The sequence below is a fragment of the Pseudomonas sp. SWRI68 genome (assembly GCF_014269165.1).
Classification (GTDB): Bacteria; Pseudomonadota; Gammaproteobacteria; order Pseudomonadales; family Pseudomonadaceae; genus Aquipseudomonas; species Aquipseudomonas capeferrum.
In genome coordinates, this window is record NZ_JABWRU010000004.1 from 170,133 (window position 1) to 227,803 (window position 57,671).

Genomic DNA, 57,671 nt, shown 5'->3' on the forward strand with positions numbered 1-57,671 from the left:
AGGTCTTTTTCGCGCTGTGCGACTTCATGACGTGCATCGAGCACTTTTTGTTCGCGCTCTTTGCGCAGGCTGTTATCGGTGCAGTTTTTTACGCCTTCCAATGCCTGCTCGAGCCCAGCGACCTGGTCGCTGTTGCCATGTTCACGGGCAATCTTCAGCTGGTTCTCGATCGCGCTGCGTTTGGCGTCGCAACCGGTCAGGCCGGCATCTGGCTGGGCAGCCTGCACCGCGCCAGCAGCCAGACCAAGGGTTGCGAGCAGGAAAAGAGTCGAAATACGTTTCATGAAAAGCCTCCTGAACGGGGCGGGCAGAAAAGTTGGGGGAAATCCTGCCTTGGTTTTGCCTATTTAGAAACCCTTGTTGGTTTTTTCTGGTCGATATTCAGACTTTCCTTACATGGATTTTGGTAATAAATCATTGCGCGGGGGCTTTGTCGCTGAATTGGAATGCGTTGACGCCGGCCTCGTTCAACCGCACTGCGATGGCTCGTACCTCGTGGGCCATGAAAAACGCTTCAAGCTGATGCGCGCGTACGGCGCCGATACCCGGCAATGCCTGCCAGTCACCGGCAGTACGCAAGGATAGCTGAGCCCAGTCACCTTCCAGTTGCATGCCGCCGGGTGCGGGCACGCCAAGCGCCCGCAGCCATCGGGCAAAAGGTTGTGACCGCGCGCCCTCGAAGCTGTTCACCAGCTGTGCGGCCGTCGCTTCGCTGATACCTGGCACCTCACTCAGGCGCTGGGCATCGAGGTGCAGCCAGTCTGTCGTCGAGGTAACCAACCCCGCATCGACCAGGCGCCGCCACGTACCCGGCCCGGTGCGTGGCATGGCCAGCCCCTGCTTGCCACTGAGCCATGTGAGCCGTGCGATGAACTGCTCGTTGCAGCCATCGCCTGCGTGCCAGCAACTGTGCGGGTGATAGCGCCCTGGCGGCGGCACCTCCACCGGTTGGCGCACGGCCGCGCGATGCACCACGCGCTCGAAACGCGGGATGGTCAGCCCTGCCAGGCTGATTGCCACCTGGTCACCCGGGGCAATGTCGAGGTGCTGCCAGCGGGCCAGTGACCCCAGGCTTACCTGGGTGATCCGCCGGTCGTCCAGTTTGACCGGTTGAAGCTGCAGCACCGGTGTGATCCTCCCGGTGCGGCCGACCCGCAAGCTAACTTCGCGCACGTCTGCCAGGGCTTGGGCGTAAGGGTGTTTCCAGGCTGCGAGCCAGTAAGGGGCCTTGGCCTGCCAGCGCTCGGCGGGCGGCCGCGTACCCTGGCGCAGAATCACGCCATCGGTGGCGAAGGGCAGGGGTGAGCGGTACCAGTGCTGGCGCCAGTGCGCGGCTTGGGTGGCGGAGTCGATCGCGATGCTGTAGCGCTGGCTGTCTGGGAAGCCCAGTTGCGCCAGTTGCGAGACCCGTTCGGCCTGGCTAACGGGGCCTTGTGGCCAGTCCCAGACGAACAAGCCGATGCCGGCCCCTTGTTCCACGCTGAACTGCTTGCGGGCGAGCAGCCCGGCCACGGTCCCGCGCGCATTGGCACTGCCGGCCTGGGCTTGGATATGTGCGTCCAGGCGCAGGTACAGCTCACCTTGCAGCACCAGGTCGCGCGCTTGGGGCAGCTGCCGTGTGATGGCGCCGAGCCGAGGGATATGGCGGCTCCAGTCGTGCCCTTGCACCCCATCACCGCGGCTCAGCAACTGCACCAGCTGCCCCTGCCGATAGCGAACGGAGACCGCCACGCCATCGACCTTGGGCTGTATCCACAGGCCCGTCTTGCCAGCCATCCAGCGGCCAACGGCCTGCTCGTCGGCGAGCTTGTCGACGCCGGTATGCGGGATGGGGTGGGGAACCGGGCCACGTGCAGTCGCCAGGGGGTCAAGTCCTGCCAGCAGGCCGAAACATTGCTGCAAGTGGTGCAGGCGTTGTCGGCTTTGGTCATACAGCTCATCTGCCACCAGCGCGATGCCCTGGCGGTGGTAGTGGTCATCCCATTGGGCAAGTGTGTCGCGCAGGTGGGCAACTTCGGTTTCGGCTTGTTGCATGGGCCAGTCGGGGCATGAGGCGGCCTTTGCCAGCGAGGCCTGCAGTGAGAGCAGCAGTGCAAATAGCAGTATGAACGGCATGGCCAGCATCCTTGCATGGCGGGAGGAGCCTTCAGCCTAGGCAGGTAGCGCGCTGGTCGCTGTGAGCAGTTGTCAGTCGATATGTCACAACGCTCACGGCGAAAACCTGAAAAGCAAAAGCCCCTGCCGATCGCTCGGCAGGGGCTTTCGTTTACCGCTGTAGGAAAATTACAGCCCGGCAGCGTCACGCAGCGACTGGGCGCGGTCGGTGCGCTCCCAGGTGAAGGTGGTGAAGGTGTCGTCGCCGACAGTCTTCTGCTGTGGCGTGCGGCCGAAGTGGCCGTAGGCAGCGGTTTCCTGGTACATCGGGTGCAGCAGGTCGAGCATCTTGGTGATGGCGTACGGGCGCAGGTCGAAGCACTCGCGCACCAGCTGTACGATCTTCTCGTCCGAGACCTTGCCGGTACCGAAGGTGTTGATCGAGATGGACGTCGGCTGGGCCACGCCGATGGCGTAGGACACCTGGATCTCGCAGCGCTCGGCCAGGCCGGCAGCAACGATGTTCTTGGCCACGTAGCGGCCGGCATAGGCGGCCGAACGGTCGACCTTGGACGGGTCCTTGCCGGAGAACGCGCCACCACCGTGACGGGCCATGCCGCCGTAGGAGTCGACGATGATCTTGCGCCCAGTCAGGCCGCAGTCACCCACCGGGCCACCGATGATGAAGTTGCCGGTCGGGTTGATGTGGTACTGGGTGCCCTTGTGCAGCAACTCGGCCGGCAGGGTGTGCTTGACGATCAGCTCCATCACCGCTTCCTGCAGGTCTTTTTGCGACACCTCAGGGTTGTGCTGGGTGGACAGGACGACGGCATCGATACCGACCACCTTGCCGTTTTCGTAGCGGCAGGTGACCTGCGACTTGGCGTCCGGGCGCAGCCACGGCAGCAGCTTGGACTTGCGCGCTTCGGCCTGGCGCTCGACCAGGCGGTGCGAGAAGCAGATCGGCGCCGGCATCAGCACGTCGGTTTCGTTGCTGGCGTAGCCGAACATCAGGCCCTGGTCGCCAGCGCCCTGGTCTTCCGGCTTGGAGCGGTCGACGCCTTGGGCGATGTCTACCGACTGCTTGCCGATGATGTTCATCACGGCGCAGGTGGCGCCGTCGAAGCCGACGTCGGAGCTGTTGTAGCCGATGTCGATGATGACCTTGCGTACCAGCTCTTCGAGGTCGACCCAGGCGGAAGTGGACACTTCGCCGGCGATGATGGCGACACCGGTCTTGACCAGGGTTTCGCAGGCTACGCGGGCGTATTTGTCCTGAGCGATGATGGCATCAAGGACAGCGTCCGAAATCTGGTCGGCGATCTTGTCCGGATGCCCTTCGGACACGGACTCGGAGGTGAAAAGGGAGTATTCGCTCATCTCGAAGGGTTCCTAAAATTTACCGATGGTGTATGTCGCCAGTCGCCCGCTGAAAGTGGCGGACCTGTATCTGGAAACCGTTACGCAAGCCCACGTAGAGGCTGTCCCCGGGGACCAGCCCGGCAACGTTGGCCCAACGGGCCAGGTCGTCCTGTTCGAAGCCCAGCCAGAGGTCGCCGCAGGCATCCCGCGCCCACCCCTGGTCATGGCTGCACAGTTCGGTGACCAGCAGGCTGCCGCCCGCTTTCACCCGTTTGGCCAGCAGGCGCAGGGCCAGGGCCGGGTCGCTGAAATGGTGCAGGACCATGTTCAGCACAACGCAGTCGGCTGCCACATCCGTTGCATCCAGTGCATCGGCCAACTGCAGGTTCACATTGTCCAGGCCTTCACGCTGGCAGACCTGGCGGGCCAGCTCGAGCATGGTCGGGCTGTTGTCCAGCGCGGTCACCGTGCCGAAGCGCCGCGCCAGGTCCGGCAGGAAGCCGCCGTCGCCGGGGCCTACCTCCAGTGCACTGGCAGCCGGGCCGAAATTCAGTTTGTCGAGCATGGCCAGCAGGCTTTCGCGGTACTGCGGCAGGCCGGCGATCAGGTCTTGCTGGGCGCGGAATTTTTCTTCCACGCGCTGGAAGAAGTCCTGGCTGGTGGCCGCACGGCGCTGCTGCACCTGGGCGATACGTGCCTGTACCGCCGGTGGCAAGGTCAGGTCGTCGACCTCCTCGAGCAGCGCCGTGTGCAGGCGCCCGCCAAGGCGCAGGCTGTCGGGCAGGGCGCGGCGGTAGAAGATGGCGTTGCCTTCGCGGCGGGTAGCCACCAGCTCGGCCTGGGCCAGTACCTTGAGGTGATGGCTCATGCCGGACTGGCCGATGTCGAAGATTTGCGCCAGTTCCAGTACGCCAAACGAATCGCTGGCCAGTGCACGCAAGACATTCAGGCGCAGCGCATCGCCACTGGCTTTGCACAGGGCAGCCAGTGTGTCGCTTCGCTCGGGGATCGATTGCGCACGGAGGTTCATGGGGCGGCAGTCTAGACAGGCATCGTTGCCCCCGCAAGACCAATATCAAAAAGTTTTGATATTGGCGATGAGCTGCGAGTCGCAAGGCTCAAGCTGCAAGAATAGAGCGTTCCGCGCGCGGGTCTGCTTTCGCTTGCAGCTTAAAGCTTGCCGCTCGCAGCTTTAATGTTTGCCCCCAGCCCCCCCAGTGGGCGAAAATGACCGCCTTTTTTCGTTTCACTACTTATTCAAGCCCCAGGAGATCAGCGATGCCCAGCCGTCGTGAACGTGCCAACGCCATTCGTGCACTCAGCATGGATGCCGTGCAAAAGGCCAACAGCGGCCACCCAGGTGCCCCTATGGGCATGGCGGATATCGCCGAAGTGCTTTGGCGCGACTATCTGAAGCACAACCCGAGCAACCCGAGCTTCGCCGACCGTGACCGCTTCGTGCTGTCCAACGGCCACGGCTCGATGCTGATCTACTCGCTGCTGCACCTGACCGGCTACGACCTGTCGATCGACGACCTCAAGGCCTTCCGCCAGTTGCACAGCCGTACCCCGGGCCACCCGGAATACGGCTACACCCCGGGTGTCGAGACCACCACCGGCCCGTTGGGCCAAGGCCTGGCCAACGCCGTGGGCTTTGCCCTGGCCGAGAAAGTGTTGGGCGCGCAGTTCAACCGTGACGGCCACAACATCGTCGACCACAACACTTACGTGTTCCTCGGCGACGGCTGCATGATGGAAGGCATCTCCCACGAAGTCGCCGCTTTGGCTGGCACCCTGGGCCTGGGCAAGCTGATCGCGTTCTACGACGACAACGGCATCTCCATCGACGGTGAAGTCGAAGGCTGGTTCACCGATGACACGCCCAAGCGTTTCGAAGCCTACAACTGGCAGGTGATCCGCAACGTCGACGGCCACGATGCCGAAGAAATCAAGATGGCGATCGAGACCGCGCGCAAGAGCGAGCAGCCGACCCTGATCTGCTGCAAGACCATCATCGGCTTCGGCTCGCCGAACAAGCAGGGCAAGGAAGACTGCCACGGTGCCCCGCTGGGCAACGACGAAATCGCCCTGGCCCGCAAAGCACTGAACTGGAACCACGGCCCGTTCGAAATCCCGGCCGACATCTATGCCGAGTGGGACGCCAAGGCCGCCGGTGCCAAGGCTGAGGCCGAGTGGAACCAGCGCTTCGACGCCTACGCCAAGGCACACCCGGAGCTGGCTGCCGAGTTCAAGCGCCGTGACAGCGGCGAGCTGCCGGCCGACTTCTCGGAAAAGGCCCAGGCCTACATCAATGAAGTCGCTGCCAAAGGCGAGACTATCGCCAGCCGCAAGGCCAGCCAGAATGCCCTGAACGCTTTCGGCCCGCTGCTACCTGAGTTCCTCGGCGGCTCGGCTGACCTGGCCGGTTCCAACTTGACCCTGTGGAAAGGCTGCAAGGGCGTCGAAGCCCATGACGCCAGCGGCAACTACGTGTACTACGGCGTGCGCGAGTTCGGCATGACCGCGATCATGAACGGCGTTGCCCTGCACGGCGGCCTGGTGCCTTACGGCGCGACCTTCCTGATGTTCATGGAATACGCCCGCAATGCAGTGCGCATGTCGGCCCTGATGAAGCAGCGCGTGATCCACGTCTACACCCACGACTCCATCGGCCTGGGCGAAGACGGCCCGACTCACCAGCCGATCGAGCAGCTGACCAGCCTGCGCAGCACGCCGAACCTGGACACCTGGCGCCCAGCCGACGCGGTCGAAGCGGCCGTGTCCTGGAAAAACGCCCTGGAGCGCAACGACGGCCCATCGGCGCTGATCTTCTCGCGCCAGAACCTGCAGCACCAGGACCGCGACGCCCAGCAGATCGCCGACATCAGCCGCGGTGGCTACATCCTCAAGGACTGCGCTGGCGAGCCTGAGCTGATCCTGATTGCCACCGGTTCCGAAGTGGGCCTGGCGGTTCAGGCCTTCGACAAGCTGACCGAGCAGGGCCGCAAGGTCCGCGTGGTCTCCATGCCGTGCACCAGCGTGTTCGATGCCCAGGACGCTGCCTACAAGCAGTCGGTACTGCCTCTGGAAGTGGGCGCGCGCATCGCCATCGAAGCTGCCCATGCCGACTTCTGGTACAAGTACGTCGGCCTGGAAGGTCGTATCATCGGCATGACCACCTACGGTGAGTCGGCCCCGGCCTCTGCCCTGTTCGAAGAGTTCGGCTTCACCCTGGAGAACATCCTGGGTACCGCCGAAGAGCTGCTGGAAGACTGATACAGGCAAAGTGAGGGCCGCAGGCCCTCATTCGCGGCACAAGGCCGCTCCCAGAGGATCTGCATAAACCGCAGTACCCTGTGGGAGCGGCCTTGTGCCGCGAATGGGCCGCATGGCGGCTCCGTTCAACCGCCGGAGTTCAAGAGCTACCTATGTCCCACCCGCGTCCCTACAAAGTTGCACTCAACGGTTATGGCCGCATCGGCCGCTGTGTCCTGCGCGCGTTGTTCGAGCGGGGGGCGAAGGCCGGTTTCGAGATTGTCGCGCTGAACGACCTGGCCGATCAGGCCAGCCTTGAATACCTGACACGCTTCGACTCCACCCACGGGCGTTTCCCCGGTGAGGTGAAGGTCGACGGCGATTGTCTGCATATCAATGGTGACTGCGTGAAGGTAATGCGCAGTGCCACCCCGGAAGGCATTGACTGGGCCGCCCTGGGCATCGACCTGGTGCTGGAGTGCTCCGGCGCCTACAACACCCGCGCCGATGGCCAGCGTTTTCTGGATGCCGGCGCGCCACGCGTGCTGTTCTCGCAGCCCATGGCCAGCGAGGCGGACGTGGACGCCACGGTGGTCTACGGCATCAACCAGGCGTGCCTGACCGGCAGCGAGCGCCTGGTGTCCAACGCGTCGTGCACCACCAACTGCGGCGTGCCGCTGTTGCGTGTGCTGGACCAGGCGTTCGGCATCGAATACGTGCAGATCACCACCATCCACTCGGCGATGAACGACCAGCCGGTGATCGACGCCTACCACCACGAAGACCTGCGCCGCACGCGTTCGGCGTTTCAGTCGGTGATCCCGGTGTCCACCGGGCTGGCACGCGGCATCGAGCGGTTGCTGCCGGAACTTGCCGGGCGAATCCAGGCCAAAGCGGTACGCGTGCCGACCGTCAACGTGTCGTGCCTGGACATCACCCTGCAGACCGCCCGCGACACCAGTGCCGCCGAGGTCAACCGGGTGCTGCGCGAGGCAGCGCTGGAAGGCCCGCTCAAAGGATTGCTGGCCTACACCGAGCTGCCCCACGCCAGCTGTGATTTCAACCACGACCCGCATTCGGCGATCGTCGATGCCAGCCAGACCCGTGTTTCCGGCCCCCGCCTGGTGAACCTGCTGGCCTGGTTCGACAACGAATGGGGGTTCGCCAACCGTATGCTCGACGTCGCCGAACACTTTCTGCACGTCGTTCACCCAACCCGCAACAAACAGCCCTGAAGGACTGCATTCATGACCGTGTTGAAGATGACCGACCTCGACCTGCAAGGTAAACGCGTACTGATCCGCGAAGACCTCAACGTGCCTGTGAAGGACGGTGTGGTAACCAGCGACGCGCGTATCCTGGCAGCGCTGCCGACCATCAAGCTGGCCCTGGAGAAGGGTGCGGCGGTAATGGTCTGCTCGCACCTGGGCCGCCCTACCGAAGGTGAATTCTCGGCCGAAAACAGCCTTAAGCCGGTCGCCGAGTACCTGAGCAAGGCCCTGGGCCGCGACGTGCCGCTGGTCGCTGACTACCTGGCCGGTGTCGAGGTCAAGGCCGGTGACCTGGTGCTGTTCGAGAACGTGCGCTTCAACAAGGGCGAGAAAAAGAACGCCGACGAACTGGCGCAGCAATACGCTGCCCTGTGCGACGTGTTCGTGATGGACGCCTTTGGTACTGCCCACCGCGCCGAGGGTTCGACCCATGGCGTGGCCAAGTTCGCCAAGGTTGCCGCCGCTGGCCCACTGCTGGCTGCCGAGCTGGACGCCCTGGGCAAGGCCCTGAAGGCCCCGGCCAAGCCAATGGCGGCCATCGTTGCCGGCTCCAAGGTTTCCACCAAGCTGGACGTGCTGAACAGCCTGAGCAGCGTCTGCGACCAACTGATCGTTGGTGGCGGTATTGCCAACACTTTCCTGGCCGCTGCTGGTCACACTGTGGGCAAGTCGCTGTACGAGCCTGACCTGGTCGACACCGCAAAAGCCATCGCCGCCAAGGTCAGCGTGCCGCTGCCAGTCGACGTGGTGGTCGCCAAGGAATTCGCCGAAAACGCTGAAGCCACCGTCAAGGCTATCGCCGACGTTGCCGCTGACGACATGATCCTGGACATCGGCCCACAGACTGCAGCCAACTTCGCCGAGCTGCTGAAGTCGTCGAAGACCATCCTGTGGAACGGCCCCGTCGGCGTGTTCGAGTTCGACCAGTTCGGCAATGGCACCAAGGTGCTGGCCAAGGCCATCGCCGAAAGCCCTGCGTTCTCCATCGCCGGTGGCGGTGACACCCTGGCGGCGATCGACAAATATGGCGTCAGCAAGGAAATCTCCTACATTTCTACCGGTGGTGGTGCCTTCCTCGAGTTCGTCGAGGGCAAGGTACTGCCGGCTGTGGCGATCCTGGAAGAGCGGGCTAAAGCCTGACAATGGCGGCGCCTGGCAAAGGGAGCGACCTGATGGTCAAGCAATTGCCTGTGATGATCCTGGCCGGCCTGCTGAGTGCCTGCTCCGGCAGCCCCTCTTCGGACGATGACCCGGCGCAGCCGCCCAAGGGCGGTTGCTACCAGTCCGAGTGGCAGGCCGAAACCGTACCGGTCATCAACAAGCGCGTGGGCCCTGAAGGCCTGGAGAAGTATGACGAAGACCACCAGCGCAAGGCTCCAGGCTGCCCTTGAACCGATGCGCTTCGTCGGAGCAGGCAACCAAGCGACCGTTGTGTGGTCATCTAGAGGATACGTAATGAAAGCGCTGATGGCCTTGATGGCCCTGGCGACACTGGCAGGATGCTCACTGCTGCAGCCGGCGCAACCCGCCCCGGCAGACGACTGGACCCGTTGGGTCTGTGACAGCCAGGCCGAGGTGCTGTGGCGCTTCGCTGACCCGCAGCAGGACTTGGTCGACGTCCGCCTCGGTGGCGGCGACCAGGTCTACCGGCTCAAATCCGAGCCGAGCGCGTCGGGCGCGATGTACAGCGATGGCGTGCTGGCCTTCCACACCAAGGGCGAAGAAGGCCTGGTGTACTGGGTGGCAACCAACGATCTGATTGGGCGGGGCTGCAAGGCACCGTGACTGGCCGGGCTGCCATGGTGGCCCACACTACTTGAACAGCAACCGCCCCTGCGGCAGGCTTGCACGAAACAAACGACGCTTGTCGGGAGAGAGATACACAATGGCACTCATTAGCATGCGCCAGATGCTGGACCACGCCGCCGAGTTCGGTTACGGCGTTCCAGCTTTCAACGTCAACAACCTCGAGCAGATGCGCGCCATCATGGAAGCGGCCGACAAGACCGATTCCCCCGTGATCGTCCAGGCTTCGGCCGGTGCCCGCAAGTACGCCGGCGCGCCCTTCCTGCGTCACCTGATCCTGGCCGCCATCGAAGAGTTCCCGCACATCCCGGTGTGCATGCACCAGGACCACGGCACCAGCCCTGACGTGTGCCAGCGTTCGATCCAGCTGGGCTTCAGTTCGGTGATGATGGACGGCTCGCTGGGCGAAGACGGCAAGACCCCGACCGACTATGAGTACAACGTCCGCGTTACCCAGCAGACCGTTGCCATGGCACACGCCTGTGGCGTTTCGGTAGAAGGCGAGCTGGGCTGCCTGGGTTCGCTGGAAACCGGCATGGCGGGTGAAGAAGACGGTATCGGCGCCGAAGGCGTGCTGGACCACAGCCAGATGCTGACCGACCCGGAAGAAGCGGCCGACTTCGTCAAGAAGACCCAGGTCGATGCCCTGGCCATCGCCATCGGTACCAGCCACGGTGCGTACAAGTTCACCAAGCCACCTACCGGTGACGTGTTGGCGATCGACCGCATCAAGGAAATCCACAAGCGCATCCCCAACACCCACCTGGTCATGCACGGTTCGTCCTCGGTGCCACAAGAGTGGCTGGCGATCATCAACCAGTACGGCGGCGACATCAAAGAGACCTACGGTGTACCGGTCGAAGAGATCGTCGAAGGCATCAAGCACGGCGTGCGCAAGGTCAACATCGACACCGACCTGCGCCTGGCGTCCACCGGTGCCATGCGTCGCCTGATGGCGCAGAACCCAAGTGAGTTCGACCCGCGCAAGTTCTTCGGTGAAACCGTCAAGGCCATGCGTGACGTGTGCATCGCCCGTTACGAAGCCTTCGGTACTGCCGGCAATGCCTCCAAGATCAAACCGATCTCCCTGGAAGGCATGTACCAGCGCTACCTGAAAGGTGAGTTGGCCGCCAAGGTCAACTGATTCGCAGGCCGCACTGAAAAAACCCGCAGCGATGCGGGTTTTTTTATGCCCGCGCTCAAGCGCGCAGATATTCACGGCAGAGCAACCGTTAGTCGGCTACCGTACAGTTTAGGCACTGATAGCGTTCTGATTGCATTGCTTGTTACAAACTCGGGTCTAGAGTAATTATCGGATCCAACCGCGATGTGAAGTCGGTCACAAATAGAGAAGCAGCATGGATGGCGCTCACCCTCAACCTCAGCCAGTGGATGGCAGCTCGGTTCTGCTGGTAGTAGACGATTACCCCGAAAACCTCATCAGTATGCGGGCCTTGCTGGCCCGGCAGGATTGGCAAGTGTTGACTGCCAGTTCAGGGACAGAAGCCCTGACCGCGTTGCTCGAGCACGACGTCGACCTGGTTTTGCTGGATGTACAAATGCCGGAAATGGACGGCTTCGAAGTCGCCCGGCTAATGCGCGGCAGCCAGCGTACACGGCTGACCCCGATCATTTTCCTCACCGCCAACGAGCAGTCCGATGCCGCTGTGCTCAAGGGTTACGCCAGTGGCGCCGTGGACTACATGTTCAAGCCGTTCGACCCGCAAATTCTCAAGCCCAAGGTCCAGGCCCTGCTCGACCAGCAGCGTAACCGGCGCATGCTGCAACGCCTGAGCCGCGAGCTGGAAGCGGCGAGGGCATTCAACGCCTCGATCCTGGAGAACGCTGCCGAAGGCATTCTGGTGGTGAATGCCGCAGGTACCATCAGTTTCGCCAACCCGGCCATTTCACGCTTGCTGGCCGCTGCGGTGGAGCAATTGCAGGGCGCCCAGTTGCTTGACCTGGTGCAGATGGCCAATGCCAATCTGTGGAACGAGTCGGACTTCTACCAGGCCTACCTGGGGCGGCAGATCTTTCGCGTGCACGATGCCCAGTTGCGCACCCTGGGTGGCCAACTGGTGCCGGTCGCGCTGTCCTGTGCGCCGTTGCCGGCCGATCAGCAGGCGATGGTGGTGACGGTGCTGGACATGTCGGTGGTGCGCAACCTGCACCAACAGCTTGAGTACCAGGCGGTGACCGACCCACTCACCGGCCTGCTCAACCGCCGCGGCTTCTATCAGTCTGCCGAGGGCGTGCTGCTGCGCAACGAGCGTTCGGACAAGGCCCAGGCGCTGATGTACATGGACCTGGATGGCTTCAAGCGGATCAACGACTCGTTGGGTCATGAGGCGGGCGATCGCGTGCTGCGCTGGGTGGCAGAACAGCTCAAGGACTGCCTGGGCAGCGAGGCGTTATTGGCGCGGATGGGCGGTGACGAGTTCACGGCGTTGTTCGACAGCCTGCCGTACCCCGAGCAGGCCGGGCGTTACGCCGAGCGACTGCTCGAGCGCGTTTCGATCAGCCAGCAGATAGAAGGGCTGGATGTATGCCTTGGCGTCAGCATTGGCATCGCCACCTTTCCTGACTGTGGCGCAACTGTCGAAGGCCTGTTGCGGGCTGCGGATGCGGCGATGTATGCGGCCAAGCAGGCCGGGCGTCAGCAGTATCGCTTCTATGACCAGGAGCTCAACGGCCGGGCGCGCTCACGGCTGATGCTCGAAGACAGCGTGCGCGCCGCTATCGAGCAGCACGATTTCAGCCTGGTGTATCAGCCCCAGGTGGCTTTTGCCGACGGCCACCTGCGCGGTTTCGAGGCGTTGCTGCGCTGGCAGCACCCCAGTGTTGGCGATGTGCCCCCGGGGCTGTTCATCCCCTTGCTGGAAGAGGCGCGGCTGATCAACCGCCTGGCCAGCTGGATCTACCGCCAGGGCGCGGCCCAGCGCCAGGTCTGGTGCGAACGTTTTGCCCAGGGGCTGGTGCTGGGCATCAGCCTGAGCCGCGCCCAGTTCGTCATGCCGGGCCTGGTCGAGGAGCTGCAGCGGGTGATCCAGGACTACCAGCTGGACCCGGCGCAGCTAGAGGTCGAGGTGGCAGAGACGTCGTTGATGTACAACATCGACGCGGCCGTGAAGCAGATACACCGGCTGCGCGAACTGGGCGTGCGGGTGGCGCTGGATGATTTTGGCGCCGGTGACTGCTCGTTGCGCATGCTGCGTGACTTGCCGATCGACACCCTCAAGCTCGACCGCCATCTGGTTGCGCGCTTGCCGGGCTCTGCGGTAGACGCCGCGCTGGTGCGCAGTGTGATCGGCTTGTGCGCCGACTACCGCATCACGGTGATTGCCGAAGGCGTGGAAACCCCGGCCCAGGCCGACTGGCTCAAGGCCAATGGCTGTGCCTACGTGCAGGGGTTTCTGGTTGCACACCCGATGACGGCGGCGGATGCCAGCGGCTTCCCGGCGATTTTCTCCTGGCCCCGGCCATGATTGGCTAGAATCGCCATTCGCCCCGCCGAATGCAGTGCCATGACCGTATTACGTTACTTGCAAGCCTACCCGCCACACCTGCAGGAGCAGGTACGGCAGATGATCGACAGCGACCGCCTGGGGGGCTACCTGCAGCGTCGCTACTCCGACCGCCATGACGTGCAGAGCGACAAGGCGTTGTACAGTTATGCCCAGGACTTGCGCCAGCAGTACCTGCGCAGCGCGCCCAGCCTGGACAAGGTGCTGTTCGACAACCGCCTCGACCTGACCCACCGTGCCCTGGGGCTCAACACGGCGGTATCGCGGGTTCAGGGTGGCAAGCTCAAGGCGAAGAAGGAAATCCGCATCGCCTCCTTGTTCAAGGAGGCCGCGCCGCAGTTTCTGCGCATGATCGTGGTGCACGAGTTGGCGCACCTGCGTGAGCGCGACCATAGCAAGGCGTTTTACCAGCTCTGTCAGCACATGGAGCCGGACTACCACCAACTGGAATTCGACCTGCGCGTCTACCTGACCTATCGGGAGCTGCCGGGCAACTGTTAAGGACCACGCAGCATGGCAGTGAGCAAGACCAAGAGCAGCTTCTACCGGCGCCTGTACGTGGCCTGGCTGATCGACAGCCAGACTGCGACCAGCGTGCCGGCCCTGATGGAGGCCACCGGCATGCCACGGCGCACCGCCCAGGACACCATCGCCGCCCTGGCCGACCTGGATATCATCTGCGAGTTCGAGCAGCAGGAGGGCGCGCGCAATCATGCCGGGCACTACCGCATTCATGACTGGGGCGCGATCGACAAGCAGTGGATCATCCAGCATTTGCGGCAGATCCGAGAAGTGCTGGGGTATCGGTGATTGTGGGGGCGCAAAACGCCCCCGGCTTTCTCAGCCCTTACGCATGCCGATGTGCGGTATGTCATCCTCCAGGTATTGCTCGCCAACCGCTTCGAACCCATGCCCTGCGTAAAACCCTTGCAGATGCGCCTGCGCCGACAGATACACCGGCGTCTCCGGCCAGCAATGCTCGGCAGCCTCCAGCCCTTTCAGCAGCAACGCATGCCCAAGCTTCAGCCCACGCGCCGCCGGTGAGGTCACCACGCGCCCGATCACCACATCCCCCCCCTGGGATTGCGGGTCGAGCAGGCGCAGGTAGGCCACCAGCTTGTCATCCTGCCACGCCATCAAGTGCAGGGTATCGCCGGCCAGGTCCTGGCCATCGACTTCCTGGTAACTGCAGCGCTGCTCGACCACGAACACTTCGGTGCGCAATTGCAGGATGGCGTAGAGCTGGTCCTTGCTCAGGTCGGTGTGGTGCTTGCAGAGCCAGTCGATAGACATTGGCGAACTCCTTGAATGGGCCGTCGATCATCGCAAATCCTGTGGCTGTGGACGAGTGGATGATTGCTGCAGGGCATTGCCTGCGCGTCTCGGCCAAAATAGAGGCAAAATGACACTATTGCCCGCTGCCGTGAGCCACGGCTTTGTGTACTCTCATCCGCAGTCGCGGCAAAGGCCGCCTACACAGTGTGCGCCCTCCATTGCAAAAGGACTTGAGCATGCGGCCACTGCTTGGTGTTCTGGGATTGCTGGCAGCCCTGCTGGCTGCGCCAGCCCTGGGTGAAGACAAGCTGCGGCTGGTGGCAGACAAATGGCCACCGTTCACCGATGCAAGCATGCCGGGCGGCGGTTTGGCGACCAGCATCGTTACCACGGCACTGACCCGGGCCGGCTACGCCAGCGGGTTTGAGGAGGCGCCATGGGCACGGGCCTTGATGGGCGTCAGCGAAGGGCGCTACGACGTGTTGATCAATGCCTGGTACAACGACTCACGTACACGCATCGGGCATTTTTCCAACGCTTATCTGAACAACAAGATTCACCTGCTCAAACGCAAGGGTGAGGCCTTCGCCTACCAGCAGCCGTCCGATTTGTACCCCTACAGCATCGCCGTGGTGCGCGATTATGCCTATTCACCCGAGTTCGACAGCGACACCCGCTTGCACAAGGTGGCGGTGCGCAACTTCTCGTCGGCCGTGCGCATGCTGGCAGCCGGCCGGGTGAACCTGGCGGTGGAGGATGAATACGTGGCCCGTTACAACCTGCAACGTGAACCGCAGGCGGTGCGCGATGGCGTGGAGATGGTCGAGCCGCCTCTGGGGGAGAACAGCCTGCATATTCTGGTCAGCCTCAAGCACCCCCAGCACCAGCAGATCGTCGAACGTTTCGAGCGGGCGATAGCGGCGATGAAGGCGGATGGCAGCTATGCGCGCCTGCTGCGCCAGCATGGTTTTTGACCCAGGCCACAAAGCACTCAGGCCGTAGGGCTTTCCTTGACCAGGTGCGCCGCCAGCGTGCGCAACGGTGCCAGTTGCCGGCAGATCAGCGCCAGCTGGGTCTGCACCAGCCGCTGATGTTCATCCAGCTCTTCCGGCATCTGCTCCAGGTCGTTGGCCAGCGCCTCTTCGGCATCACTGTGGATGGCGACCGGTAGCCGCGCTGCCAGGCCGTTGGCGATTTCGTCCAGGCTGTTGGCCAGGCTTTGCCCGGCGCCCTCGATCAATTGCTCCTGAACCTCCGCCGGCAGGGCGGTATCACGGTGTGCGCCCAGCCCCGAGAGGTAGCTGAGCAGGGTGTGCGACAACACCAGGAAGCGGAAGCCGACGTCCGCCTCCTTACGGAAGTGCCCTGGCTCCATGAGCATGTTCGCCAGCGTGGTGGACAGCGCTGCATCGGCGTTGTGGGCGTTGCGCCGAGCCAGGCGGTAGGCGAGGTCGTCGCGCTTGCCATGGGCATACTGCTGCATGATCTGGCGCAGGTACACGCTGGCGCAGGCCAAGGTGTTGGCCAACGCCTTGTTCAGGCGCCGGCCTTGCCAGTCGGGCAGGAACAGGAACACCGCCAGAATGGCGATCAGGCTGCCCACCAGGGTATCGAACAGGCGCGGCAGGAACAGGCCGTAGCCGTCGCCGATCTGGTTGAAGCAGAACAGCACCATCAAGGTGATCGCCGCCGTGGCCAGGGTGTAACGGGTCGTCCGGTTGACGAAGAACACCACCCCGGCGACCACGGCGAACATCGACTGGATGATCGGGTTGGGGAACAGGTCGAACAGCGCCCAGCCAACCGTCAGGCCGATGGCCGTGCCGAAAATCCGCTGCACCAGCTTGCGCCGGGTGGCACCGTAGTTGGGTTGGCAGACGAACAGTGTGGTGAGGATGATCCAGTAGCCCTGGGTGGGGTGTATCAGGTGCACCATGCCGTAGCCGATCGACAGTGCCAAGGGCAGGCGCAAGGCATGGCGGAACAGTAGCGAGGTGGGTGTGAGCTGGGTGCGCAGGCGGCTCCAGACGTCCTTCAGGGAGCGTGGCGAACGGTCGAGCAGGCTGCTGTCACTGGCATCGGCCAGGCTGTCCGGGTTGCTGGCGGCACCCAGCAGGCGGTCCAGGGTGGCCAGGTTGGCCGCCAGGGCCCGCAGCGAACGCAGCAGGCTGCGCCAGGCTGGGTTGTTCTGGTTGCGCAGGTGCTCCAAGGAGGCGTTGAGGTCTTCCAGGGTGTCGGCAAATCGGCTGTCGAGGACAAACGGCTGACGCATGCGGATCGAGCGCGCCAGGTCCTGGCAGGCCGAGCCTTGATGGCGCAGCAGGCGCTGGCAGCGGAACATCACATCGCTGTGGAAGAACGCTTCGGCCAGTGCGTTGTAGGGGTAGTGCGAGGCGCTCACCCGCTCGTGGATGTCCTGGGCCAGGAAGTACAGCTTCAGGTAGCGGCTGACCTTGGAATTTGGCTGGCTGTTGCCGACCCGGTGCAGGATGATTTCCTTGGCGGCGTTGAGCGCCGCGACCACCTTGCCGTTTTGCTGGGCCAGTTCCAGGCGCCGGGCCTCCAGGTCGTGGTGGCGGATCGGCTCGAACAGGTTGGCCTTGAGCTTGAGGTAGCGCCCCAGCTCGAAAAACAGCTTGGCCAGGCTTTGCTGTACCGGCTGGTTGGAGAACAGCGCCTGCCACAGCACCGACAGCAGGCCGTACCAGGCTGCGCCCGCCACCAGCAGCATCGGCTCGTGCCAGAAGTCGGTGACCAGGCCGCCGCGTTGGTCCACGCCGATCATGGTGTACACCGCCGTGATCAGCGTTGCCGAGGCGATTGCGCCATAGCGCTCGCCCAAGGCGCCCAGCATGGTCAGGCCGAACGCCGCCAGGGCCAGGGCAATGGCGAACACCCACGGGTAGGGGAACAGCAGCTCCACGGCCAGGGCAGCGATGGCAAAGCACACCAGGGTCACGGCCAGGGCACTGAGACGGCCCTGCCAACTGTCGTCGGTCTCGGCCAGTGCGCTGGCGATGATGCCCAGGAACAACGGGATCAGCAGGGCCATTTCATCCTGGTACCAGCACAAGGCCATGCTGCCGGTGAGGGCGACCGTTACCCGGATGCTATAGCTGAACTTGTCTTGGCCCCACAGGCGACGCAGTGACTGACGGAACGAGCTCGATGACATGATGGCCTTGGGCTGTGATCGAATGAATACATTGCCGCACGGACCAGCAAGAAGCGTTCCGTGCTGCTGAATGGATTCTACTCTACACGAACTGTGCCGCTGCGTTAGCCGATGCCCACGCCCACTGGAAATTGAACCCGCCCAGGTGGCCGGTCACATCCAGCACCTCGCCAATGAAGTACAACCCTGGGCTCTTGAGCGACTCCATGGTCTTGGACGACACCTCGCGGGTATCCACGCCGCCCAAGGTCACCTCGGCGGTGCGATAGCCCTCGGTGCCGGCAGGTACGACCTGCCAGGCCGCCAGTTTGTCGGCGATCTGCGTCAGTTCGGCCGGGGTGTACTGCTTCATCGGCTTCGATTCGAACCACTGCTCGGCCAAGAGGTTGGCCAGCTTGCGGGTGAACACCTCGCCGAGCACGGTCTTGAGCTCTGCATTGGCGCGCTCGGCCTGCTGCTGTTGCAGCCAGGTCAGGGCGTCACGGTCGGGCAGCAGGTTGATCTCCACCGTGTCGCCCGCCTCCCAGAACGAAGAAATCTGCAGGATCGCCGGGCCACTCAGGCCGCGGTGAGTAAACAGCAGGTTTTCGCGGAAATGGGTGCCGTTGCAGCTGGCGGTGCAGTCCAGCGAGGTGCCCGACAGTTCTGTGCACAGTGCCTTGAGTTGGGGCTCGGTGATGGTGAAGGGCACCAGCCCGGCGCGGGTCGGCAGCAGGGTGTGGCCGAACTGGCGAGCCACCTGGTAGCCGAAACCGCTGGCGCCCAGGGTCGGGATCGACAGGCCGCCGGTGGCGATCACCAGCGACTGGCAGGCGAACTGCCCGGCACTGGTCTGCAGCAGGTAGCCGGTTTCGGTCTTTTCGATGTGCGAGATGCTGGTGTCCATGCGCAACTCGGCACCGGCTTCGTCGCACTCGGCCAGCAGCATGTTGAGGATGTCGCTGGCCTTGTTGTCGCAGAACAGCTGGCCGAGCTTTTTCTCGTGGTAGGGCACACCGTGCTTGGCCACCAGCTCGATGAAGTCCCACTGGGTGTAGCGGGCCAGGGCCGACTTGCAGAAATGCGCGTTGTGCGAGAGGAAGTTGGCCGGCTCGGTGTACATGTTGGTGAAGTTGCAGCGCCCGCCGCCGGACATGAGGATCTTCTTGCCTGGCTTGTTAGCGTGGTCGAGCAGCAGCACCCGGCGGCCACGGCGGGCGCTGAGCTGGGCGCACATCAGGCCGGCGGCGCCGGCGCCGAGGATGATCACGTCGGTGGAATGCACGGGGTACCTCTTGGAGATTGCTGGGCTGCGGCAGGGATATGCATGCCCCTGTAGGAGCGGCCTTGTGTCGCGAACGGGCCGCAAAGCGGCCCCAAAGGATTTCAGAGAATACGAACTTTCAGAACGCGGCCCTTGATCTTGCCGCTGTTCAGCCGCTGCATGGCCTGCTTGGCCAGTGCTCGCTCCACCGCCACAAAGGCCTGGAAGTCGAAGATGGCGATCTTGCCCACCTGCTTGCCCGGGATGCCGGCATCACCGGTCAGTGCACCCAGGATGTCACCCGGGCGCAGCTTGTCCTTGCGCCCGGCAGCGATGCACAAGGTGCTCATCACCGGCAGCAGCGGCTCACCGCCCTTGTTTTTCAGGCTGTCGAGCTGGTCCCAGCGCAACGGGCTCTTCTGCAGTGCCTCGATGGCCTGGGCGCGATGCCCTTCGGCCGGGGCCACCAGGCTGACCGCAACGCCTTTCTCACCCGCACGGCCGGTGCGGCCGACACGGTGCACATGGATTTCGGCATCCCGCGCCAGTTCGACGTTGAGCACCATGTCCAGGCCGTCGATGTCCAGGCCGCGTGCGGCCACGTCGGTCGCCACCAGCACCGAGCTGCTGCGGTTGGCGAACATCGCCAGCACCTGGTCGCGGTCGCGCTGTTCGAGGTCACCGTGCAGGGCCTGGGCGACGATACCTTTGGCGGTGAGGTGGGCGACCACGTCTTCGCACTGCTGCTTGGTGAAGCAGAACGCCACGCACGATTGTGGGCGGTAGTGGCCGAGCACGCGGGTCACCGCATCCAGCCGCTGCTGCGCGTCGATTTCGATGAAGCGTTGTTCGATCTGGTTGTCGGTGTGCAGGCTCTCGACCTTGACCTGCTGCGGCTTGCGCATGAAGTCTGCGGCCAGTTGCTCGATGCCGGCCGGGTAGGTGGCCGAGAACAGCAGGGTCTGGCGACGCGCCGGGGTCTTGCCGATGATGCTGGCGATGGCGTCGAAGAAGCCCATGTCGAGCATGCGGTCGGCTTCGTCCAGCACCAGGGTGTTGAGCCCGTCGAGTACCAGCGTGCCCTTTTCCAGGTGCTGCTGGATGCGCCCCGGGGTGCCGACGATGATGTGCGCACCGTGCTCCAGCGAGGCAATCTGCGGGCCGAGCGAGACGCCGCCGCACAGGGTCAGGATCTTGATGTTGTCCTCGGCACGGGCCAGGCGGCGCAGCTCTTTGGCGACCTGGTCAGCGAGCTCGCGGGTCGGGCACAGCACCAGTGCCTGGCAACCGAAGTAACGCGGGTTGATCGGGTTCAGCAGGCCGATGCCGAACGCAGCGGTCTTGCCGCTGCCGGTCTTGGCCTGGGCGATCAGGTCCTGGCCCCTGAGGATGACCGGCAGGCTCTGGGCCTGGATCGGCGTCATCGAGGCGTAGCCGAGGGCGTCCAGGTTGGCCAGCATGGCGGCGGACAGCGGCAGAGTGGCAAAGGCGGTGGTTTCGGTGGTCACGAGGCGGGCCTGTGTAGCGAAGCGAAAAATGCCGCACAGTCTACCAGCCTCGTGGCCATTCGCCCTACGACTCCATGTGTTGTTCCGGACGACGGGCACGCCTTCCGTCTGTCGGCGCCAGTTGCAGGAAGATCGCCGCTGCCAGCATCGACATGATGCCGATGGTGACGAAGGTCAGCTGGAACGCACCCAAGGTGCTTTCCACGCCTTCGGCACTGCCCGCGGCGGTGAAGCCGCCGAGCAATGCCCCGGCGCAGGCCACGCCCAGGCTAAGGGCCAGCTGGGCGACCACCGACAGCAGGCTGTTGCCGCTGCTGGCGCTGGCATCGTCGAGGTCGATCAGGGTCACCGTGTTCATGGCCGTGAACTGCATGGAGTTGACCGCGCCGAGCAGGCCAAGGTGTATCAGCAGTACGGCGTAGGGCGTTTGTTCATCAATCAGCCCCAGGCTGGCCAGCATCAGCCCCAGCAACAGGGTGTTGCCGGTGAGGATGATGCGGTAGCCAAGGCGCTCGATCAGCGGCCGGGCAATGGATTTGGCGAGCATCGCCGCCGCTGCCAGCGGGATCATGCTCATGCCGGCCTGGGCCGGCGAATAGCCCAGCGCCACCTGCAACAGCAAGGGCACCAGGAAGGGCAGGGCACCGCTGCCCAGGCGGGCGAACAGGTTGCCGAGGATGCCGATGGCAAAGGTGCGTACACGGAACAGGCTGGGCGAGAACAGCGGCTCTGGGTCGCGCCCGGCACGCAGCCAGTACGCGGCCAGGCAGGCCATGCCGGCGAACAGCAGCAACATTACCCGCAGGTGTGGCAAGTGCAGCTCGCCCAAGCCTTCCATGGCGATGGTGATCAGCACCATCGCCGCGCCGAACAGCAGAAAACCCGGGCCATCGAAGCTGGTGCGCTCGGCACCGCGCAGGTCGGGGATGAACTTCCACACGGCATAGCAACCGATGGCGCCCACCGGCAGGTTGAGCAGGAAGATCCAGTGCCAGCTGAGAATCTCCACCAGCCAGCCGCCGACCGTAGGGCCGAGCAGAGGGCCGAGCAGGCCGGGGATGGTGATGAAACTCATGATGCGCACCAGTTCGGTGCGTGGATAGGCGCGCAGCACCACCAGCCGCCCGACCGGCAGCATCAGCGCGCCGCCCAGGCCCTGGACGACCCGCGCCAGGATCAGAAAGCCCAGGCTGTTGGCGGCCGCGCACAGCAGCGAGCCAAAGCTGAACAACAGGATGGCGCTGAAGAAGATGCGCTTGGTGCCGAAGCGGTCGGCGATCCAGCCGGAGGCGGGGATCAGCAAGGCCACGGTGAGCATATAGGCGATGATCACGCCTTGCATGCGCAGCGGGTCCTCTTCCAGCGAGCGGGCCATGGCCGGCAGCGCGGTGTTGAGGATGGTGCCGTCCAGGGACTGCATGAAGAAAGCGATGGCCACTACCCACGGGATCCAGCGGGCGGTGACGGGGTCGAGCGGGGTGCGTTCGGGCATGACGTCCTCGTTTGTCAGTACCGGCCTCTTCGCGGGCTTGCCCCGCGAAGAGGCCAGCAACGCCAATCACAATGTCAGGGTAAGGCCTTTGACCAGAGCCCCCGGCAAATGACTCGACCCGGTACTGCGCTGTCCATAGGTACTGGTGGAAAGGATCATCTCGCGCTCGCGGGTCAGGTCTTCCAGTTGGTTGCCCAGCAGGCTGTACAGGCTGTCATCGAAGCGCATGGTGCTCACCGGCCCCTGAATCTCGCCATTCTCTACCCAGAAGGTGGCAAAGCGGGTCAGGCCGGTCATGCGCGCCGCTGGCAGGTCCGAGTAGTTCAGGTACCAAAGGTTACTGATATACAGCCCGGTGCCAAGCCGTTCGAGGATCGCCTCACTGGCCAGGTTGCCCGCCGCCAGGCTCAAGGCGCAGGGCGACTCGTAGCTGTCGGCGCCATTGGCCTGCAGTGCGAACTCGGCCGCGCTACGCGCGCTGATCAAACGCTGCACGGCCTGGCCTTGGGTGATCAGCGGCACATCGAGGCGCGGTGAACCCTCATCCGAGAACGCCGGGCTCAGCGAGCCGCTGACCTGCTCGTCGAAGCTGACCAGCGGGCTCAAGCGGGCATCGCCGTTGTACAGGCGTTGCAGGGCGCTGTTGCCGGTGGCCAGCGCCTGCGCGGAAAAACCGCCCCAGCACAGCATGCCGGCAATCTCGTCCATGGCCGCAGGCGCCAGGTAGGCGCGGTAGCTGCCCGGCTTCAAGGTAATCGCCGGGCGGCCGAGGAAGGCCAGCTGTTCGCGGGCCTGGCGCAGGCGAGCGGTGAAGTCGTCGGCGTGCCACACCTGCCCGGCATAGTTGGCTTTCACTGCTTGGCCGTTGCTGTGGAACAGGCTCCAGTCCATGTTGAAACTGTTGGCCTGGTGCCAGCCGAAGGCGCCGAACGAGCTGGCGAAACCGCGACAGATCGGCCCGGCGGCATAGATGCCGACCAAGTCCAGGTCGCCGGCTTCACGTTCGATCAGGGCAAGGACCTCATCCAGCTCCGGCAGCGGGTGATCCTGCTGGCTATGGCTGTGCCATGGGGTATCGTCCAGGCGCAGGTAGGGGTCGACCGGCAACAGCGGCAGGGTCTGGCGCAGTTGGCTGAGGGCATCGGCCAGGCGCGTGCGGTCCAGCACGGCATCATCGCCGAGGGTGATCTGCTGCTCGGCCTGGCGGCCGTCACGCATCAGGCGCACTTGCACGCTGGCCTGGCTGACCTCGCCGGCCTGGCGCACCTGGGCGTGGTTGAAGCGGATGAACTGCGACTGTTCGGCGCTGTAACCAAGGGTGAACTGCTCGCCCACCTGAAGGGTATCGCGCAGGGCGCCAAGCAGGGTTTCGAAGCGTTGCTGGGGTGTGGCGCTCATCAGGCATCGCCTCCGAATACGTCGATCTGGCGGAACACGCAGGCCGGCGAGGCGTGGCCGACCCGTACCACCTGGTTGGGTTCGCCTTTGCCGCAGTTGGGCGTGCCCAGCACCTGGAAGGTGCTGCGGTCGCCGACTGCCGACAGGTTGCGCCAGAACTGCGCCGAGATGCCGCGGTAGTTGGGGTTTTTGACGACGCCCTTGAGTTCGCCGTTCTCGATCAGTTGGCCCCACTCGCAGCCGAACTGGAACTTGTTGCGTGCATCGTCGATGGACCACGAGCGGTTGGTGCGCATCAGGATGCCGTGCTCGACGCCCTTGACCAATTGTGCCAGCGAGCGGTCGCCTGGCTCGATGTTGAGGTTGGCCATGCGGTCGATCGGTGCGCGGTTCCAGCCACAGGCACGGCTGTTGGCCACGCCGTCCAGGCCCGAGCGGAACTGCGACAGGGCGCCGCCCAGTGGGCGCAGCAGCAAGCCGTCGCGGATCAGGAATTGCTTGCTGGCCTGGGTGCCGTCATCGTCGTAGCTGTAGCTGGCCAGCTCTTCACCGATGGTCGGGTCGAAGGTCACGTTGAGCAGCGCCGAGCCGTATTGCAGGTGGCCGAAGTCGCTGGCTTTGACGAAGCTGGTGCCGGCGTAGTTGCGCTCGTCGCCGAGAATGCGGTCCATCTCCAGTGGGTGGCCGATGGACTCGTGAATCTGCAGCATCATCTGGTCGGGCATCAGCAGCAGGTCGCGCGGGCCGCTGGGTGTATTGGGTGCCAGCAACAGTTGCAGCGCTTCGTCGGCGACGCGACTGGCGGCGCCGACCAGGCCACAGCGCTCGACGATCTCGAAACCGCCCTGCTGGCCGAAGTTGTCCCGGCCCAGGCTGCGGCTCTGGCTGTCCTGGCCGTCGCTGGCGGTCACGCTCAGGCCTGGGAACAGGAAACGCTGGGCGTGGCGCAGTTTGGCGCCGGCAGAGTTGAGGTAGGTTTGCTCGACCACGCTCATGCCCAGGCCGGCCTGCCAGTCCACCAGGCGGCTGTCCTTGGGCACGCTGGCCGATTCGGCGGCGAGCAGGCCGAGGCAGTCGGCAAGGCTGGGCAAGGGTTGATCGAAGTGGGGCGAAACGTGGTCGTGGCGCGCGCTGGTCACCGGTTGCTCGCGCAGGTCCAGCAGGCTATGCCCGGCGATCTGCCGGGCCAGGGCTTCGGCGCGTTCGAGTGCCTGTTGCAGGCCGTGCTGGGACAAGTCTGCGGTGGCTGCATAAGCCTCCACGCCATTGACCCGCACGGTGAGCATGGCGCCCTCGTCCTGGCTGAAGAACGGTGGCTCGGTCACATTGCGGCGCACCGACAGCGCCTGGTGCGACTGTTTCACATGGCGCAGGGAAAACAATTCCGCCGTGCTGCGCAGCGCGGCGAAGCGCTGGCGCAGCAGGGCGCTGGAATCGAACATGCGGGAACCTCCGAGTCAGTGGTGGCTCCCCCTAGAACCACTCCTCTTGCATGCTCAGGCACGTATCGTCGCGGGCCTCGAGCAATGCCAGCTCATTATGGCAGCCAGGCACTTCCCAGGTGAGGAAATAACGGGCGGCCTGCAGTTTGCCCTGGTAGAAGTCGCGGTCTGCGGCATTGCCCTTGAGCAGGCCAAGTTCAGCGTGGAGGGCTTGCTCCAGCCAGCGCCAACCGATCACGCAATGGCCGAACGCCTTCAGGTACAGGGCCGAGTTGGCCAGGGCGGCATTGACCTTGCCTTGGGCGAGATCGCCCAGCAGGGCGAGGGTGACGGCCTGCAGGCGATTGACCAGTTGCTCCAGTGGCTGGCGCAGGGTGTCGAGGCCGGGGTGGTGGCTGGCGCGCTCGGCCGTGCTGGCGATCAGGCGGATCAGTTGCTTGAGCCCGGCGCCGTTGTGTTGTGCCAGTTTGCGGCCGAGCAGGTCGAGTGACTGGATGCCCTCAGTGCCCTCGTGGATCGGGTTCAGGCGGTTGTCGCGGTAGTACTGCTCGACCGGGTATTCGCGGGTGTAGCCGTGCCCGCCGAGGATCTGGATGGCCAGTTCGTTAGCTTTGAGGCCGTACGCCGACGGCCAGGATTTGACGATCGGGGTCAGCAGGTCGAGCAGTGTCTGGGCCTGTTGCCGGGTGCTCTGGTCGTCGGCGGTCTGGGTGTCGTCGAACAGGCGCGCGGCGTACAGGCCCAGGTCGAAGGCGCCTTCCACGTAGGCTTTTTGGGTCAGCAGCATGCGCTTCACGTCGCTGTGCCCAATGATAGGGACGGCGGGGCTCTGCGGGTCCTTGCTGTCTGGCAGGCGCCCCTGCGGCCGTTGGCGCGCGTATTCCAGCGAATACAGGTAGCCGGCGTAACCGAGCATCACTGCGCCCATGCCGACGCCGATACGTGCCTCGTTCATCATCTGGAACATGCAGGCCAGGCCCTGGTGCGGCTGGCCGACCAGGTAGCCGACGCACTGGCCGTTGTCACCGAAGTTGAGCGCGGTAGAGGTGGTGCCGCGCCAGCCCATCTTGTGGAACAGGCCAGCCAGCAGCACGTCGTTGCGTTCGCCACGGCTGCCATCCGGATTGACCAGGTACTTGGGCACGATGAACAGGGAGATGCCCTTCACCCCAGGTGGAGCGTCCGGCAGCTTGGCCAGGACCATGTGCACGATGTTTTCCGACAGTTCGTGGTCGCCGCCGGAGATGAAGATCTTGTTGCCCTTGAGCCGGTAGCTGCCATCGCCCGCGGGTTCGGCGCGGGTGCGGATATCGGCCAGTGAAGACCCAGCATGCGGTTCGGTCAGGGCCATGGTGCCGAAGTAGCGGCCTTCGATCATCGGCTGCAGGAACAGGCGCTTTTGCTCCTCGCTGCCGAAGCTTTCGATCAGGTTGGCCGCGCCCATGGTCAGGAACGGGTAGGCCGTAGTGCCGGCGTTGGCAGCCTGGAAGTGGGCGAAGCAGGCTTGCGAGACCAGGCTGGGCAGCTGCATGCCGCCGGCTTCGAAGTCGCGGTTGGCGTTGAGAAACCCCGCATCGAGGAAGGCATCGACTGCCGGTTTGACCTCCGGGATCAGCTCGGCGCGGCCGTCCACATAGCGCGGCTCGTTTTCGTCGGCCTTGCGGTTGTGGGGCGCGAAGTACTTTTCGGCGATGGTGCGGGCGGTGGTCAGGGCCGCGTCGAAGGTTTCGCGGCTGTGCTCGGCGAAGCGCGGGCGCTGGGTCAGGGCTTCGGCGTCGAGCACTTCGTAGAGTTCGAAGGCGAGGTTGCGGGGGCTGAGCAGGGTCTCGGGCATCGGGGCGGTCCTTGGGCGGGGTTGGACCGAGTCTAGGATTTAAATAGGGGTGGGAGACAGGTTAATAGGTGGGGGTGATATGGGTTTAGAAGGTGTGGGGGCGGGCAGGCGCTAGCCGTGACGTATTGGCTGGTCCTCAGATCCAGCGCCGCCCGCGCGGCGCTCGATCTCGAGCGCGCCCGGGAAGCCAGTGGCATGCACCTGGTGGCCGTAACACCAAACCCATAAAAAAAGGAGAGCCTAAGCTCTCCTTCTTCACCAACCGTCAGCTATCAACCAATGGTCATCAAGCTGGCATTACCACCAGCAGCAGCGGTATTCACACTCACCGCCCGCTCGATCACCAAGCGCTCCAGCGCAATCTGATGATCCCCGCTGGACAACCCGTGCACCCCGACGATCGCCCCGGCGCGCTTGGCCACCTGCTGGCAAACGCCACGCAGCTGGTCCGAGTCACCATGGTGGATCACGGCATCGAACGCCACGTCATCCTTGTTCCAGTCCGCCACCAGCTTGACCTTGCCCTGCAGCTCCTTCGGCAGGCGGCCGCGCAGGCCTTTGCCTGGCTCGCCATCCACCCACACCGCCGAGCTGCCAACGGCCAGCACCGCGGCAAACTGCGCCAGCAGGTCAGCCTCGTTGTCCGCCAGGCACAGCACGTGCTCGCGCGGCAGGATGGTGTAGCTGTTGCGCTCGCCGGTAGGCCCTGGCAGCAGGCGGGCGATGCCGCTCTGCGACTGGCCGGCGAACTGTGTGCACAGCGCGGCCAGGTCGGCCTGCTGGTTGCTCTCGGCCCAGGCCTTGAGACTGTGCAGCGGCTTGATCAACTGCTCGTGCAGGGTACGGTCCGGCTTGCCTTCGCCATCCTGAAGCTGGAAGTGACGGCCAATCGCGTCAGCCGGGCGGGTCGACAGCAGGCGGTACAGGTACAGCGGGCCACCAGCTTTCGGGCCGGTACCAGACAGGCCTTCACCACCGAACGGCTGCACGCCCACCACCGCACCAACGATGTTGCGGTTGACGTACATGTTGCCGGCGTTGGCGTTCTCCACCACCTTGGCGATGGTCTCGTCGATGCGGGTGTGCACGCCGAGGGTCAGGCCGTAGCCGGAGTTGTTGATCTGCTCGATCAACTGGTCGAGGTTGCGGCGGTTGTAGCGCACCACGTGCAGCACCGGGCCGAAGATCTCGCGCTTGAGCTCATCGAAGCTGTCCAGCTCGATCAGGGTCGGCATGACGAAGGTGCCGCGCTTGACCTCGCCAGCATCGGCGATGGCGACCTGGTACACCGAGCGGCCCTTTTCACGCATGCCCTGGATGTGTTTTTCGATACCCGCCTTGGCTTCGGCGTCAATCACCGGGCCAATGTCCACGGCCAGGCGGTCCGGGTTGCCCAGGCGGTTTTCGGCCATGGCACCCTTGAGCATTTCGATCACGCGGTCGGCAGAATCTTCCTGCAGGCACAGTACGCGCAGGGCCGAGCAACGCTGGCCGGCGCTGTCGAAGGCCGAGGACACCACGTCGATCACCACCTGCTCGGTCAGCGCCGAGGAGTCGACGATCATCGCGTTCTGGCCGCCGGTTTCGGCGATCAGCGGGATCGGCCGGCCCTGGTTGTCCAGGCGCCCGGCGACGTTGCGCTGCAGCAGACGGGCGACTTCGGTGGAGCCGGTGAACATCACGCCTTTGACGCGCTCGTCACCGACCAGGCCAGCACCCACGGTCTCGCCACGGCCTGGCAGCAGTTGCAGGACGCCTTCGGGAATGCCGGCCTCAAGCAGCAGGCGCACGGCCTGGGCCGCGATCAGCGGGGTCTGTTCGGCAGGCTTGGCCAAGACCGGGTTACCGGCCGCCAGGGCAGCGGCCACCTGGCCGGTGAAGATCGCCAGTGGGAAGTTCCACGGGCTGATGCAGACCACCGGGCCCAGCGGGCGGTGGGCGTCGTTGCTGAAGTCGTTGCGTGCCTGCACTGCGTAGTAGCGCAGGAAGTCCACGGCCTCGCGCACTTCGGCGATGGCGTTGGCGAAGGTCTTGCCGGCTTCGCGGATGAGCAGGCCCATCAGCGGCTGGATCTCGGCTTCCATCAGGTCGGCAGTGCGCTCAAGGATCGCAGCGCGCTCGGCGGGCGGGGTGGCCTGCCAGATCGGCGCGGCGTTGAGTGCGCACTGGATGGCGTTGTCGACGTCGGCAACGGTGGCTTCCTGAACATGGCCGACCACGTCGCGGTGGTCTGCCGGGTTCAGTACCGGTGCTACGGCAGCTTCACTGGCGGCGCAGGCCAGCAGCGGGGTGGCTTTCCAGTCGTTATGGGCGGTGGCCAGCATGGCGCAGGACAGCGACGCCAGGCGGTGTTCGTTGGCCATGTCGATACCGGCCGAGTTGGCCCGCTCGCTGCCATACAGCTCACGCGGCAGCGGAATGCGCGGGTGCGGCAGGCCGAGGCTGCCTTCCTGGGTGCCCATGCGCTCGATGCTGGCGACCGGGTCGGCGACCAGTTCCTGGATGGAAATGGAATGGTCGGCAATGCGGTTGACGAACGAGGTGTTGGCGCCGTTCTCCAGCAAGCGGCGGACCAGGTAGGCCAGCAGCGTTTCGTGGGTGCCGACCGGCGCGTACACGCGGCACGGGCGGTTAAGCTTGCCTTCGGAGATCTTGCCGACCACTTGTTCGTACAGTGGCTCGCCCATGCCGTGCAGGCACTGGAACTCGTACTGGCCTGGGTAATAGTTCTGGCCGGCGATGTGGTAGATGGCCGACAGGGTGTGGGCGTTGTGCGTGGCGAACTGCGGGTAGATGGCTTCGGGCACTGCCAGCAGCTTGCGTGCACAGGCAACGTAGGAAACGTCGGTGTACACCTTGCGGGTATAGACCGGGTAGCCTTCCAGGCCTTCAACCTGGGCGCGCTTGATCTCGCTGTCCCAGTAGGCGCCTTTCACCAGGCGGATCATCAGGCGGTGGCGGCTGCGCTTGGCCAGGTCGATGACATAGTCGATGACGTACGGGCAGCGCTTCTGGTAGGCCTGGATAACGAAACCAATGCCGTTCCAGCCAGCCAGCGAAGGTTCGAAGCACAGGCGCTCGAGCAGGTCGAGCGACAGCTCGAGGCGGTCGGCCTCTTCGGCGTCGATGTTCAGGCCGATGTCGTATTGCTTGGCCAGCAGGGTCAGCGACAGCAGGCGCGGGTACAGCTCTTCCATCACGCGCTCGTACTGGGCGCGGCTGTAGCGTGGGTGCAGCGCCGACAGCTTGATCGAGATGCCCGGGCCTTCATAGATGCCGCGGCCATGGGAGGCTTTGCCGATCGAGTGGATGGCCTGCTCGTAGGACGCCAGGTACTTCTGGGCATCGTGCTCGGTCAGTGCGGCTTCGCCGAGCATGTCGTAGGAATAACGGAAACCCTTGGCCTCGAAACGGCTGGCGTTGGCCAGGGCTTCGGCGATGGTTTCGCCGGTGACAAACTGCTCGCCCATCAGGCGCATCGCCATGTCGACGCCCTTGCGGATCATCGGCTCGCCGCTTTTGCCGATGATGCGGGTAAGCGACGAGGTCAGGCCGGACTCATTATGGGTAGACACCAGCTTGCCGGTCAGCAACAGCCCCCAGGTGGCGGCGTTGACGAACAGCGACGGGCTGTTGCCCAGGTGCGGCTGCCAGTTGCCGTTGCTGATCTTGTCGCGGATCAGCGCGTCACGGGTGCCTTTGTCGGGGATGCGCAGCAAGGCTTCGGCCAGGCACATCAGCGCCACGCCTTCCTGGGACGACAGCGAGAACTCTTGCAGCAGCCCTTGGACGATGCCGGCACGCCCGCCTGCGCTCTTCTGGTTGCGCAGTTTCTCGGCGATGCCGGCGGCCAGTTTGTTGGTGGCCTCTGCCAGCGGCGCGCTCAGGCGAGCCTGCTCCAGCAGCATCGGGATGACTTCCTGCTCGGGGCGGCGATAGGCGGCAGTGATGGCCGAACGCAGGACCGATTGCGGCAGGATGCTCTCGGCGAACTCAAGGAAGCACTGGTGAGCATGGTCGGGCTGGATTTCGCCCGCGTCGTCGGCCAGGTTGCTGGCCTGACCGTTCAGTTCGGTCAGGGTGGCGCCACCCTCGAGCTTCTCCAGGTAGTTGAAGATCGCTTGCTTGATCAACCAGTGCGGCGTGCGGTCGATGGACTGCGCAGCTGCTTTGAGTCGCTCACGGGTAGGGTCATCAAGTTTGACCCCAAGGGTGGTCGTCGCCATTTCTTATCCTCGTTATTGCCACGGTTGTGGCCTAAGCTGATGCCAAGAGTATCTGTAGGGCAATTCGGGTGCAACCAGGTGCAACCCGTTTTTTTGGCAGAAAAGGTGCAACTCGTCCGGCGAACATTCCTACACTGAATAAAGGGTTGTTTATGGTGCGTTTTAATCTGAAAAACGAGGTTTTTGCTCCCAAAAGGAGCAAAAAGTAGGCAATAACTGAAAATGCACAAGTAGGTGCAACTACAGGAAGAAAAATGGTTGCACCTCGTTTGTGTTGTTGCATAGGATTCGTCGCCTGGGTGCAACCACCTCGTTGTGGTTGTGCATGAAATAAAAACAAACGCCAGGGCACACGCATGGGCAATCCACTAACGATCACCTTCGTGATCTACATCGCGGTAATGGTGCTGATCGGCTTCGCCGCCTATCGCGCCACCAATAACCTTTCCGACTACATCCTTGGCGGGCGCAGCTTGGGCAGTGTGGTTACCGCGCTTTCCGCCGGTGCCTCCGACATGAGCGGCTGGCTGTTGATGGGCCTGCCGGGCGCCATCTACTTCTCGGGCCTTTCCGAAGCCTGGATCGCCATCGGCCTGACCGTTGGTGCCTACCTGAACTGGCTGTTCGTTGCCGGCCGCCTGCGGGTGCAGACCGAACACAACGGCGATGCACTGACGCTGCCGGACTACTTCGCCAGCCGTTTCGAAGACCAAAGCGGCCTGCTGCGGATCATCTCGGCCATCGTCATCCTGGTGTTCTTCACCATCTATTGCGCCTCTGGCATCGTGGCCGGTGCTCGTCTGTTCGAAAGCACGTTCGGCATGCCGTATGAAACCGCGCTGTGGGCCGGTGCTGCGGCGACCATCGCCTACACCTTCGTCGGTGGCTTCCTGGCGGTGAGCTGGACCGATACCGTGCAAGCTACGTTGATGATCTTCGCGCTGATCCTTACCCCGATCATCGTGCTGATTTCCACCGGTGGCGTCGACACCACCTTCCTGGCCATCGAGGCGCAGAACCCGGCCAACTTCGACATGCTCAAAGGTGCAACCTTCGTCGGCATCATCTCGCTGATGGGCTGGGGCCTGGGTTACTTCGGGCAGCCGCACATTCTGGCGCGCTTCATGGCCGCCGACTCGGTCAAGTCGATCGCCAAGGCACGCCGCATCTCCATGACCTGGATGATCCTGTGCCTGGCTGGCACCTGCGCCGTGGGCTTCTTCGGCATCGCCTACTTCTCGGCGCACCCTGACCTGGCAGGCCCGGTCACCGAGAACCGCGAGCGCGTGTTCATCGAGCTGGCGAAAATCCTGTTCAACCCATGGATCGCCGGTGTGCTGCTGTCGGCCATCTTGGCGGCGGTGATGAGCACCCTGAGCTGCCAGTTGCTGGTTTGCTCCAGTGCCTTGACCGAAGACTTCTATAAAGCCTTCCTGCGCAAGAATGCCTCGCAGCGCGAGCTGGTCTGGATCGGCCGCCTGATGGTGCTGGCCGTTGCGCTGATCGCCATCGCCATGGCAGCCGACCCGGACAACCGTGTACTGGGCCTGGTGGCTTATGCCTGGGCAGGCTTCGGGGCTGCCTTTGGTCCGGTGGTGCTGATCTCGGTACTGTGGAAGGGCATGACCCGTAACGGTGCCTTGGCCGGTATCGTGGTGGGCGCGCTGACCGTGATCGTGTGGAAGCAGATCGATGTCTGGGGCCTGTACGAAATCATCCCAGGCTTCCTGTTGGGCAGCATCGCCATCATTCTGGTGAGCAAGCTGGGCAGCCCATCGCAAGCGATGGTGCAGCGCTTCGAGACGGCCGACGCGGCGTATCACGCTGACAAGTAATACCTGTTGAATGAGCGGTGCCTGCTTCGCGGGCACCGCTGATCGACAGCCAGGCCTGACTCCGCCTGCAAGGCAAGGTAAACTTGCCACCCCCGCAGGAGTTGCCATGAATTATCGTCACGCCTTCCACGCCGGCAACCACGCCGACGTCCTCAAGCACATCGTGCTGACCCGCCTCATCGCCCTGATGTCGCGCAAGGAGCAGCCGTTCGCCTATATCGACACCCACGCAGGCCTTGGTCTGTATGACTTGCAGGGCGACCAGGCGACCCGCACCGGTGAATACCTCGAGGGCGTTGCCCGGCTGTGGAATCGCGACGACCTGCCGGCCATGGCTGGCGATTACCTGCGCATCATCAAGCGGCTCAATGCCGATGGCGAACTGCGTTACTACCCAGGCTCGCCAGAGCTCGCCCGCCGCCTGATGCGTCAGCAGGACCGCGCCCTGCTCAACGAGAAGCACCCCGAAGACGGGCCGCTGCTCAAAGAGAACATGAAGAAGGACCCGCGCGTATTCGTGCACCTGGGCGAGGGCTGGCATGTGCCGCGTGCCCTGCTGCCGGTGCAGGAAAAACGCGCGATCATGCTGATCGACCCGCCGTTCGAGCAGGCCGATGAGCTCAAGCGCTGCACCAACTCGATGAAAGAGGCAATCGGGCGCATGCGCCAGACGGTCGCGGCCATCTGGTACCCGATCAAGGATCAGCGCTCGCTGACCCGCTTCTATCAGGACCTGACCAGCACCGGCGCGCCCAAGCTGTTGCGTGTCGAGTTGTACGTGCACCACCAGGACAGCCCGCAGGGGCTCAATGGCTCTGGCCTGGCCATTGCCAACCCGCCGTGGGGGCTGGAAGAAGAGCTCCGCGAGCTGCTGCCGTGGTTGGCCAAAGAGCTGGCGCAAACCGCTGGCAGCTACCGGATGGACTGGCTGATCGCCGAATAACCAGGCGCCTACAAGGGGCGGTGTGTCCTTGTTGTTTGCGTTATAATCCCGCCCTTTAGCCGCCATCCGCCCACAAGGCCGCTGGCGCATCTCTACCGAATGAAGAGGCTAATCCCTTGGCATTGACGATTCTTGGCCTGTCCGGCGCCCTTAGCCATGACCCTTCCGCGGCCCTGTACATTGACGGCAAGCTGATTGCCGCCGCCGAAGAAGAGCGCTTCGTGCGTGACAAGCATGCGAAGAACCGCATGCCCTACGAGTCGGCGAAGTTCTGCCTGGAGCAGGCGGGCATCAAACCGTCCGACGTCGACGTGGTAGCCATTCCGTTTGCCCCGATCAGCCTGTTCGGCAAGGCCCGCTGGCACTATGCCAAGCGTTACTGGTACGCCCCGGACCGCGCCCTCGACGCGATCCTGATGGGCAACCGCCGCTACAAGCGCTACCGCAAAAAGATCGTCTGGTGCCTGGAGCAATTGGGTTTCGACCCGAAAAAGGTCAAGATCGAGCCGGTCGAGCACCACCTGGCCCACGCCTCCAGCGCCTACCACTGCTCGGGCTTCAAGGAAAAGACCGCGATCCTCGGCATCGACGGTAAGGGCGAGTACGCCACCACCTTCTTCGGCTACGGCGAAAACGGCAAGATCCACAAGATCAAGGAGTTCTTCGACCCGGACTCCCTGGGCGGTCTGTATGGCGCGATCACCGAGTTCCTCGGTTTCGAGATGCTCGATGGCGAGTTTAAGGTCATGGGCATGGCGCCGTACGGCGATGCCAGCAAGTATGATTTCTCGCGCCTGGCCAGCTTCGAGAACGGCGAACTGGTGATCAACACCGAATACGCCAACGTCATCGGCCTGCGCCGCTATAAAGAGAAGGGCAAGGGCTTCTACTTCTCGCCGAAGCTGATCGAATGGCTGGGCCCCAAGCGCGAAGGCGACATTGCCGACGAGCCGTACATCCACTACGCAGCCAGCATGCAGGCGCTGTTCGAAAAGCTGGCCCTGCAGATGATCGACCATTACCTGGGCGACACCTTGAAGCAGACTGGCAAGCTGGCTTTCGCCGGCGGCTGCGCGCTGAACGTCAAGCTCAACCAGAAGATCATCGCCCGCCCGGATGTGAAGGAGCTGTTCGTCCAGCCCGCATCCGGTGACGCCGGTACTGCGGTGGGTGCTGCTGCTTATGTTTCCCACGCCCGTGGCGTGCCGGTCGAGAAGATGGAACACGTCTACCTCGGCCCGTCGTACTCCAACGAGGACGTGATCGCCGCCTGCGCCCGTCACCCGGACCAGCCGAAGTGGCGCAAGCTCGACAACATGCCAGAGCAGATCGCCAAGATCATGGTCGACGGCAACCCGGTGGCCTGGTTCCAGGGCCGCATGGAGTTCGGCCCGCGCGCCCTGGGCGGTCGTTCGATCATCGGTTGCCCGAGCGTCGAAGGCGTGGCTGACCGCATCAACCACCAGATCAAGTTCCGCGAGCGCTGGAGGCCTTTCTGCCCGTCGATGCTCGACACCGTCGCGCCGCAGATGATCAAGGTCGACCACCCGGCGCCCTTCATGACCTTCACCTTCGAAGTGGCTGAAGAGTGGAAAACCCGTGTGCCGGAAGTGGTCCACGAGGACGGCACTTCGCGTGCCCAGGTGCTGAAGCGCGAGTACAACCCGCGCTACTACGACATGATGAAGGCGCTGGAAAACCTGACCGGCAACGGCGTCTCGCTGAACACCTCGCTGAACCGCCGTGGTGAACCGATGATCTGCTCGCCGACCGATGCCTTGAACATGTTCTTTGGCTCGGACCTGCAGTACCTGATCATGGAAGACATCCTGGTAGTGAAGGACGGCGCGGCCGCGTATGACCAGCCGCTCTGAACCGCGCATCCTGCAGTTCTGCCATGGCTATGACGGGCCGTTCCTGGACTGTGCCCGTCAGTACGCCAGCCTGTTTCAGGGGCGTGGCTACCAGGTCACCACGGTATTTCTCACCGGCGCCGCCGACCCGCAGGTTGCGGCGGGCTGCGCGTCGGACGAGGTGCTGTTCCTGGAGTTCAGCTCCAAGGCTGTGCGTGGCCTGAAGCTCGGCGCCATCCGCGCCTTGCGGCGGATTGCCGCCGAGCGCAATTTCAGTTTCTGCATCGCCCACCGGTTCAAGCCGATCTATGTGGCATTGCTGGGTACCGGCCTACCGGTAATCGGTGTGCACCATGCCTTTGGCGACTATCAGCGCAAGGGTCGGCGGCTGTTTGCCAACCTGTTCAGCAAGCGCCTGAGCCTGCTGGGTGTTTCGGATGCGGTGCGTGACGACATGCGCCGTTGCCTGCCGCAGTGGCCGGCCGAACGCATCCAGACCCTGTACAACCGTATCGACATCCAGGCACTGCAAGCAGCATTGGTGCCGCGTGAAGCGGCGCGCCAGGCCCTTGGCCTGGACCCTCAGGCGTGGATCGTCGGCAATGTCGGGCGCCTGCACCCAGACAAGGACCAGGCCACGCTGTTGCGTGGTTTTGCCGAAGCGCTGCCCGGGCTTCCCGCAGGCGCGCGCCTGGCGATTCTGGGTAAAGGCCGCCTCGAAGCCCAACTCAAGGCATTGGCGGCCGAGCTCGGCATTGCCGGCCAGGTGGATTTCCTCGGCCAGGTGCCGGACGCGCGGCGCTATTTCAAGGCGTTCGATGTGTTTGCCCTGAGTTCCGACCATGAGCCGTTCGGCATGGTCCTGCTCGAAGCCATGGTCGCGGGCGTACCACTGCTGGCCACGGCCTGTGGTGGGGCACGCGAAGTGGTCGAGGGTGTGGGTGTGCTGTTCCCGCTGGGCGATGCTGCGCAGCTGGCTCAAGGCCTGAAACACATGGCCGCGCTAGACGACCAGCAGCGCGAGGCGTGCGCCGAGCACATGCTGCAACGCCTGCACCAGCGCTTCTCCGACTCGGCGGTACGCGAGGCCTTCTGGCAACTGCCGCAGGTGCGTGCCTTGGTGGCGAAGGCGTGATGCTCAATCGTATTCAAGCCTTCCGCGAGCGCGGCTGGCAAGTTATCGACGCCAAGGCGTATGCCGAGGCCTGGGCGCGGTTTGGTGGCAGCGTTGCCACCCATCCGCGGGTGGTCGAGCAGTTGGCTGAGCTGGCGCAGATCCCCGTGCGCTACCTGGGTTGGCTGCAAGACGGCGAGTTGAAAGCGGCGATTCCCACTTGGGGGCGCCACCTGGCGCTGTCCAAGGACGTGCTCAAGCGCGCGGGCAAGAAGGGCCTGTTCGACCTGGGCAATGCCGAGATCATCCTGCCGGCCGCCGCCGATGCCAGCGCGCCGCTGCGCCATGCCGCGCGTTACCTGTCCGAGCTGAACCAGGGCCGTTTTACCGGCCTCAAGGCACAGACCGAGCAGTTGGCCATGGCCCGCGCCCATGAAGACCTGTCGAAGAAGTTCCGCTACAACCAGCGCCGTGAGTTGCGCCTGCTGGAAGAGGCGGGCGGGGTGGTGCGGCCGATCAGTGACTTCGACGCCGGCCAGATCGCCGCCATGTACCGTGACCTGTTCCAGCGCCGCTGGGGCTTCCCGGCTACCGGCGCCGAGCGCCTGGCCGAGGTGCTTGAGCGTTTACGCGAGCTGCTGATCGGTTCGGTGCTGCTGCTGGACGACAAACCGATCGCGATTCAGCTGGTGTACCGGGTCGAAGCGCCCGAGTGGGTCAGCGTCGAGTACGTCAACGGCGGCGTCGACCCCGAGACCAAGGCATTCAGCCCCGGTAGCGTGCTGAGCTTCCTCAATACCCAGGCAGCCTGGGAAGACGCTCGCGCACGTAACAAGCCACTGCGGTTCTCGTTCGGCCGTGCCGACCGCGAGTACAAGGATCGCTGGTGCAACCCTGTGCCGGTGTTCCAGGCGTGAGCCGCAAGCAGCAATTGCTCAAGCGCCATCGGCGCAACAAGCGCCTGGGCCTGCTTGCCGGCCTGGTCGCACTGATCGCGCTGGGGGTACTGGCCTGGTGGTGGCTGCCGCTCTTGCTGCTGCCGTTGGTCTGGGCCGCCCATGAGGCCTGGTTCGCCGATCACTTGTTCTACGCACCCGGCGAGGATTACGCCTACAACTTCGGTGAGCTAACCCGCGCGGCGGCGGCCAGCCTGCAGGGTGGGCTGCTGCAGGCCGATGCGACACTGCAAGGTGACGAGACCCTCGTCCTGGAACTGCGGATAAAGAGCACCTGGCTGGGGCGCTTTCTCGACCCGCGGGTGGAGCTTTCTGCGGATGCGCTGAGTGATCGGCAAACCTTCGAGCGCGGCGTCGACGGGGTTCGCTTCCTGAACCTGACCGGCATGGCCTTGCCGCTCAAGGCCGGCACGCTGGGTGTGCGTGGTCGCCATTGCCGGCTGCAGGGTGAACCGCGCCTGTGGATAACCCCCAGCGTCGAGTTGCAGCGCCGCCGCGTCATGGTGATTGCGCCGCATGCCGATGATGCCGAGCTGGCGGCTTATGGGCTGTACAGCCAGGCTGACGAAACCTGGGTGGTCACCCTGACTGCCGGCGAGATCGAAGCCGAGCACTATCAGAAAATGGGCCTGGGCAAGGCCCAGGCGGCACGCCTGAAAGGGCGCTTGCGTGCCTGGGACAGCATTGCCGTGCCGCGCTGGGCTGGCGTGCCGCAATCGCGCTGCGTGCAGTTGGGCTACTTCTGCCTGCAACTGCCCGCCATGCAGGCCGCGCCAGATGTACCGGCGGCTTCACGCGAAGCCGACATGGCTGATATCCGCCCGTTCCGCCAGTTCAATCCGTTCCCGCTGCCGGCCGACAATGACGGTGCGCCGACCTGGCACAACCTGCTGGCCGACCTGCGTGCGCTGTTGGCAATGGCCAAGCCCGAGGTGCTGGTCATGCCGCACCCGCAACTCGACCCGCACCCCGATCATGTCTGTGCCCAGGCGGCCGTGCTGGAAGCCCTGCAAGGCCTGGCGTGGCAGCCGCAAACGCTGCTGTGCTACGCCAACCACCTGCATGACAACGACCGCTGGCCGATGGGTGACAGCGGCGACGGTGTGGCCTTGCCACCACAACTGAGTGCCGAGCAGCCGTGGGCACCGTGCTCGCTGGTGCTGGACGTGCCGACCCAGCACGACAAAGCCATGGCCCTGGGCATGATGCACGACCTGCAGCCTCCCGCGCCGTTCAAACGCCGCCTGCGGCGGTTGTTGCAACGCTGGCTGGCCGGGCGCAGGCCGTCGCCCTATGGCGAAAACGAATTCTTCCGCAAGGCTGTGCGCCGGCATGAACTGTTCTGGCGCCGTGAGCTGTAAACAATGCCCATGGTTGACCGCGATGGCGCAGCGCGCCCAAGGAAAGCAATGAAAGTCTTATTTCTGGTGCAGAAGGAACAGCGGGCGATCCTCGACCGCCTGTACGATGGCGTCGCGGCCAACTGCGAATGTGACCTGCGCTGGCTGACCAGTGAAGACCAGCGTAACCTGCGCCGCTACTTCAAGCGTGAAGTGCAGGTGGAGCGTTACGACCGCATCGTGTTCTTCCTGCGCTTCAAGCAGGAAATCCGCCAAGTGGCGTTCATCCAGACGGTGCCAAACCTGGTCATCCTCGAACATGATGCCTACCAGAACTACATCCCCTGCAAGTACACCGGCAAGTTCAGCGCGCATTACCGCAAACTGCCGTGGGCGCGGGTGATCAGTTCGGGCTACATGGTCAGCGAGCGCCTGCGCCAGGAAGGCTTTGACGCGGTATTCGTGCCCAAGGGCTACGATGAGCAGCTGCTGACCGACCAGGGGCGTGAGCGCGATATCGACCTGGCGTTCGTCGGCAGCACCAACAGCGTTGCCTACAGCGGGCGCAAGGCGCTGCTGGACGAGTTGGGGCGGGTCGAGAACCTGGTGGTGACCCGCACCAAGTCGGGCGAGGACTATTGCAACACGCTCAACCGTATTCGTTTCTTCGTCAGTGCCGATGTCGGCATGGGCGAGTACATGATCAAGAACTTCGAGGCCATGGCCTGTGGCTGTGTGTTGCTGGCGTTCGACCAGGGCGAGGAAGAAAACCGCGCCCTGGGCCTGCAGGACATGCACAACGTGGTGTTCTATGACAGCATCCCGACCCTCCAGGAAAAGCTGCGCAGTTTGCGCGCCGACCCTGCGCTGGCCCAGCGGATTGCTGAAAATGGCCGCCATCTGGCGGTTTCTCGTTTCAGTTTCGGTGAAGTTGGACGTAGCATCGTCGACCACATGCGCCCTGCGCTCAGGCCTCATCCGCCGTTGTCTGCCTGGCAGCGGCTACGTCTGAAACTGGGCATTTAATAAAGCACTTTCGTGCCTACGGAGCGGGTGCTGGAAGTCGATTGTCGCAATGCGGAGGGAGTCCGGTGCGCTTTTCAAATGAGAGTGATGTCACGCTGGTCGTGACCAGCTGTGGGCGGTTCGATCTGCTCAAAGACACCCTTGAGAGTTTCGATCGCTACAACACCGCGCCCATTCGCGAAGTCTTCATCACCGAAGATTCCGGTGACGATGCCGTGCATGGGGCAGTGCCAGAACACTGGAAACCGCATTGCAAGGTGTTCGTCAATCGGCCGAAGCTGGGCCAGCTGCCGTCGATCGACCTGGCTTACAGCCACGTCAAGACGCCTTACATCTTCCATTGCGAGGATGACTGGCATTTCTACCGGCAGGGCTTTGTCGAAGATTCCCGGGCGATCCTGGAGGTCAGCCCCAACCTGCTGCAGGTCTGGCTGCGCAGCCATGCCCATGACCTGTCCGTGCACAGCCCTTACATCCACCTGGGCGACCGTCAGGTGATCGCGGGCGTGCCTTGCTACCCACTGCTTTCCGAAAAAGCGGAGTGGCAAGCGTTTTCGCTCAACCCCGGCCTGCGTCGTTTGAGCGATTATCAGCGCTGTGCACCATTTGCCGCCTATGCTGGAGAAAAGGCGCTTTCCCGTCGTTATGCTGAGTTAAATCTGACAGCGGTCACCTTGGAGGGTGATGCAGTATTGCACACAGGATTTGGTAATCACGTGACCTTGCCCATAGAAGTGGAGCGCAAGGCCAAACGTCGTCAACGTGATCGGATAAAGCTGGCATTGACGCTGGTGGCAGGTGCCGTGATCGGCATGGGTATCACCATTTTTGTTCAATGAAGTCGCAGTCCCACCTGACTTTGAGCGGGAGAGGGGCGCTAACCCCATGAACATCGTCAATATGATGTGGGCAGGCGGTTCGCCGTACATGTCCATCCACAAGGTTCACCGACAGGTGCTGTCCCACGCCGGGCCCGATGCCAGGATCAGCAACTGGCTGCTGTTGGGCAGCGGGCTGTGCTGTGGGCTCGGCTCGACCCGGGAGTGGCACATGCCGCCGCGTGCGCTCAAGGGCCGGCACCTGTGGCGCCTGCTGCGGCCGTGGCTGCGCATGCGCCTGCGCAAGGCGCTGGCCGAGGCCCAGGCCGAGATCGTGCTGCTCGACGGTGTCGGCGTTGCAAGGCTGGTGCTGCCGCTGCTGCAGCAGATTCCCGAGGTGCGTGCCAAGGTACTGTTCCACGGCAAGACGCGCCTGACGGCGAGTGATATCCGCCTGTTGCGGGCATTGCCCGCCGAGCGCTTGAGCATCGCAGCGGTTTCGCACACGCTTGCCGAAGCCCTGGAGCATGACCTTGGGCGGCCGGTACAGACCCTGCGCATGGCGCTCGACCCTCGGGCCTTCGTCGAAACGCTGTTGAGCCGCGAGCAGGCCAGGCAGGCACTGGCGTTGCGGCCAGGCAACGGCCAGGTGCTCGGTGCGGTGGGGCGGCTGGTCGAAAGCAAGGGCTTTGAAATGCTGATCGAGGCGTTTGCCAAGGCCGTTGTCGACAAGCCCGACCTGCAGATGGCAATCATTGGTGAAGGCCCTCTGCATGCCGTGCTGCAAGCGCGCATCGACGAACTGGGCCTGGCTGGGCAGGTCCATCTGTGCGGCCATCGTGAAGACCTGCAGCGGCTGTACCGGGCATTTGACTGGCTACTGGTGCCTTCGCGTTCGGAGGGCCTGGGGCTGGTGGTGCAAGAGGCGGTGATGGCCGACGTGCCGGTGGTGTGCAGTGACCTGCTGGTGTTCCGTGAGCAGTTGCTGGACACCGGTGGCTACTTGCCCATCGCCGATGAGCATGCCTGGGCCGAGGCGATAGCGCGCTGCAGCCTACCAGACGCCGCAGCCGTGGCCGCCCGACAACGCCAGGCACTGGCGCCGGAGCAGGCCTGGCAAGCCTTCCAGAATGGCTCGCAAAACCTGCTGCGAGGTTGACCCTCAGCGGGCCAGCAGGGCTGCCTCGAAGTCGGCGAGGGGGAACTGGTCACCCAGGTTCTCCCGCTCGATGTAGCGCACCATGTGCTGCACGTTGCGACGAATCATGCGGGCAGACAATGGCGGGCGCAGGAACCGCATGTCGGCCACATCAATCAACCCCAGGCGCTGATCGGGGGTGACCACGACATTGCCCAAGTGCAGTGAGCGGAAGTAGACACCCGCGCGGTGCAACTGGCGTATGAGTTCGATCAATCGCGGCAGATAGGTGTCCCAGCTGAAGTCGGCGTCGCGCGACATCTGCAGCAGGGTCCGCCCGGGCAGCGGGCGATACAGCACCGCGGTTCTGCCGGGCAAGTCGAGTTTGTGCTGGCTGATCACCTCGAGGGTGGGAATGCCCAATTGTGAGAGGCGCGCGGCGTTGTCGACGAAGCGCTGCGAGTAGGGGCGCAACAGGGCAGATGAAATCAATCGCTTACGGCGAAAAACCTTAAGGAAATTACCATCCTTGAGCAGGTAGACTTTGGCGCCATGGCTGTCTGCCTCTAGCACCTGTGCGCCTAGTGTCAGCTGATCGAAGTCGATCTGGGTGAGCCGGGAGCATTGCATGAATAGAGCCTTGTCGTCTGGCGAGCAAAATGACCGGCAATAATGCCGAAAATAATGCGGTAGCACCATGGATGGTGTCTTTGATTCATCGGGGGAAAAGGATGTTGTATGAAAAACGCTGGGCTCGGGCCTGGTTAGGTTTGGGTCTGGTCTGGTTCCTGGCGGCGATTGCATTGGCGCCCAGCAACAAGATCTACCAGCAAGGGCTGGTGTTGTTTTTGTGGTTACCGACGCTCGTGCTGGCGTGGTCTGCCCGGCAGGTGTTTGCCCAGGCCTGGCGGCGTCAGCCGGCATTGTGGGGCAGTATCTTGTTGCTACTGGCCTGGAGCGGGTTGAGCCTGGCCTGGTCGCCGGCCGAAGAGCCGGGGCGTGAAATCAAGCGCCTGATCTACATTCTGGTCTTCCTGATGGCGTTCCCGTTGCTGGCCCAGCTGGGGCTGGCCCGGATCCGCCAGTTGTTGCTGCTGGGGAGTGGCCTTTTGGCCTTCGCCGCGCTGGTGTCGATCATCAACTTCTACGGGTTGCAGGGCAAATCGCTGCTGGCCCGGCTGGCAGGTATCGGTGAAATTTCACACCCCATCCTGGGTGCCTATGTGGTCGGGGCCGCCGCGCTGTTCCTGTTGTACGAGCCGCCGCAAAAGCGTGGCATGCAGTTGCTGTGGCTGGCGGCGCTGGCCTGCCTGGGCGCGTTTGCAGTGCTCAGCCAGAGCCGCGGGGCGATCCTGGCCCTGGTGATCACGGTGGTGATGGCGCCGCTGTGGTTCCGTGATCGTCACAGCCGGGTGTTCTCGATCCTGGCGGTCATCGCCACGGGCGCTGCGTTCTATGTGATGTACGACCTGATCGCCAAGCGCGGCTCGTCCTACCGGCCGGAGATTTTCCATGCGGTGGTGGACATGATTGCCGCCCATCCTTGGACAGGCCTGGGCCTGGGCGCTGGGTACGATGTGAGCGCAGTCGGCAAGCACTTCGACCATACCCACAACATGTTCACCCACGTTGCGGTGGAAATGGGCCTGCCCGGCATGCTGCTGTGGGTGACCGTGTGGCTGTACACCCTCGGTGAAATCGTCCGGGCCCGGGCCACACTGTTCGGCAAGGTACTCTTGTGCTTCTGGGTCTACTCGACCCTGGCCATGCAGTTCGATGCCGCCAGCCTGACCGGTACGCCGCGTGCGGAGTGGTTCATCAGCTGGTTGCCGGTCGGCCTGGCCATGTTGTTGCCCTGGGGGCGTGCCGAAAATGAAGCCTGTGGTAAAATTTCCGGTTCAACCTGAACAGCGAGCTCGATGATGGCCGAAACACCGCGAACCGCGGAGCACACCTCCAGCCTGAAGATCTACTTCCGGCTGTTGAGCTACGTGAAACCCTATGCCGGCATTTTCCTGTTGAGCATCGTCGGTTTCGTGATCTTCGCCTCGACCCAGCCAATGCTGGCCGGCATTCTCAAGTATTTCGTCGATGGCCTGAGCAATCCGCAAGCGGTGTTGTTCCCTACCGTGCCCTACCTGCGCGACCTGCAGTTGCTGCAGGCGGTGCCACTGCTGATCATCCTGATCGCGGCCTGGCAGGGGTTGGGCTCGTTCCTGGGCAACTACTTCCTGGCCAAGGTTTCGTTGTGCCTGGTGCATGACCTGCGGGTCGAGTTGTTCAACAAATTGCTGGTGCTGCCCAACCGCTACTTCGACAACCACAACTCGGGCCATCTGATCTCGCGCATCACCTTCAACGTGACCATGGTCACCGGTGCCGCGACCGATGCGATCAAGGTGGTGATCCGCGAGGGCCTGACGGTTGTCTTCCTGTTTGCCTACCTGCTGTGGATGAACTGGCACCTGACCCTGGTCATGGTTGCCATCCTGCCGGTGATCGCGGTGATGGTCAGCGTCGCCAGCAAGAAATTCCGCAAGCAGAGCAAGAAAATCCAGGTGGCCATGGGGGATGTCACCCACGTCGCCTCCGAGACCATCCAGGGTTATCGCGTGGTGCGCAGCTTTGGTGGCGAGGCCTACGAACAGCAGCGCTTTGGCCGCGCCAGCCAGAGCAACACCGACAAGCAGCTGCGCATGACCAAGACCGGCTCGCTGTACACGCCGATGCTGCAGCTGGTGATCTACAGCGCCATGGCCGCCTTGATGTTCCTGGTGCTGTACCTCCGTGGTGACTCCACCGCCGGTGACCTGGTGGCCTACATCACCGCAGCGGGCTTGTTGCCGAAACCGATTCGCCAGCTTTCCGAAGTCAGTTCGACCATCCAGAAAGGCCTGGCAGGCGCAGAAAGCATCTTCGAGCAGCTCGACGAAGAGCCTGAAGTGGACAGCGGCACCATCGAGAAGGCAAAGGTCGAAGGCCGTCTGGAAGTGCGTGATCTCAGCTTCACCTACCCAGGCACCGACCGTGAGGTGTTGAGCGACATCAGCTTCGTCGCCGAGCCGGGGCAGATGATCGCCCTGGTGGGCCGCTCTGGCAGTGGCAAGTCGACCCTGGCGGCATTGATTCCACGCTTCTATCACCACGACAAGGGGCAGATTCTGCTCGATGGCGTGGAGATCGAAAACTATCGCCTGCGCAACTTGCGTCGCCATGTTTCCCAGGTTACCCAGCACGTCACCTTGTTCAACGACACCGTCGCCAACAACATTGCCTACGGTGACCTGGCCGGTGCGCCGCGTGAACACATCGAGGCTGCGGCTGCAGATGCCTACGCCAAGGAGTTCGTCGACAAGCTGCCGAAGGGCTTCGACACCGAGGTCGGCGAGAACGGCGTGCTGCTCTCCGGCGGCCAGCGCCAACGCCTGGCCATTGCTCGGGCGCTGCTCAAGGACGCGCCGTTGTTGATTCTCGACGAGGCGACTTCGGCGCTGGATACCGAGTCCGAGCGGCACATCCAGGCGGCACTCGACCATGTGATGGAGGGCCGTACCACGTTGGTGATCGCCCACCGCCTGTCGACCATCGAAAAGGCCGACATGATCCTGGTCATGGACCAGGGCCGCCTGGTCGAGCGTGGCACCCATGCCGAGCTGCTTCAGGCTAATGGCCATTATGCCCGCCTGTATGCCATGGGCCTGGATGAGCCGGCCAAGGCCGATATCACCTGAACCTCTTTGATCGGGGCCGTGCCGGCCCCGATTGTCACCGGAATTTTCAAGGGCCCGATCTGGCCGTAAAGCCGTCGCTTGCCCTGTGCTAATATCCTGCCCCTGTTCATTATTTTCATATGGGTTGCCCATGAAGTTGTCCATGCCGCGTTTCGATCAAGCCCCGGTACTGGTGGTCGGCGATGTCATGCTCGACCGCTACTGGCATGGCGGTACTTCGCGTATCTCGCCTGAAGCGCCAGTCCCGGTGGTCAAGGTCGATCAGATCGAGGATCGCCCCGGCGGCGCGGCCAACGTTGCCTTGAACATCGCCGCCCTGGGTGCGCCGGCGTCGCTGATCGGTGTTACCGGCCAGGACGAGGCGGCCGACAGCCTGGCCAACAGCCTGCAAGCTGCGGGCGTGCGTTCGGTGTTCCAGCGCATCGCGCACCAGCCGACCATCGTCAAGCTGCGGGTCATGAGCCGCCACCAGCAGCTGTTGCGTATCGATTTCGAAGAACCGTTCGCCACCGACCCGCTCTCTCTGGGTTCGGAGGTCGACAGCCTGCTCGATGGCGTCAAGGTGCTGGTGTTGTCCGACTATGGCAAAGGCGCGCTGAAGAACCACCAGAGCCTGATCCAGGCTGCACGCGCCAAGGGTATTCCGGTATTGGCCGACCCCAAGGGCAAGGATTTCTCCATTTACCGCGGCGCCAGCCTGATCACCCCGAACCTCAGCGAGTTCGAAACCATCGTTGGCCGTTGCGCCGATGAGGCAGAGCTGGTCGCCAAAGGCCTGCAGTTGCTGTTGGACCTGGACCTTGGCGCCTTGCTGGTGACCCGTGGCGAGCACGGCATGACCCTGTTGCGTACGGGCCACCCCGCACTGCACCTGCCGGCCCGCGCCCGCGAAGTGTTCGATGTCACCGGTGCCGGCGACACGGTGATCTCCACCCTCGCGGCAGCCATCGCGGCCGGTGAAGACCTTCCGCACGCAGTGGCCCTGGCCAATCTGGCGGCGGGTATCGTGGTCGGCAAGCTGGGTACCGCCGCCATCAGCGCCCCTGAGCTGCGCCGGGCGATCCAGCGCGAAGAGGGCTCCGAGCGCGGGGTGCTGGGCCTCGAGCAGTTGCTGCTGGCGATCGATGATGCGCGTGCGCACAACGAGAAGATCGTCTTCACCAACGGCTGCTTCGACATTCTGCATGCCGGCCATGTCACCTACCTGGAGCAGGCGCGTGCCCAGGGCGACCGGCTGATCGTCGCGGTCAACGACGATGCGTCGGTCAGCCGCCTCAAAGGCCCGGGCCGCCCGATCAACAGCGTCGACCGCCGCATGGCGGTGCTGGCAGGGCTGGGGGCGGTGGATTGGGTGATCAGCTTCCCCGAGGGTACGCCGGAAAACCTGCTGAGCCAGGTCAAGCCGGATGTGCTGGTCAAGGGCGGCGACTATGGCATCGACCAGGTGGTGGGTGCCGACATCGTCAAGGCCTATGGCGGCACCGTGAAGGTGCTGGGGCTCGTCGAGAACAGCTCGACCACGGCCATTGTCGAGAAGATCCGCAAAAACTGATGTAACTGGGGCCGCGTTGCGGCCCCAGTGTTACTTGTGCAACGAAGTCCGCGCCTTGGCCAGCAATGCCCGCGCCTTGTCGCCAAACCGCTGCAGATGTGAAGCCCGCCCGGGCTTGGCCTCCACCAACCCTTGCTGCTTCACCCAATCCCGCCAGCGAATCCGCTCATCCCTGACCACCCAACCTTCTTGCCGGGCAAAGCTCTCGGCCAGGTACAGCCCGCGTGTGCTCGCCGGCACCAGCTCGTCCTTTTTCAGCGTGTAGAGTTCGGCCAACGGTTGCCCGTCCTTCAAGGGCATCAGGTACAGGTCCGGCCGTTTGCGATTGAGCCGGGCCACCAACTGGTCGCCTTCCAGGCGTTCATCGACATGGAACAGGCTGAGCTTCTTGGCGTCCCTGGGCACCTGCAGGCGCATGTCATAGATGAGCTGCAACGAGGCGGTCGGCAAGTGCACATAGGCCCGTGGCCGTTCGAGCAGCATCAGGTTGGCGCAGTGCACCGGCCGTGCGGCACCAGACTCCGGCGTCAGCACAAACGGCAGCGCTTCGCGGTAGTGCAGAGCGGCGGCGTAGGGGGCCGGCAGCCAGGTGTCATTGAAACGCCCACCCAGCCAGCCTTCCGGGGTTTCCAGCAGGCATTCTTCGGCCACTTCCTGGACGGCGGTGTGCAGTGGCAAGTTGAGTTCTTGGGCGGGGACATAGCCAGAAATCAGCTTCAGCACCACGTCGCCGCGGTCCTGGCGCCGCTGACGCACCAATACCCAGTAGTCACGGTTTTGCCAGTGCAGAGTCAGGCGTACCGAGACACCCAGGTTGGCAAGCTCGGCCACGAAGCGCTGCGTGTCGGGCAGCTGGATGGCACGGCGCCGCTGTTGGGTCTGGGCGAAGTTCAGCGGCATGCCGATGCTTTGGTAAACCAGGCCTTCGGCGGTGGCCTCGACATGCAGCGGCAGTGTCTTGAAGTTGCTCGGGTTCTTGCGGATCAGCGTTCGCGGCACGAGGTTCCTCCTCCTGTCGGACGCCCGCGAGGGCGGCTCAATGCTGGCCCAGAATTCGGGCGACGGTGGCCACGTTATGGGCCAGGTGCAACGGATTGATGGTGCCGACGATAGCACTGCTGACGCCCGGGTGGGAAAACAGCAGCTCGAAGCTGGCCTGCACCGGGTCGACCCCGGGTGCCAGGCAGATGTGCCCGCTGGCCAGGGCCTTCTTCACCAGGATCGCCTTGCCGTGTTCGGCAGCGTAGTCCAGCACCGGGCGTTCTGCCTGCTCGTTCAGGTTATAGGTGACCATGGCGCAGTCGCCCTGTTCCAAGGCCTTGAGGCCACCTGCGACGGTCTTGCCCGACAGCCCGAAGCCAAGGATCTTGCCTTCTTGCTTAAGGGCCGCAAGTGTCTGGTAGACCTCCTGCTGCTCGAGGATCGCCAGGTCATTGCCGTCGGAATGCACCAGCACCAGCTCGATGTGGTCGGTTTCCAGGCGGCGCAGGCTGCGCTCCACAGAGCGGCGGGTGTGGGCGGCGCTGAAGTCGAAGTGCGAGCTGCCGTTGTCGAACTCTTCACCCACCTTGCTGACGATCACCCACGCATCACGCTGGCCGCGCAGCAGCGGGCCAAGGCGCTCTTCACTGCGGCCATAGGCCGGCGCGGTATCGATCAGGTTGATGCCTAGTTCGCGGGCCTGGGCCAGCAGCATGCGGGCTTCGTCATCATCGGGGATGGTGAAGCCGGTGGGGTATTTCACGCCTTGGTCGCGGCCAAGCTTGACCGTGCCCAGGCCCAGGGGCGAGACCTTGAGGCCGGTACTGCCCAGCGGGCGATGGAAGTCGTGCAGGGTCGGCAGGCTCATGGCAGCAGTCGCTCCCAGGCAGGCACGCCCAGCGCAGGGCGCGGCAGGCCACTGAGGTCGGGCTGGGCGCCTGGGCGGATGCCGTCGCGTTCAAACATGGCGATTACCCGGTCGCTGAAGTCCGGTGCCAGCGCCAGCTTGGTCGGCCAGCCCACCAGCAGGCGTTGCTGGTCGGCGATAAAGGCGTTGTCCGGGCGCACCAGGCCCGACTGCGCGGGCTCGGCGCGATCCACGCGCAGGGTTGCCCAGCGGACCTGGCCTTGGTCGACCCAGGGCAGCAGGTTGGCGATTTCCTTTTGCGCCGCGGCAATCTGCGCGGCCGGCTCGCGGGCCACGCCATCGGCCTCGGCCAGGTCGCCGCCGAGGTACCAGACCCACTGCCCATCGGCCGCCGGGTGGGTGGTAATGGTGACCCGTGGCTTGGGCCCGCCGCCCAGGCAGTGCGCATACAGCGGCTTGAGGTTCGGCCCCTTGGCCATGACCATGTGCAAGGGGCGGCGCTGCATGGCCGGCTGGCTCAGGCCTAGCGCATGCAACAGGTCTTCGGTGCCGGCGCCGGCGCTGAGCACGATACGCTGCGCGCGGATTTCACGGTCGTCCACGCGCAAACCCACCAGCTCATCGCCGTCACGCAGGGGTTCGATGCGCTCGCCGGCGAGCAGGCTGTCGCCGGCCAGTTCGGCCAGGTTGGCCAGCAGGCTGGGCACGTCGATGACCAGTTCCGCCAGGCGATAGACCTTGCCCTTGAAGGCGCGGTCCTGCAGGGCCGGCGGCAGTTGCTCGCCCTTGACCTGATCGACCCGGCCGCGCACGGCCTTGCTGGCGAAGAAACTGGTGAGGTTGCCGGCCAGGGTGCCGGGGGACCACAGGTAGTGTGCCTCGGACAGCAGGCGGGTGTTGCCCAGCGGCAGTTCGCCATTGCCCGCCAAAGCCTCGCGCCAGCGCCGCGGCATGTCGGCGATGGCTTCCGAGGCGCCGGTCAGGGCGCCGTGCAGGGCGTACTTGGTGCCGCCGTGGATGATGCCCTGAGACTTGATGGTCTGCTCGCCACCGAGGCTGGCGCGCTCCACCAGCACGGTCGAAAAGCCCTGACGGCGCAACCGGGCATTGAGCCAGAGGCCTGCGACCCCGGCGCCGACGATCAGTACGTCAGTGGAAATGGCGGTTGGCATGGCGGTACCTCGAAGACTGGGACAGCTGGCAAGTATACAGCCCGTATCAATGCCCGGCAGTCTTCGAGAACAGCTGAATCACCACCACCCCACCGACGATCATCGCCATGCCCAGCATTGCCGGTACATCCAGCTTCTGCCCATAGATCACCAGTGCCGCCACACTGATCAGCACAATGCCCAGCCCCGACCAGATGGCATAGGCGATCCCCACCGGAATGCTGCGCACCACCAGGGTCAGCATCCAGAACGCGATGCCGTAGCCGACCACCATCAGCAGCAACGGCAGAGGCGTGCTGAACCCCTTCACCGCTTTCATGGAGGCAGTGGCGATGACTTCGGCGCAGATGGCGATGGCGAGGTAGGTGTAGGCGTTCATGGCGATTCTCCGGTGACTGGTCGGGCATTCTAGGCGTTGCCGGGATGGGGTAAAGTCATTACCTATCACCCATGGAGATAGGTTGATGGCCGAACAGTGGAACCTCGAGCAACTACGCACTTTCGTGCGCGTTGTTGAACTGCGCTCGTTCTCCGCCGTTGCCCGTGAACAGCGCAAGGCCCAGTCGGCGGTGAGCAACGCCATCGCCCTGCTGGAGGCGGACCTGGGCGTAACCCTGTTCGAACGCAGCAGCGGCCGCCAGCCCAAGCTGACCGAAAACGGCACCGCGCTGCTGGAGGACGCCCGTGAACTGCTGCGCCAATGCGAACGCCTGGACGGGCGCGCCTTGGCCCTGATGCGCGGGCAGGAAGCCCTGTTGCGGGTCGCCCAGGACGAGGCGATGCCTTATCAGCCCGTCATCGACAGCCTGGACGAGCTGGCCAGTCGCTACCCGTACCTGGAAGTGCAACTGGCCAGCGCCGCCCAGGGTGATGTGGCGCGCAAGCTGGTGGAGCGGCGCGCCGACCTTGGCCTGTTTTTTCATCATGAAAGCATGCCGGCGTCGCTGGAGCGCCGTGCCCTGGGCAGTGTGGAAATGGTCACGGTGTGCGCGGTCGGCCATCCGCTCGCGGAGCAGGCGAGGGTCAGCCGCCAGCAGTTGGCACGCCACCGGCAGTTATTGATCACCCCGCAGCAGAGTGGCTACCCCGGCGGCGAAGCGATCAGCCCACAGGTCTGGCGCGCCGACAGCTTCTACGCCATGGCTGAACTGCTGATGCGCGGCCTGGGGTGGGCCTGGCTGCCCCGGCATGTGGTGCAGTACCCCACCTACCAGGCGCAAATGGTCGAGCTTGCCAGCGAGTGGCGGCCGCCGGCGCTGGTCGTCGAGCTGGCCTGGCGCCGTGACGAGCCGTTGGGGCCGGCCGCGCAATGGCTGGCCGAGCGCTTTGCGGTGCACCTGCGCGCGATCGGGTAAACTTCGCCGCCATGAACAGAACTCTCTATACCTTGCTGTTTCACCTGGGCCTGCCACTGGTTGCGCTGCGCCTGTTCCTGCGGGCGCGCAAGGCACCGGCCTACGGCCAGCGCATCGGCGAGCGCTTCGCCTTCAACCTGCCGGCCATGCAGCGGGGCGGCATCTGGGTGCATGCCGTGTCGGTGGGTGAAAGCATCGCCGCCGCACCCATGGTGCGGGCGCTGCTCAAGGCCTACCCAGGCCTGCCGATCACGCTTACCTGCATGACGCCGACCGGTTCCGAACGCATTCGCGCCATGTTTGCCGATGAACCGCGCGTGCAGCATTGCTACCTGCCCTACGACCTGCCATGGGCCGCCGGGCGTTTTCTCGACCATGTGCAGCCGAAGCTGGGCATCATCATGGAAACCGAGTTGTGGCCTAACCACATCCACCAGTGTGCCAAGCGGGGCATCCCGGTGGCGCTGGCCAATGCCCGGTTGTCCGAGCGCTCCGCCCGTGGTTATGCGCGTTTCGCCAAGCTGACCCGGCCGATGCTCGCCGAGATGAGCCTGATCGCGGTGCAAACCGACACCGAAGCGCAGCGCTTTCGCAACTTGGGCGCGCTGCCTGCGTGTGTGCAGGTGACCGGTTCGATCAAGTTCGACCTGAAGGTCGATGACCAACTGCTGCCGCGCGCCAGGGCGCTGCGCGAGCAATGGGGCGCAAGCCAGCGCCCGGTGTGGATCGCCGCCAGCACCCATGAGGGTGAGGATGCCTTGATCCTGCAGGCCCATCGGGCGTTGCTGCAGGTGCACGGCGATGCCCTGCTGATCCTGGTGCCGCGCCACCCTGAGCGGTTCAACTCGGTGCATGCCCTGTGTGCCGAGCAGTTCGCCACCGTGCGCCGTTCAACCGATGCTGCAGTCGATGGCCAGACCCGCGTATTGCTCGGCGATACCATGGGCGAGTTGCTGTTCCTCTATGCGCTGGCCGACATCGCCTTCGTCGGCGGCAGCCTGGTTGCCACTGGCGGGCACAACCCGCTGGAACCGGCAGCGCTGGCATTGCCGGTGATCATGGGGCCACATGTGTTCAACTTCCTTGAAATCAGCGCGATGCTGAAGGCAGCCGGGGCGTTGCAGCAGGTCGAGGATGTCGAAGGGCTGGCCGAGGCGGTACGGCGGCTGATCGAATTGCCGCAGGATCGTCAGCGCATGGGCGAGGCGGGCAGGGCGGTGATGCAGGCCAATCAGGGGGCCTTGCAGCGGTTGCTGGATGGGCTGGGTGCACTTATTCGCTGATTCTGGTTCTGGCTTCCTCGCGGTTTTACCCGCGAAGAAGCCCTACGCATCTCAAGGCCTGCGTTCGAAGTTCTTCGCTGCAGCTGCCGCCAGGTCTGGTGGCAGGAAGTCCTTGTCCGGGTTGTAGTCCGGTTTCAGATACCGCCCCAGGTCCTGCAGGTCTTGCGGGCTCAGGGTGCCGGCCGCTTGCTTGAGGCTCAGGTTGTCGAGAATGTAGTCATAGCGGCTGTTGTTGTAGTCACGCACCGAGGTGTACAGCTGGCGTTGGGCGTCGAGCACGTCGACGATGTTGCGGGTACCGACCTGGTAGCCGATTTCGGTGGCTTCCAGCGCGCTCTGGTTGGAAATGATCGACTGCTTGCGCGCCTGCACCTGTTCCACATCGGTATTCACCGCACGGTGCAGGTTGCGCGTGTTCTCTACCACCTGGCGGCGCAGGCTTTCGCGCTGTTGCTCGCTCTGGCTCAGGCGCTGGTAGGCCTCGCGCACTTGCGAACTGGTCAGGCCGCCGCTGTAGATCGGAATATTCAGCTGCAGGCCGACGCTGGTCTGCTCGACGTCGCCGCTGTAACGCACGCCCAGCTGCGAAGGGTTGGTGAAGCCGAGGCTGTCGTTGTCACCCTTTTGGTACTTGGCCACCGCATCCAGGGTCGGGGCATGGCCGGCCTTGCGCTGGCGCAGGGTTTCTTCAGCGGCGCTGACGGCGTAGTTGGTCGCCAGCAGGTTGAGGTTCTGCCGCCCGGCGGTCTCGACCCAGGCTTTGGCATCGTTGGGCGTGGGCACCTGAATCGGCAGGGTGTGGACAACGCCCTGGATCGACGCGTATTCGCGGTTGGTCAGGGTCACCAGGGCTTCGAAGGCATCCTGTACCTGGCGCTCGGCGATGATCCGGTTGGCGCGGGCGGTGTCGTAGCTGGCCTGGGACTGCAAGACGTCGGTCTTGTCGGAAAGGCCCACGTCGAAACGCTCGTTGGACTGGTCGAGCTGGCGCTTGAAGGCAGATTCTTCAGCCTTGGTCGCGGCCAGGTTGTCCTGGGCGCGCAGCACCGCAAAATAGTTTTGCGCCGTCTGTAGAATGAGGTTCTGCTCGGTGGCCGACAGCTCAAGCGCTGCCTGCTCGTTGACCGCCTCGGCGGCCTGCAACTGGAACCAGCGGTCGGCACGGAACACCGGCTGCGCCAGGGTCGCACTCCAGGCGTTGCCGCTGCGGTTGGAAGTCATCGACGGTTCGTCGAGCTTGGTACGGGTGTTCAACATTTCGGCACCGGCCGACAGGTTCGGCAGCAGGCCGGCGCGGGCCTGCGGTACCACCTCGCGGCGGGCGCCATAATCGGCGCGGGCCGCTGCAAGGTCGGCGTTGTTGTCGACCGCCTCCTGGTAGACGCTGACCAGGTCGGTCTTCACCGTCATGGGCACATCCGCTGCCCAGACCACTCCGTTGGACGCACAAGACACGGCTATCGCCAGTGAGAGTTTGCGCAGCATAGAGGCAATCCTTGTACGAAATTTAATTACTGAACTGTTGAGTATCGAGCGATGGGCCAGTGTAGTGCCATGCGCCCCTGGCAACAATCGCTCAGTGCGCCTTTCATCATCCCCGCATTTACCCGCTTGGCTTTGCCGGCCACTCCAGTCTAGACTGCGCATGTTCTTGTCGGGGTGCCTTGTTGCAAAGGCTGAGATCGGAAGTTCCGGATCCCGTTGAACCTGATCAGGTTAGCGCCTGCGTAGGGAACAAGATTGCTCGCTTTCCCGGTGAGCCTCTTGTGCCAGGTCCGGGATTGTCGCCGCTGTAAAAAGCGCTAGGCACCCCATGTCCGGCACTGCATCCATCTCTGGGTGCGTCCGCGTCTTTCAGGTTCTCCCCGACATTCCATCCGCTAGGAAGCTGTCTGGAGAGCCCGTGATGAGCAAACAAGAAAAAACGATCAACCTCAGCGAATCGGCACAAGTCGATCAGCAGTCCGTGCAACCGTTCCCCCGTTCGCGCAAGGTCTATGTCGAGGGCTCTCGCCCGGACATCCGCGTGCCCATGCGCGAAATCAGCCTGCACGACACCCCGACCGACTTCGGCGGCGAAACCAATGCCCCGGTGCTGGTCTACGACACTTCCGGCCCTTACACCGACCCTGACGTCATCATCGACGTGCGCAAGGGCCTGGCCGACGTCCGTTCGGCCTGGATCGACGCCCGCGGCGACACTGAGCGCCTGGGCGGCCTGACCTCGAACTTCGGCCAACAGCGCCTGAACGATGCAGAGCTGGCCAAGCTGCGCTTCAACCACGTGCGCAACCCGCGCCGCGCCAAGGCTGGCGTCAACGTCTCGCAGATGCACTACGCCCGCCAGGGCATCATCACCGCCGAGATGGAATACGTGGCCATCCGCGAGAACATGAAGCTGCAGGAAGCCCGCGCTGCCGGCCTGCTCGACCAGCAGCACGCCGGCCACAGCTTCGGCGCCAACATCCCGAAAGAAATCACCCCCGAATTCGTCCGCGAAGAAATCGCCCGCGGCCGCGCGATCATCCCGGCCAACATCAACCACACCGAGCTGGAACCGATGATCATCGGCCGCAACTTCCTGGTGAAGATCAACGGCAACATCGGCAACAGTGCGCTGGGGTCCTCGATCGAGGAAGAAGTGGCCAAGTTGACCTGGGGCATTCGCTGGGGCTCGGACACGGTCATGGACCTGTCCACCGGCAAGCACATTCACGAAACCCGCGAGTGGATCATCCGTAACTCGCCGGTGCCGATCGGTACCGTGCCGATCTACCAAGCCCTGGAAAAAGTCGGCGGCGTCGCCGAAGACCTGACCTGGGAGCTGTTCCGCGACACCCTGATCGAGCAGGCCGAGCAGGGCGTGGACTACTTCACCATCCATGCTGGCGTGCTGCTGCGGTATGTACCGCTGACCGCCAAGCGTGTCACCGGCATCGTCAGCCGGGGTGGCTCGATCATGGCCAAGTGGTGCCTGGCGCATCATCAGGAAAACTTCCTGTACACCCACTTCGACGAAATCTGCGAAATCATGAAGGCCTACGACGTCAGCTTCTCGCTGGGCGACGGCCTGCGCCCGGGCTCGATTGCCGACGCCAACGACGCTGCACAGTTCGGTGAGCTGGAAACCCTAGGCGAACTGACCAAGATCGCCTGGAAGCACGACGTGCAGTGCATGATCGAAGGCCCAGGCCACGTGCCGATGCAGTTGATCAAGGAGAACATGGACAAGCAGCTGGAATGCTGCGACGAGGCGCCGTTCTACACCCTCGGCCCGCTGACCACCGACATTGCGCCGGGTTACGACCACATCACCTCGGGTATCGGCGCGGCGATGATCGGCTGGTTCGGTTGCGCCATGCTCTGCTACGTGACGCCCAAGGAGCACCTGGGCCTGCCGAACAAGGACGACGTCAAGACCGGCATCATCACCTACAAGATCGCCGCCCATGCCGCCGACCTTGCCAAGGGCCACCCGGGCGCGCAGATTCGTGACAACGCCTTGTCCAAGGCGCGTTTCGAGTTCCGTTGGGAAGACCAGTTCAACCTTGGCCTGGACCCAGACACCGCTCGCGCGTACCACGACGAAACCCTGCCCAAGGAGTCGGCCAAGGTCGCGCACTTCTGTTCGATGTGCGGGCCGAAGTTCTGCTCGATGAAGATCACCCAGGAAGTGCGTGAATACGCCGCCAAGATCGAAACCGTGGACGTGACGGTTGCAGATGGCATGCGTGAGCAGGCCGAGCGGTTCCGCCAGGAAGGCAGCCAGCTGTACAAAAAAGTCTGACTGCAAAACTGCCCTCTGTAGGAGCGGCCTTGCGTCGCGAAAAGGGGCGCGAAGCGGCCCCGGCACGATCAGCGGCGAAGCTGAAGCCGGGGGGGGCGCTTCGCGCCCCTTTCGCGACGCAAGGCCGCTCCTACAGCGACCGTGTTCAACCTCCTTTAATGCCGAGTGTCTGCCAGCATGACCACCCCCAGCCAATTCTCCCCCGACCACCCGGTCCCCACCCAGCAACGCATCTTTGGCGCACGTGACCTGTTCGCGCTGTGGTTCTCCCTCGGCATCGGCCTGATGGTGCTGCAGGTCGGCGCCATGCTGGCCCCAGGCCTGGGCCTTGCCGGCGCGGTACTGGCCATCGCGCTGGGCACCGGTGTGGGTGTGTTGTTGCTGGGGGCTGCCGGGGTTATCGGCAGCGACACCGGCCTTTCTGCCATGGGCACCCTGCGCCTGAGCCTGGGCAGCCATGGCGCGCGTTTGCCGGCACTGCTCAACCTGTTGCAACTGGTCGGTTGGGGCGCCTTCGAAATCATCGTCATGCGCGATGCCGCCAGCCTGCTGGGCGCGCGGGCCTTCGGTGAAGACAGTGCCTGGAACAGCCCGGTGCTGTGGACCCTGTGCTTCGGTGCGCTGGCCACTGTGTTGGCCGTCAGCGGGCCACTGGCTTTCGTGCGCAAGGTGCTGCGCGCCTGGGGTATCTGGTTGTTGATGGGCGCTTGCCTGTGGCTGACCTGGAACCTGTTTGCCAAGGCCGACCTGGCTGAGCTGTGGGGCCGCGCCGGGGATGGCTCTATGTCGCTGGCGGTGGGTTTTGACATCGTCATCGCCATGCCGCTGTCCTGGTTGCCGTTGATCGCCGACTACTCGCGCTTCGCCCGCAATGGCAAGCATGTGTTCGGCGGCACGGTAGTTGGGTACTTTATCGGCAACACCTGGCTGATGAGCTTGGGCGTTGCCTACACCCTGGCCTTTGCCGCCAGTGGCGAAGTCAATGCCTTGCTGCTGGCCCTGGCTGGCGCCGGT

Annotated in this window: 45 protein-coding genes and 1 riboswitch (2 of these 46 cut by a window edge); of the genes, 26 read left to right on the forward strand and 19 right to left on the reverse strand. The window is 63.9% G+C overall.

Translation table 11 applies throughout. The features are described from left to right. The 4 genes from HU770_RS08895 to HU770_RS08910 all read right to left on the reverse strand — a co-directional run. Positions 1-284, reverse strand: partial view of a DUF1090 domain-containing protein gene (locus HU770_RS08895; RefSeq protein ID WP_186652831.1) — the 5' portion only. It extends 109 nt beyond the left edge of the window; the window shows 284 of its 393 coding nt (coding positions 1-284); its start codon is at positions 282-284; the stop codon falls past the left edge of the window. A gap of 130 nt (positions 285-414) precedes the next feature. Then, positions 415-2,115 carry an NAD-dependent DNA ligase LigB gene (ligB, locus tag HU770_RS08900; RefSeq protein ID WP_186663498.1) on the reverse strand — a complete coding sequence of 567 codons (1,701 nt, stop codon included), beginning with the start codon at positions 2,113-2,115 and terminating at the stop codon, positions 415-417. A 168-nt stretch (positions 2,116-2,283) separates the two neighbouring features. Continuing rightward, a complete protein-coding gene (gene metK, locus HU770_RS08905; protein ID WP_033701884.1) occupies positions 2,284-3,474 on the reverse strand; it encodes a methionine adenosyltransferase in 1,191 nt (396 codons plus the stop codon). 19 nt (positions 3,475-3,493) lie between these two features. Beyond that, entirely contained in the window at positions 3,494-4,486 is a 993-nt protein-coding gene (locus HU770_RS08910) for a metalloregulator ArsR/SmtB family transcription factor (protein WP_033701883.1), read from the reverse strand. Between the two features lie 248 nt (positions 4,487-4,734). Between HU770_RS08910 and tkt the strand changes: the two genes are divergently transcribed. From tkt to HU770_RS08955, 9 genes are all read left to right on the forward strand, one after another. Further along, entirely contained in the window at positions 4,735-6,732 is a 1,998-nt protein-coding gene (gene tkt, locus HU770_RS08915) for a transketolase (RefSeq protein ID WP_033701882.1), read from the forward strand. A gap of 152 nt (positions 6,733-6,884) precedes the next feature. Further along, positions 6,885-7,946: an erythrose-4-phosphate dehydrogenase gene (gene epd / locus HU770_RS08920; RefSeq protein ID WP_033701881.1), complete on the forward strand. Its 1,062-nt coding sequence runs from the start codon at positions 6,885-6,887 to the stop codon at positions 7,944-7,946. A 12-nt stretch (positions 7,947-7,958) separates the two neighbouring features. Continuing rightward, a complete protein-coding gene (locus HU770_RS08925; protein ID WP_186663499.1) occupies positions 7,959-9,122 on the forward strand; it encodes a phosphoglycerate kinase in 1,164 nt (387 codons plus the stop codon). A gap of 32 nt (positions 9,123-9,154) precedes the next feature. Further along, on the forward strand, positions 9,155-9,373 hold the full coding sequence (locus HU770_RS08930) for a hypothetical protein (protein ID WP_033702581.1): 219 nt from the start codon (positions 9,155-9,157) through the stop codon (positions 9,371-9,373). Positions 9,374-9,437: 64 nt separating this feature from the next. Beyond that, on the forward strand, positions 9,438-9,767 hold the full coding sequence (locus HU770_RS08935; protein ID WP_186663500.1) for an MliC family protein: 330 nt from the start codon (positions 9,438-9,440) through the stop codon (positions 9,765-9,767). Positions 9,768-9,867: 100 nt separating this feature from the next. Beyond that, positions 9,868-10,932: a class II fructose-bisphosphate aldolase gene (fba, locus tag HU770_RS08940; RefSeq protein ID WP_016501943.1), complete on the forward strand. Its 1,065-nt coding sequence runs from the start codon at positions 9,868-9,870 to the stop codon at positions 10,930-10,932. 214 nt (positions 10,933-11,146) lie between these two features. Further along, positions 11,147-13,273, forward strand: a complete 2,127-nt coding sequence (locus HU770_RS08945) for an EAL domain-containing protein (RefSeq protein ID WP_186663501.1) — start codon at positions 11,147-11,149, stop codon at positions 13,271-13,273. A 39-nt stretch (positions 13,274-13,312) separates the two neighbouring features. Further along, positions 13,313-13,813, forward strand: coding sequence for a M48 family metallopeptidase (locus HU770_RS08950; protein ID WP_186663502.1), 501 nt, complete (start codon positions 13,313-13,315; stop codon positions 13,811-13,813). A 12-nt stretch (positions 13,814-13,825) separates the two neighbouring features. Beyond that, complete coding sequence (locus HU770_RS08955; RefSeq protein WP_186663503.1) at positions 13,826-14,122, forward strand: winged helix-turn-helix domain-containing protein; 297 nt, start codon at positions 13,826-13,828, stop codon at positions 14,120-14,122. Between the two features lie 30 nt (positions 14,123-14,152). Here the strand turns inward: HU770_RS08955 and HU770_RS08960 are convergent, their stop codons facing one another. After that, on the reverse strand, positions 14,153-14,605 hold the full coding sequence (locus HU770_RS08960; RefSeq protein ID WP_186663504.1) for a GNAT family N-acetyltransferase: 453 nt from the start codon (positions 14,603-14,605) through the stop codon (positions 14,153-14,155). Positions 14,606-14,823: 218 nt separating this feature from the next. Between HU770_RS08960 and HU770_RS08965 the strand changes: the two genes are divergently transcribed. Then, entirely contained in the window at positions 14,824-15,561 is a 738-nt protein-coding gene (locus HU770_RS08965) for a transporter substrate-binding domain-containing protein (protein WP_186652819.1), read from the forward strand. Positions 15,562-15,578: 17 nt separating this feature from the next. On the opposite strand, the gene yccS is transcribed toward HU770_RS08965, so the two are convergent. From yccS to putA, 8 genes are all read right to left on the reverse strand, one after another. Beyond that, the gene (gene yccS / locus HU770_RS08970) at positions 15,579-17,762 is read right to left on the reverse strand and encodes a YccS family putative transporter (protein ID WP_186652816.1); all 2,184 of its coding nucleotides are present in this window, start codon (positions 17,760-17,762) and stop codon (positions 15,579-15,581) included. Between the two features lie 82 nt (positions 17,763-17,844). Continuing rightward, positions 17,845-19,026 (reverse strand): NAD(P)/FAD-dependent oxidoreductase, encoded by a 1,182-nt coding sequence (locus tag HU770_RS08975; protein WP_186652814.1) that lies wholly within the window; start codon positions 19,024-19,026, stop codon positions 17,845-17,847. 101 nt (positions 19,027-19,127) lie between these two features. Further along, positions 19,128-20,465 carry an ATP-dependent RNA helicase DbpA gene (gene dbpA, locus HU770_RS08980; RefSeq protein WP_236643895.1) on the reverse strand — a complete coding sequence of 446 codons (1,338 nt, stop codon included), beginning with the start codon at positions 20,463-20,465 and terminating at the stop codon, positions 19,128-19,130. A gap of 112 nt (positions 20,466-20,577) precedes the next feature. Further along, entirely contained in the window at positions 20,578-22,005 is a 1,428-nt protein-coding gene (gene mdtD, locus HU770_RS08985) for a multidrug transporter subunit MdtD (RefSeq protein ID WP_186663505.1), read from the reverse strand. 66 nt (positions 22,006-22,071) lie between these two features. Beyond that, positions 22,072-23,403, reverse strand: coding sequence for a TldD/PmbA family protein (locus tag HU770_RS08990; RefSeq protein ID WP_186663506.1), 1,332 nt, complete (start codon positions 23,401-23,403; stop codon positions 22,072-22,074). Beyond that, a complete protein-coding gene (locus HU770_RS08995) occupies positions 23,403-24,845 on the reverse strand; it encodes a TldD/PmbA family protein (RefSeq protein ID WP_186663507.1) in 1,443 nt (480 codons plus the stop codon). The genes HU770_RS08990 and HU770_RS08995 overlap by 1 nt, the downstream gene beginning before the upstream one ends. A gap of 31 nt (positions 24,846-24,876) precedes the next feature. Next, complete coding sequence (locus HU770_RS09000; protein ID WP_186663508.1) at positions 24,877-26,679, reverse strand: acyl-CoA dehydrogenase; 1,803 nt, start codon at positions 26,677-26,679, stop codon at positions 24,877-24,879. 272 nt (positions 26,680-26,951) lie between these two features. After that, the gene (gene putA / locus HU770_RS09005; protein ID WP_033701860.1) at positions 26,952-30,905 is read right to left on the reverse strand and encodes a trifunctional transcriptional regulator/proline dehydrogenase/L-glutamate gamma-semialdehyde dehydrogenase; all 3,954 of its coding nucleotides are present in this window, start codon (positions 30,903-30,905) and stop codon (positions 26,952-26,954) included. A gap of 356 nt (positions 30,906-31,261) precedes the next feature. Here putA and putP point away from each other — a divergent pair, with 356 nt between their 5' ends. The 9 genes from putP to HU770_RS09050 all read left to right on the forward strand — a co-directional run bounded on the left by putP (position 31,262) and on the right by HU770_RS09050 (position 41,949). Beyond that, on the forward strand, positions 31,262-32,740 hold the full coding sequence (gene putP / locus HU770_RS09010; protein ID WP_186663509.1) for a sodium/proline symporter PutP: 1,479 nt from the start codon (positions 31,262-31,264) through the stop codon (positions 32,738-32,740). 106 nt (positions 32,741-32,846) lie between these two features. Further along, complete coding sequence (rlmJ, locus tag HU770_RS09015) at positions 32,847-33,683, forward strand: 23S rRNA (adenine(2030)-N(6))-methyltransferase RlmJ (RefSeq protein WP_186652807.1); 837 nt, start codon at positions 32,847-32,849, stop codon at positions 33,681-33,683. Positions 33,684-33,799: 116 nt separating this feature from the next. Next, positions 33,800-35,557: a carbamoyltransferase gene (locus HU770_RS09020; RefSeq protein WP_027592485.1), complete on the forward strand. Its 1,758-nt coding sequence runs from the start codon at positions 33,800-33,802 to the stop codon at positions 35,555-35,557. Beyond that, positions 35,541-36,671, forward strand: a complete 1,131-nt coding sequence (locus tag HU770_RS09025; RefSeq protein WP_186663510.1) for a glycosyltransferase — start codon at positions 35,541-35,543, stop codon at positions 36,669-36,671. Before HU770_RS09020 ends, HU770_RS09025 begins: the two co-directional genes overlap by 17 nt. Then, positions 36,671-37,567 (forward strand): antimicrobial resistance protein Mig-14, encoded by an 897-nt coding sequence (locus HU770_RS09030; RefSeq protein ID WP_186652800.1) that lies wholly within the window; start codon positions 36,671-36,673, stop codon positions 37,565-37,567. Before HU770_RS09025 ends, HU770_RS09030 begins: the two co-directional genes overlap by 1 nt. Continuing rightward, positions 37,564-38,967, forward strand: coding sequence for a PIG-L family deacetylase (locus HU770_RS09035; RefSeq protein ID WP_186663543.1), 1,404 nt, complete (start codon positions 37,564-37,566; stop codon positions 38,965-38,967). The genes HU770_RS09030 and HU770_RS09035 overlap by 4 nt, the downstream gene beginning before the upstream one ends. A 48-nt stretch (positions 38,968-39,015) precedes the next feature. After that, positions 39,016-39,972, forward strand: coding sequence for a glycosyltransferase (locus HU770_RS09040; protein ID WP_095063881.1), 957 nt, complete (start codon positions 39,016-39,018; stop codon positions 39,970-39,972). A gap of 65 nt (positions 39,973-40,037) precedes the next feature. Next, positions 40,038-40,811 carry a hypothetical protein gene (locus HU770_RS09045; RefSeq protein ID WP_033701853.1) on the forward strand — a complete coding sequence of 258 codons (774 nt, stop codon included), beginning with the start codon at positions 40,038-40,040 and terminating at the stop codon, positions 40,809-40,811. A 46-nt stretch (positions 40,812-40,857) separates the two neighbouring features. Further along, positions 40,858-41,949 carry a glycosyltransferase gene (locus HU770_RS09050; RefSeq protein ID WP_186652796.1) on the forward strand — a complete coding sequence of 364 codons (1,092 nt, stop codon included), beginning with the start codon at positions 40,858-40,860 and terminating at the stop codon, positions 41,947-41,949. A 3-nt stretch (positions 41,950-41,952) separates the two neighbouring features. Here HU770_RS09050 and HU770_RS09055 read toward each other — a convergent pair whose 3' ends face one another. Beyond that, positions 41,953-42,558, reverse strand: coding sequence for a lipopolysaccharide kinase InaA family protein (locus tag HU770_RS09055; protein WP_186663511.1), 606 nt, complete (start codon positions 42,556-42,558; stop codon positions 41,953-41,955). Positions 42,559-42,659: 101 nt separating this feature from the next. On the opposite strand from HU770_RS09055, the gene HU770_RS09060 reads away from it, so the two are divergent. The 3 genes from HU770_RS09060 (at position 42,660) to hldE (ending at position 47,211) form a co-directional block, all read left to right on the forward strand. Further along, a complete protein-coding gene (locus HU770_RS09060) occupies positions 42,660-43,835 on the forward strand; it encodes an O-antigen ligase family protein (RefSeq protein ID WP_033701850.1) in 1,176 nt (391 codons plus the stop codon). Positions 43,836-43,850: 15 nt separating this feature from the next. Further along, on the forward strand, positions 43,851-45,659 hold the full coding sequence (gene msbA / locus HU770_RS09065; RefSeq protein ID WP_186652795.1) for a lipid A export permease/ATP-binding protein MsbA: 1,809 nt from the start codon (positions 43,851-43,853) through the stop codon (positions 45,657-45,659). A 130-nt stretch (positions 45,660-45,789) separates the two neighbouring features. Continuing rightward, positions 45,790-47,211: a bifunctional D-glycero-beta-D-manno-heptose-7-phosphate kinase/D-glycero-beta-D-manno-heptose 1-phosphate adenylyltransferase HldE gene (hldE, locus tag HU770_RS09070; protein WP_156311299.1), complete on the forward strand. Its 1,422-nt coding sequence runs from the start codon at positions 45,790-45,792 to the stop codon at positions 47,209-47,211. A gap of 30 nt (positions 47,212-47,241) precedes the next feature. Here hldE and HU770_RS09075 read toward each other — a convergent pair whose 3' ends face one another. From HU770_RS09075 to HU770_RS09090, 4 genes are read right to left on the reverse strand one after another with little or no spacing between them, the layout of a single operon-like run. Then, a complete protein-coding gene (locus HU770_RS09075; protein ID WP_033701848.1) occupies positions 47,242-48,210 on the reverse strand; it encodes a hypothetical protein in 969 nt (322 codons plus the stop codon). A 37-nt stretch (positions 48,211-48,247) separates the two neighbouring features. Beyond that, positions 48,248-49,060 carry an aldo/keto reductase gene (locus HU770_RS09080; protein WP_033701847.1) on the reverse strand — a complete coding sequence of 271 codons (813 nt, stop codon included), beginning with the start codon at positions 49,058-49,060 and terminating at the stop codon, positions 48,248-48,250. Continuing rightward, positions 49,057-50,232, reverse strand: a complete 1,176-nt coding sequence (locus HU770_RS09085) for an FAD-dependent oxidoreductase (RefSeq protein WP_186652790.1) — start codon at positions 50,230-50,232, stop codon at positions 49,057-49,059. The genes HU770_RS09080 and HU770_RS09085 overlap by 4 nt, the downstream gene beginning before the upstream one ends. Positions 50,233-50,278: 46 nt before the next feature. Next, positions 50,279-50,611 carry a multidrug efflux SMR transporter gene (locus tag HU770_RS09090; protein WP_033701845.1) on the reverse strand — a complete coding sequence of 111 codons (333 nt, stop codon included), beginning with the start codon at positions 50,609-50,611 and terminating at the stop codon, positions 50,279-50,281. Between the two features lie 85 nt (positions 50,612-50,696). Between HU770_RS09090 and HU770_RS09095 the strand changes: the two genes are divergently transcribed. Both HU770_RS09095 and waaA read left to right on the forward strand, forming a co-directional pair. Further along, the gene (locus HU770_RS09095) at positions 50,697-51,587 is read left to right on the forward strand and encodes a LysR family transcriptional regulator (RefSeq protein ID WP_186663512.1); all 891 of its coding nucleotides are present in this window, start codon (positions 50,697-50,699) and stop codon (positions 51,585-51,587) included. Between the two features lie 11 nt (positions 51,588-51,598). After that, positions 51,599-52,870, forward strand: a complete 1,272-nt coding sequence (waaA, locus tag HU770_RS09100) for a lipid IV(A) 3-deoxy-D-manno-octulosonic acid transferase (RefSeq protein ID WP_186652783.1) — start codon at positions 51,599-51,601, stop codon at positions 52,868-52,870. Between the two features lie 51 nt (positions 52,871-52,921). Here waaA and HU770_RS09105 read toward each other — a convergent pair whose 3' ends face one another. After that, positions 52,922-54,355: a TolC family outer membrane protein gene (locus HU770_RS09105; protein ID WP_186652780.1), complete on the reverse strand. Its 1,434-nt coding sequence runs from the start codon at positions 54,353-54,355 to the stop codon at positions 52,922-52,924. A gap of 160 nt (positions 54,356-54,515) precedes the next feature. After that, positions 54,516-54,621, forward strand: a riboswitch (TPP riboswitch). Between the two features lie 155 nt (positions 54,622-54,776). Here HU770_RS09105 and thiC point away from each other — a divergent pair. Together thiC and cytX are read left to right on the forward strand one after the other, a co-directional pair. Beyond that, a complete protein-coding gene (gene thiC, locus HU770_RS09110) occupies positions 54,777-56,657 on the forward strand; it encodes a phosphomethylpyrimidine synthase ThiC (RefSeq protein WP_033701840.1) in 1,881 nt (626 codons plus the stop codon). Positions 56,658-56,834: 177 nt separating this feature from the next. Further along, a protein-coding gene (gene cytX / locus HU770_RS09115) for a putative hydroxymethylpyrimidine transporter CytX (RefSeq protein WP_186663513.1) crosses the window boundary here: on the forward strand, positions 56,835-57,671 show its 5' portion. The gene runs 447 nt beyond the window's last position; the window shows 837 of its 1,284 coding nt (coding positions 1-837); its start codon is at positions 56,835-56,837; its stop codon lies off the right edge, out of view.

Bases quoted from the DNA above. Each gene is read 5' to 3' on its own strand.
- HU770_RS08960 (WP_186663504.1), bottom strand. From the start codon at position 14,605: ATGTCTATCGACTGGCTCTGCAAGCACCACACCGACCTGAGCAAGGAC.
- HU770_RS08935 (WP_186663500.1), top strand. From the start codon at position 9,438: ATGAAAGCGCTGATGGCCTTGATGGCCCTGGCGACACTGGCAGGATGC.
- HU770_RS09055 (WP_186663511.1), bottom strand. From the start codon at position 42,558: ATGCAATGCTCCCGGCTCACCCAGATCGACTTCGATCAGCTGACACTA.
- HU770_RS08965 (WP_186652819.1), top strand. From the start codon at position 14,824: ATGCGGCCACTGCTTGGTGTTCTGGGATTGCTGGCAGCCCTGCTGGCT.
- HU770_RS08990 (WP_186663506.1), bottom strand. From the start codon at position 23,403: ATGAGCGCCACACCCCAGCAACGCTTCGAAACCCTGCTTGGCGCCCTG.
- HU770_RS09050 (WP_186652796.1), top strand. From the start codon at position 40,858: ATGAACATCGTCAATATGATGTGGGCAGGCGGTTCGCCGTACATGTCC.
- HU770_RS09030 (WP_186652800.1), top strand. From the start codon at position 36,671: ATGCTCAATCGTATTCAAGCCTTCCGCGAGCGCGGCTGGCAAGTTATC.
- HU770_RS09085 (WP_186652790.1), bottom strand. From the start codon at position 50,232: ATGCCAACCGCCATTTCCACTGACGTACTGATCGTCGGCGCCGGGGTC.
- HU770_RS08995 (WP_186663507.1), bottom strand. From the start codon at position 24,845: ATGTTCGATTCCAGCGCCCTGCTGCGCCAGCGCTTCGCCGCGCTGCGC.
- putP (WP_186663509.1), top strand. From the start codon at position 31,262: ATGGGCAATCCACTAACGATCACCTTCGTGATCTACATCGCGGTAATG.
- HU770_RS08930 (WP_033702581.1), top strand. From the start codon at position 9,155: ATGGTCAAGCAATTGCCTGTGATGATCCTGGCCGGCCTGCTGAGTGCC.
- epd (WP_033701881.1), top strand. From the start codon at position 6,885: ATGTCCCACCCGCGTCCCTACAAAGTTGCACTCAACGGTTATGGCCGC.
- HU770_RS08945 (WP_186663501.1), top strand. From the start codon at position 11,147: ATGGATGGCGCTCACCCTCAACCTCAGCCAGTGGATGGCAGCTCGGTT.
- tkt (WP_033701882.1), top strand. From the start codon at position 4,735: ATGCCCAGCCGTCGTGAACGTGCCAACGCCATTCGTGCACTCAGCATG.
- putA (WP_033701860.1), bottom strand. From the start codon at position 30,905: ATGGCGACGACCACCCTTGGGGTCAAACTTGATGACCCTACCCGTGAG.
- HU770_RS09025 (WP_186663510.1), top strand. From the start codon at position 35,541: ATGACCAGCCGCTCTGAACCGCGCATCCTGCAGTTCTGCCATGGCTAT.
- thiC (WP_033701840.1), top strand. From the start codon at position 54,777: ATGAGCAAACAAGAAAAAACGATCAACCTCAGCGAATCGGCACAAGTC.
- HU770_RS08925 (WP_186663499.1), top strand. From the start codon at position 7,959: ATGACCGTGTTGAAGATGACCGACCTCGACCTGCAAGGTAAACGCGTA.
- ligB (WP_186663498.1), bottom strand. From the start codon at position 2,115: ATGCCGTTCATACTGCTATTTGCACTGCTGCTCTCACTGCAGGCCTCG.
- HU770_RS08950 (WP_186663502.1), top strand. From the start codon at position 13,313: ATGACCGTATTACGTTACTTGCAAGCCTACCCGCCACACCTGCAGGAG.
- HU770_RS09060 (WP_033701850.1), top strand. From the start codon at position 42,660: ATGTTGTATGAAAAACGCTGGGCTCGGGCCTGGTTAGGTTTGGGTCTG.
- HU770_RS09040 (WP_095063881.1), top strand. From the start codon at position 39,016: ATGAAAGTCTTATTTCTGGTGCAGAAGGAACAGCGGGCGATCCTCGAC.
- yccS (WP_186652816.1), bottom strand. From the start codon at position 17,762: ATGTCATCGAGCTCGTTCCGTCAGTCACTGCGTCGCCTGTGGGGCCAA.
- hldE (WP_156311299.1), top strand. From the start codon at position 45,790: ATGAAGTTGTCCATGCCGCGTTTCGATCAAGCCCCGGTACTGGTGGTC.
- rlmJ (WP_186652807.1), top strand. From the start codon at position 32,847: ATGAATTATCGTCACGCCTTCCACGCCGGCAACCACGCCGACGTCCTC.
- HU770_RS09095 (WP_186663512.1), top strand. From the start codon at position 50,697: ATGGCCGAACAGTGGAACCTCGAGCAACTACGCACTTTCGTGCGCGTT.
- metK (WP_033701884.1), bottom strand. From the start codon at position 3,474: ATGAGCGAATACTCCCTTTTCACCTCCGAGTCCGTGTCCGAAGGGCAT.
- dbpA (WP_236643895.1), bottom strand. From the start codon at position 20,465: ATGCTGGCCAACCTGGACGCCCTCGGCTACGCCTCGATGACGCCGATC.
- HU770_RS09105 (WP_186652780.1), bottom strand. From the start codon at position 54,355: ATGCTGCGCAAACTCTCACTGGCGATAGCCGTGTCTTGTGCGTCCAAC.
- fba (WP_016501943.1), top strand. From the start codon at position 9,868: ATGGCACTCATTAGCATGCGCCAGATGCTGGACCACGCCGCCGAGTTC.
- msbA (WP_186652795.1), top strand. From the start codon at position 43,851: ATGGCCGAAACACCGCGAACCGCGGAGCACACCTCCAGCCTGAAGATC.
- HU770_RS09000 (WP_186663508.1), bottom strand. From the start codon at position 26,679: ATGCCCGAGACCCTGCTCAGCCCCCGCAACCTCGCCTTCGAACTCTAC.
- HU770_RS08955 (WP_186663503.1), top strand. From the start codon at position 13,826: ATGGCAGTGAGCAAGACCAAGAGCAGCTTCTACCGGCGCCTGTACGTG.
- HU770_RS09080 (WP_033701847.1), bottom strand. From the start codon at position 49,060: ATGAGCCTGCCGACCCTGCACGACTTCCATCGCCCGCTGGGCAGTACC.
- mdtD (WP_186663505.1), bottom strand. From the start codon at position 22,005: ATGCCCGAACGCACCCCGCTCGACCCCGTCACCGCCCGCTGGATCCCG.
- waaA (WP_186652783.1), top strand. From the start codon at position 51,599: ATGAACAGAACTCTCTATACCTTGCTGTTTCACCTGGGCCTGCCACTG.
- HU770_RS08910 (WP_033701883.1), bottom strand. From the start codon at position 4,486: ATGAACCTCCGTGCGCAATCGATCCCCGAGCGAAGCGACACACTGGCT.
- HU770_RS09090 (WP_033701845.1), bottom strand. From the start codon at position 50,611: ATGAACGCCTACACCTACCTCGCCATCGCCATCTGCGCCGAAGTCATC.